Genomic DNA, 53,418 nt, shown 5'->3' on the forward strand with positions numbered 1-53,418 from the left:
TACAGATTCTCGGGAATGCAGGTTAAATAGGACAAATTTGTGAATAAACACGACAGGTTTGACGATAATCTAAGACCGCGACTTCATTCTTCTCAGGCAATCAAAAATTTTGCGGGTTAGAGGAAAAATCTAAAAAGCAAAAGGCACGATGAGCAGTTAAAACCGCTGATCGTGCCTTTTTTTGAGCAAAACTTCCGATTGTCCTCTAAAAGAACCGTCTATTTGTCCCACAATTTTTCAAAAAGATTCATTTCTTTCTGTTCTGGCTGCCTCTCTACATTATTCGCTAACTCTCTTACTTCTCTTTCCTGATCCTTTGCGCTATTTCATCAATCGATTGATTAGTTTTATCAACTCCTGCTCCATCTTAACCAATTCGGATTTTGTGTTTCTTGGCTTATTTTTCAAATTTCAGTGTTGCCTATCTATTGCTCCCAATGAATCGGAAGGCATTTTTTAAGAGCTGCTTCAACTATCGAATCATATCTTTTTAGGCATCAACCACTTTATTCAAAACTTCATTTCTTGCCATCCGGCCCTCCAATGGCTCACGGTTATAAGAGAAGATATGCGAAAAGTATGCCCAGTACACAAAGCAACATCGCATATGGAAGATTACTTAAAGTAATTCGGAATGGGCTTTGCTGTGTATTGCGTGATGTCAACTGCACCACTAAATTGAACGTTCCAACTGCTACTGTTGAAATTGCCCCTGCAATTATAACAAGTGCCAAGCTTGTCGGATTTACCGTTTCTTCCAATGCTAAGACTAAACTACTGAAGATTCCTATTGTTGCAACTGGATGAACGCCCAAAACACTTAATACGATAAATATAATCTGAATAAACAAAAAAATTAACAATGGGTAGTCGGTAGCTTCCAAAACAGCATCTTGAATGTAATTAGTAACTGAAGAACCGCTAATACCATTCGAAAAATAAGATAATGAAATAAACAACAAAATAAAATTTTGCATATTATTTGTTTCCTTTTTCCAAGATACCCATCCACTAATTAAAAAACTCCTTTTCCTTCCTATTATGCTAGCCCAACTTAAAGAAAAAAAGGGAATAAGGAGCGTAACGGTAAAGATAAAATTTAGATTTAACAGTCTACCAATTAAGATTATTAAAGCTAAAAATAATGTTATTGCTACAAATAATTCAATTATTTTTCCTTTCAATTGTTTTTTATGTACTACCCTTTCGAGGGGAAACTCAAAAGAATATTTTCGATAACGAATGTTTCCCCAAAGAGTATCAATCAAAAAAGCAATCAAGGTTATAAGAAGCAGATAAATTAGAACAGAATCATATGATACATTTGTAATAAGCAATGACATGGCGAGCAGCATCTCTAAGGGGCTCCATAGAAGAGCTAGCGTATAGGCTCTTATTGTTACATTTCTAATAAAGGAATCTCTTACATCTTTATCTACAAACCTTAATTTATTCTTCAACACTTCTTGTGAAATTGTTAATGCAGATAAATTAAGGAAGGCTGACAGAACAATTGTTAAAATAGCGCTCCGTACATAAAGTCCGCCCATATGGTTGGAATGAAGATTTAATAGGTTTTTTAGAGTCCTATCATATCTCCCGATGTGGACTACGCTACTCATCAAAGGAAGAATTGATAACAAAGATAAAATCGGTAAATTTGATGTAACGAATGCAGGGGTTTCTATTAATGATTGGCCAGATTCCATGTACCCTATCGTACCTATAACGATAAATGAAGAAGCGAGGATTTTAAACGTTCTGGTTGCTTCAGGTAAGGAAACCAATAACATTAACAATGTAAGCATACCAATAAAATAATTCCAAGCCTCACAATGAATGAATACATTTATCCCATAAAGAAGAAAAACAAATGAATGAAATATATATATATGGTTAAACAACAATTCCTTTTCCATTTTGTCCTTCACATCGATATACCATTTCCTCTTAATTTTGAGATATTATCCTTCCTATAGTAGCTGGGAAAACCCCATTGCTAATAGCAATTATTATGGAAATATGACATCTATCTGATTATCGATATGCATTGCTCCTTTAACACTTTATTTAGGTTCTCTTTCTTAATACTCCAAAAACAGATAACAGCCATTCAAATTGATAAAAGAATCCCCTGCCACGATTTCTTCTTTTCCAAACAACAGGGATTTCATGTATAACCTGCATTCCTAAAATTTGTAACGAGAATTTGTAGTGAAAGCCTTTATATACAATGTTTATAACGTTTTTTCTTCATAATAAATCGTTATATATAACTGATTTTGTAACGTGGCAACGTCCTTTGTTTTCAAGGGTTTTGAAGACCCTCTTATACAATTCGGGAATCTAGGGTATAAAGAAAGAGTTATTATTTTTTTCAATTACTACATATGATGAAGAAATTCTTCGTCATTATATACATCATTCTTCATCATTAGATGGACAGCAGCTGTTTTAAATGCCTTTGGCAGCGCAAGTATAGAAGGATCATTACCAACGAATTTTTTCTTTGCATCCTCTAAAGCTTCCTCAAAAGTTGCTCTCGTCTTTAGACCCATTCCTCTTGCAAAGCCTGGCATTTCTGCTCCAACAACATAAATTGCGGCTGCATGTTTTTCGGCTATATGTCCACTAGAAATCATTGAAAATCCATGGAAGGGATGATATGAATATGCATAACGGTATTTTCGAATATATTCTTGGTTCGTTGCGAAATACTCTCCGAAATGATTTAGATCCTTTAGAGTATTCATACCATCTTTTTGGAAAAGTTCATACATCTCTTTTGTATATGGCCAGTTTTCTTCATGGAAATCGCCATTGCAGGTAGTTGAACAGATGATTACACATTTGTCACTCATTATCCTGCGATGTCGGACCACTTGGGCGGATATTGCTTGCATGAGCATGATGGGATTCGTTCCCATACCATCACCATAATGGAAGGATTGCGGCATGCCAAATACCAGGACATCATATTTTTTCTCTGCAAAAGGAACGAAAGTCCTTTTATTGGCTGTCGCCCAGGATTTGGGCTGCATTTCTTTGGCGTATCCACTATTAATCTCAATTTGCCTTGACTTCGTATCAAGGACAGCATCACAGCAGAAAAACTTCTTTCCCATCCGTTTCTCCATATGTTCGCCGATTTCATCAAATTTTGTCCGCATTAATGATTTAGTGCTGACAGGTACAAAGTCCTTCCTATGCATAACTTTGGGTACGTGATGAGATGCTATCGATTTCCAATGGGTAATTCCTGTTGAACAGTGTTTATATCCGCCTGAATAGCCTCCATACGGATTCCCTTGTGTATGTCCAATCAAAATGGCAATATCGCTATCGTACACATATTTATTCATGATGACGGGATCCCCGCTCTCAGTAGTGCCCAAATCTATTAAGTTTTCATAGTCTTCACTATCATGATTGATTATTTGGTTTGAATACCAGAAATTGTTGAATATTTCCTCACCCAAAATGTTGAGGATTTCTTTTTCTGTGTTTTTTCTGTGAAGGCCATTCGAACAGATAAACTTAATATCTTCCTGCTTAACGCCCACACTATATAGCTCTTTCAAAATCAATTTTATGGAAACCTTTCTGTGGGCAGTTGGCTGTTCTCCCCCCTTTACCCTGTCAGGGAAGATAATCGCCACCTTCGCCCCTTCTTTTCCGACTTTTGTCAAAGGCTCCATTCCAATTGGGTTCCGAATTGATTCAAGGGTTGCTTTTTCAATTTCATCCTCTGGAATACATGGAGGATCCGGTACGGTTTCACCGGGCACAAACACGTCGGTATTGTCAGGCAATTCTGCTTCCATGAGCCCATGTCCGTATTCAAATGATAGTTTCACTTATATGCACCTGCTTTCCCTTGAATGATTTTTGCCCAAAAAGGTCTGGACAATGTCCAGGTATTCTTCAGGATAGAAGCCTATTTCTCCTTCAAATCTGGTTAAGGCAACTAGTCCGCCATCTATTTCCGGTATTGAAGCAAGCATGCCGGCATTTTCTGCCTTTAACCCTCCACCATATATGACAGGTAAGCCGTTTGTCTCTTGCTTTACAAATCTGGCAACTTCCTGGATGTAATCCTTGCCAGGTGGAGTTTTTTTTGGTCCAATTGCCCATATTGGCTCATATGCAATTGTGACACTACTCGTTTCTACTCCTTCGAGTCCTATTTTTAGTTGTTCACGCAATATCTCCTGCCAGCGTTCCTGTTCTCCTTCTTTTTCTCCAATACAGTATAAAACAGACATTCCGGCTGCGATTGCAGCCTTGATTTCTTTATTTAACAAGCGGTTTATCACATCTAACGAAGTCCCAGATGCTTCCCTGATTAAGTCTTCCTTATCATTTCTTTCTTCACTATGGCCAATAATTGTGTCCAAGCACCCAATCGCCTTCATTGAATTAGCTGTACGATTGCTTGTGAATGCACCAAAGTTTCCTCCCTTGGCTGTATCTTCCCTGAAAACACTTTGACAGCCAATAGCTATATTCGTCTCCCCATTAACAGAGTTTAAAGCGTTAATTAAATGGGTTTCTGGCAAAAAAAAGACAAACTCTACTTCGTCGTTTGCATATTGCTTTAAACCTCCCATAGTGCTTCGAACAATGAAATTACCCCATTCGGGTGCTCTGGTAAAACGATTTATGCCGCCATATTCTGCCGGGATATCAAACCGTTTTAAATTCGCATAAATCCGTTTCATGATTATCACCTTTTAATCCCTTTAATTTGAGGAAAACTACTTTCTTATCTCTTTATCTTTGAAACTGAGGAATTCAGGCAGTTCTTCACCAATTAAGGGTTTACACCACTGAATGAATTTTTCAGTCACATTATTCCCACGCTCATTAATAAAATGATCAGGAAGTTTTTTTTCGTGAAGCATAACTTCTTGAATTGGCACCAAGAATGTCTCGATTGAATACTTTTCTTCCGGCAAACGTCTTATACCCACCATTACACCTGTTCTGCCAGAAACAGCAGCTTGAACTGCCGTTCTCCCAACCAAAACGGCTTCTTCCTGATCAATTTTGGACTGAAGTGCTATAGAAGTTCTTCCTGCAAGACCAGGCTTCTCACCTCTGGCTTTAATTCCAAGTCTTTTAATAACGAGATTCGCTAAATATTCACTTACATCTCCGTAATAAACAGATCTGCCCCGCTGGAAAATAGGCGGTACGATTGGTTCTTGTTCAGCGTTTTTTAATCCTTCACTTACAACCACAACAACTCCGCCCAAACGATCGTATAATTCCTTGACATCTTCCATGAATTCCTCTTCTACGAAGGGCCTTTCCGGCAAATAAATCAAATGCGGGGCATCCTCTTTTCTTTTTCTTGCTAACGCAGAAGCCGCTGTAATCCATCCCGCGTTTCGTCCCATTGCTTCTATGATGGTGACATGGATCGGCAGCGATTTCACATCTGCCCCGATTTCCGCTGTTGTATGGGCTAAAAATTTTGCAGCGCTCCCGTATCCAGGTGCATGATCAATTATTGCAATATCATTATCGATTGTTTTTGGAATCCCAATCACATATATTTCTTCATTCTTACATACCTCATGGACTCTCCCGCATGCTTCCATTGTTCCGTTTCCACCATTGAATAGTACATATTTAATATCATGCTTTTTAAAGATATCTGGCATTTTCTCATAATGTTCCTGTTTCAAAGGAAATCTGGATGAGCCTATTGCTGTTCCCGGTGTTTGCAGTAATAGGTCCAAATCAGCATCCTTAGTTGTGCCCAAATCTAAAAAGTTTTCTTTGAGGATTGCTTCAGAACCGCCAATAGCTCCGTAAATCTTATCTATACAAATATTATTTTGGGCCTCTTTAATGACTCCATATAGGGAGGAATTAAGGACAGCCGTTGGTCCACCACCATGAACGATGAGTATATTATTCTTCATTGTTTTTATCGCCTCAATCTAATTCCATATGAACCGTCACCGGATACGGCTTAGAATAAAGAATCAACATTATATATAGGATTTGGATTAAAATCCCCTTCCCAATTTTTCGAACATCAGTTTTTTATAATCTTCTACTCCTGGCTGGTCGAATGGATTCACTCCAAGTATTCTGCCTGAAAGATAAACAGTGAATTCAAACAGATAAAACAATTGCCCTAAATAATATTCATTCATTTCCGGCACAGAAAATTTAACGCATGGTATACCTCCATTAAAGTGGGCTCCTATGGTGGCACCTAATGCAATTTTATTAATCTCCCAAAGATTTTCACCATTAACATAATCAAAGTTGTCTTCAACATGGTCTTTTTCGATCACTAAACTACTGTTAGGGTTTTCAATATCAAGAAATGTTTCAAAAATGATTGGCTGTCCTTGCTGAACGTATTGACCAATTGAATGCAAGTCTTCAGAATAGTTTACAGCCACAGGGAAAAGGCCCTTTCCCTCTTTCCCTTCACTTTCTGCGAATAATTGAATCCACCATTTTGAAAAATAGTGGAACTGAGGTTCAAAAAAAGCGAGCATTTCAATTTTATAGCCTTTATCCAAGAGAATGTTCCTGAAAGTGGAATACTTTAATGCCAGATTATCAATATCTGTTTGGTTGTGCATCAGATCCTGCATTTTTTTGGCACCTTCAATCAGGCTAGAAATATCAATACCTGCAACAGCCATAGGAAGTAATCCAACATCAGTCAAAGCAGAAAATCTGCCGCCAATATTTTCAGGAAAAATAAAAAAATCAAAATTATGTTCCTTGGCAACCTGATGTAAAGAACTATTAATTGTACCGGTAACGGATATTCGTTTATTAGTTTCATTGCCATATTTACTGTACAAGAAGTTCCGCAGAATACGGAAACTTAATCCAGGCTCTAAAGTTTCAAAATTTTTGGCAATGACATTAATATAAACGGATTTACCCTCCAGCTGTTTTAGCAAGTTATTCATGTAATGTGGAGAAAGATTGTTGCCAGCATAGAGAATTTCAGGTTTACTTTCTTTTTGCAGAGCTTTAATTACTGCTCTTGCTGCCTGATTGGAACCTCCAACCCCGACAATCACAAAAACATCAGCTTCTTTTCTTATTGTTTCGGCTTTTTCTTTCACAAATTGTACAGCTTCATCACTGGCCCACTCTTCTACATCCATCCAGCCCCAGACATCATCCTGGTGGGAGGTCCTTTCCGAATAGACTTTTCCAAGCGCCTCATCCAGCCATTTTTTATTTTTACTTAACCGTTCGTTTAATTCCTGATCAGAAACAAATTGTTTATTTTGCAAAAATTCCAGTCTAATATCATTCATGCCAAACACCTTCTTTTTGAGAATTTCACTTTTCCATTGAAACCCGTGACATTCGCTTAGCAGATTCATATATACCGAGTACTACTTCCAATGTCTTGATTGCATCATCCGGACTGACAGGCACTGGTTTATCATTTAACAGGCATTGATAATAGTGTTTTAGCTGGCTAGTATGATAGTTACTCCAATATGTCTCCCCTTCGCCTTTTATCTCCGCAGTTGGATGGATGATAAGCTCTTTTCCATTCAATCTAATTGTTACCTTTTCTCCTTCAAGCAAAATAGACCCATTTTCAGCACTCAATTCAATCCTGATCGGACTGTTGCTAGTAAAGTAATTGCAGGCGAAGAATGAATAAATGACCCCATTCTCGAATGTAATTGCAGCACTTGCAACATCCTCGACTTCGATTTGAGTAAGAACTCTTGTGTCTATTTGCGCTTTTATCGATTTCACTTCACTCCCGACCAAGTAACGGACCAAATCGATAGAATGGATTGCCTGGTCAATAACGACCCCACCGCCTTCTTTTTCCCAGCTACCCTTCCATTCAATTTGATAGTATGAGGGAGGCCGATGCCAATTTAGCGAGGACCATGCACCAGTTATCTTTCCAAATGCCCCCTGGTCAATCAGCTTTTTCGCTTCAATAATTCCATCTATATATCTATTCTGGAATATTACTCCTAACTTTTTTCCAGTATTCTTAGCTGTTTCTGCCATGGCTCTACCATCTTCTAACGTTGTTGCGATTGGCTTTTCAGTCAAAACATTAAAGCCTGCTTCAAGACACTGAATAACATGCTCCCTGTGCAAATAGTGCGGACTCAGAACATGAACGACGTCCAGGTTTTTCTGCAATAGATCCTCAATAGAGTCGGAATATTCACAGCCACTAAAGTTCATAGCAAATTTTTCTGCACGCCTCAAATCGATATCCAAGGCGTATTTTACTTCTATGTTGCTTAACCTTTTAAATGCTTCTGCATATACAACAGAGATTCTTCCACAACCAATGACTCCAACCTTTAATTTATTCATTGATTTTCCTCCTTTTTTCGGTTTGAGTGGTTGTGACATAGCTTTTTTACTTGAGTGAAAGAATTCGTTTATATAAACTGTTTTAAATATTTTTGCCCTCTTATCAATCCAGCCTTAACTTTTTCCTGAGTCCCATCCCAAACGGGGTCTTCATGCTCGATACTTATGGTCCCATCGAATCCAACCTGGTTTAAATGATCAATGAATTTATTCCAATCAAGCTCCCCTAAGCCAGGTACTCTATATCTCCACCATCCGGAAGAATCAATTTCTCCATTTTTCGGGTTGAACAAAATTCCAGTTCTTCGCAAGGTGGTATAATTTATTTCCGTATCTTTTGCGTGAACATGGCCAATTTTATGGCCGAACTCAAGAATAGGAATATAAGGATCGATGAATTGCCATATCAAATGGGAAGGGTCATAGGCAAGCTTCAGTTTGTCGCTGTCAATTCGCGAAAAGATTTCATCCCACATATATGGAGAAATGCCTATATTCCCCATTAGAGGGCAGTTTTCTATACAAAGGGTTACGTTATTTTCCTCTGCCTTTTCAACCATTACTTTTAAAAATTCTACTGATGCTTCTATACTTTTCATGGGATTAAAACGGACTCCATCATATGCATCTTTAGAAACTCCTGTTGAGCAAAGCACTTTTTCTATATTAAATTCCCCTGCCAACTCTATCCTTTTAATAATGTTACTTTTGTAATATTCTGCCATTTCGCTGTTAGGATCCAAAAAGTTCCTGCAATATGTTAGGGCAGAAATGTCTATTGTCCCGGAACTTTTGATTTTTTCAACTTCATCTTCTTTTAAGTCGACCGACGGCCCAACTTCCAAATCTGTAAATCCATTTTCATATCCCCAAGTAGCCAGGTCCTTCAGGTCACTAACTCCTGATTCGGCCAACACATTTGTCAAAAAACCTACGCGCATGATGTATACCTCCTTGATTTAATGATTTGCAAGCATGTCATCTATCATTTGCTGAATGAATTTTGCATGCCTAATCGTTCTTTCGTTTGTTGCTTTACCATAAACACAATCGGCAAAATTCTGGATGATACCATTATGTCCGCCTTTTCCTTCCAATTCCACCACTGTTTTATCTTCAGCTTGATATGCGCCTTCTTTATTTTTTAACCAAACGCTGATTTCATTAGGTCTGCTGAAATCACCGCATACCATGCCTCCTTCACCAACCACTTCAATGGTATGGTTGCATACGCCGACACGGCTGGCTGAAAAAGATAACAACGCACCACTTTCAGTCTTCGCGATAAACATGGCTGAATCATCATTAGTCACAGTTCTTTTTTCTTTTGTTGCTGGATCGTTTCTTTCATTAATATGAGTAGACGAAACCAGTTTGAAATCCTTCAATTTACCTTCCGATGCGGATAGTAAGTAATAAGCTAAATCCAGCATGTGGCAGCCAAAGTCACTTACCGCTCCTGGTCCTGACTGTTCCTTATCCATTCGCCATTCCCGTTCTACACTTTTATCCGCTATCCTGTTTCCTCCAAGCTGCTGCCTGCATGTATAAATTGCGCCTAGTTTTCCACTATCAATTAATTCTTTTATAAATTCATATATTGGGAATTCCCTATAGTTAAAGCTTACCATTGAAATTACGTCAGCATTCGATTCTGCCGCCTTTAACAACTCATCCACTGACTTAGCATTTACGGCAATTGGTTTTTCCACTAATATATGTTTATTGTGGTCCAAGGCTTTAATAGCAACCTCAATATGCTGGTCATTTGGAACGCAAATTGACACGGCATCCACCATCCCCAACAGTTCCTCATAACTGTCACAAATCTTTACATTTTCTAGATTGTTACGAGAGTAAAAGGATCTAGCCATCTCCTTATCAATATCGTATATGGCTGCCAGCACGGTATCATCGCAGTTATTTATACCCTCCAAATGATTGCTGGCAATACCTACTGTCTTTCCTGTCCCAACAATACCGAATCTTATTTTGTTCATCAGAATGAAACATCACCTTTCGATTGTTTATCTTTTTAGATGTCCTACTTTACCGCACCCGTAGTAAGTCCACCCATAATTCTTTTCCTCATGATCATGTACAAAATTAAAACAGGGAGCAATGCTAGAACGAATGCAGCAAACGCCATCGTGAAATCTACGGAATAAGTGCTTTGGAAGTTATAAACGAACATTGGAAGTGTCCACTTATCCGGGGCTGCGCTCAATACAATCAATGGCATCTGAAAATCATTCCATATCCATAAAGCATCTTTTATAATGATGGTGGCTAAAATAGGTTTCATTAAGGGATATGTAATTTTGGTAATGGTTTGAATTCGCGAACACCCATCTATTTCGGCTGCTTCTTCTATTTCAATAGGTAAAGTTTTTATGTACCCTACCAAAAGAAAGACATCCTGGGTAAGCGCTCCGGCTACGTATAGCAATATCAATCCCGTATGGTTCATTAAACCCAAATCAGACAAGAGCTTTACAATCGGTACCATCTTTACCTGAAAGGGGACAAATATCCCAAGCAAAATAAAGTAAAATAAAAATTTATAATACTTATTTTTATCCATATTCCTTGCGATAGAAAAAGAGATCAGCGGAGCAACGATCAGAATCAATATGACTCCAATAATGGTTATAAATAGTGAATTGGTGAGGTATTGAAAGTAATTCGATGTATTGATCACTTTAATAAAGTTTGTGAAATTCAAGTTTTCTGGTAACGCGAAGAAGCTTTTGGATAGCTCCTGTGTTGTTTTCATGGCATTTATTATGCTTAAATACAGCGGTCCAATTATTAAAATACTACCTATAAGCAAATATAAGTATTTCCCCATCTGTGTCAATCGGTAAATCATTCAGCTGACACCTCCTTTTTCTGGGTTAATTTAACCTGGATCAGTGAAATCGCTGCAATCAGCAAAAAAACTATTACTCCCACTGTTACCGAGTAGCCGAACCTTCGTTCTTCAAATGCGAGTTTATAAATCAAAGTCCCAATAGATTCAGTTGCACCAGCTGGACCACCACCCGTGATGGCCATTACATAGTCGAAGACTCCCAAACCGGCTTTAAGCTGTAAAATGAACACTATACTAATGGTAGGGATTAAATAAGCGAAGGTTACATGCTTGAATTTTTGGCTGTAGCTAGCCCCGTCCATTTCAGCTGCCTCATACAATTCGCCAGGCACGTTTTGAAGTGCAGCAGCGAACAATACCATAGGGATGGCCGTTGCAGTCCAGATATTTGCAAAGAGGATACCAAACCCCGCCATGTCAGGATTTGATAAAATATTTGTAGAAAGGGCCTCAATACCAAGATTTTGCCCAAGTGCCGGCAATGCCCTATAATACATTTCCTTAAAAATCATTCCAACAGTAACTAAGCTCATTACGGCAGGCACAAAGAAAACGGTAGTAAAAAAAGAAAAGCCTTTTAAATTTTTGGATTCTAAAATCAAAGCTATAGTTATAGCAAAAAATATGACTCCCACTATCAAAAAGAAAGAATACTTAAAAGTGAATCCTAAAGTTTCAATGAAACGTTCATCGTCAATCAATCTTTGATAGTTTTCAAATCCAATTACATTGAATTGCTGGCTGATTCCATTCCAGTCTGTGAAACTGTAGAAAAGCCCCATTAAAAGGGGGATAACAAAAAAAACAGAATAAATAATAAGTCCTGGCAACGTTATAAAAAAATCGGTTAAACGTTTCGAACCTTTCTCCCTGTTTTTGCCATTAAATGCCATTTCCACTTCCTCCTCCACTCCAACGATCTCCATATCCTGGACCTCACTTACAACGTTTAAGATAATGATTTTAGAATCACATCTTAAACGTTGTATAGCAATTGGCCCAAAGTCTGAAGATGTAGATATTCCTTTCCCTCTAAAATCTATTTGTTATAGATTTGCTTTACTGCTTTGTCCAGCTTTTTCATAGAAGCATCAACATCACCAGTTGCAATTAAATCTTGTAAAACTTTGTTAAACTCCGTCACCATCCCTGGGGCCCAATAGTTCCTTGGAATTTTAAAGTTTTTACCTTCTTTTATCGCGTTCGTCACTGCCTCAAGCTCAGGTACCGATGATTCTACGCCATTAACCAATGATGGAGATCCTTCGATATCATGGAATTTTTGTGCAGTTTCTTTCTTTGTCAACCATTCCAAAAAGATTTTCGCCTCTTTTTTATACTCTGAATCTTTGGAAATCGCTAACCCATAATCCATATTGGTTCCAACCTTAGTCTCTGCTTCTGTCTTGCCAGGTACCAAGAACATGGATATGTTCAGATCAGGATTTGCTTCCTTAATTAGAGGCAGGGCAAATGTTCCCTGATACATCATTGCGGCTTTACCATTCGCAAATTCATTTATTGCTTGTTCATAACCAACGCCAAGGCTGTCTTTTTGGCCGTATTTGTGCAATTTCAAAATAAACTCCGCTACTTCTTTCATACCTTGATGATCTGCTGCAGAAGCTTTCCCTTCTGCAATATCCTTGAACAGTTCACCCTTATCATCGAAAAACAGCCCAGTTAACCTATCACCTAATGCTCCAATAGTCCATAGTTCCTGGTCAGAAAAAGATAAGCCCATGATTCCTTTAGATTTGAAATAGTCCAAAACTTCAAATAGTTCATCTTGCGTTTTTGGTATTTCAATATCATGTTCATTAAAAAGATCCACATTGTAGTAAATTCCAGTACCATTGGCCAAATACGGAACAAAGTAATTTACTCCATCAATTTTATTATCATCCACCACATCCTGACTGAAATTAGATTTAAGGAATTCTTCTTTGGTTAAATCGATAAAATACCCTTCATAAACAAGCCCTAACTCCGCAGTATTATACGGGAATGTTGCTATGTCAGGCATATCATTGGCGACTGCTCTCGTTTGCAGGACAGTGGCTGTCTCAGGAGGATTGTTTACAGTAACTTTGATGTTTGGGTATTCCTTGTGAAACTGTTCAAGTATTTTTGGCCAAACTGAATTTAATTCGGGTTTGTGGGATACGACTTCTAACTCAACTGCACCCTTTCCTGAACTTTCTCCACTCGTTTCCTTACTACTGCTGCATGCAGCCAGAAGTGTACCTACAATCAACAGCACTATTAAAAATTGCAGTGTCTTTCTCATAATTCCCCTCCTAAATAATCATAATTTCTTCAATGATCGACTCAAATTATACTTTGAATTTATCCACTCTCACCTACCCTCTGTTAATGTACTTCATTGACATTCAGCATTGAGTTTCACACAACAAATGACACGGTTTACAATTTCATCCTATCATAGGTGATTAAAATGTAAACGCTTTTTTAGTTAAACGTTTTACATATAAATTCTTATTTTACGCTGAATTTATTAGCTTTTAAAAATAAAAAAGGATCCCGATTTATGGAATGGGACCCGAGTTGTTTATGGCTGGCTTTATCTATCTAATTTTATTTTGTTTTCGTTATATCCATACAGCTTTCACGCTCTATTATAGAATAAGGTAACTCGATCTTCATAGGGATTTTTTTTCCGTTATTTATTCGATCGATCAATAGTTTAGCGGTGACCTTCCCGAGTTCTTCCCGGGGAACATGAATGGTAGTGATCATCGGAGAAACATATTGGACAGTATCGATATCATCTATTCCCATGATGGAAATATCCTCTGGAACCTTCAAGTCACTTTCCTTAATGGCCTTGACAGCACCAATCGCAGATAAATCATTTCCGCAAAAAATTGCTGTGACCTCTCTTTTATCTTTTAAATATTCCTTGGTAGCCAAGTAACCGTATTCGGAAGAAAATTGGCATTCTATGATATTTTCATTTCTTACAGTCAAATTTAATTGCCTCATTGCATCACAATAACCCTGGTACCTAACTTCGTTTTTAGTTTCTCCTAAATACGCAATCTTTGTGTGCCCGAGTCTATTTAAATACTTTACAACAGAAATTGCTGCCTGGTAGCCATCAGTCAAGACCTGGTCATAGTCAGCATGTGCTACCTTATTCAACCCGGTATATACGATATATTTGTAATGCTTTTTTATGAAACTTAGTAAATGTTTATCAAACCTTCCCAGGATTGCGACACCATCAACATTATAAGAGGAAATGAGCTCGTATGTTTTGGGGTCATTAATGTCATATCCTGAAAAGGAATATTTTAATATGTATCCCAGTTTAAACGCTTCACGTTCCAGTGAACGGGCAATTTCTGAAAAAAATGGATTGCTGTCACCAACAGTTGAACGTGCATAGATACACCCAATCGTCTTTGATTGGGTCTTCTGCGGAAAGTGAGAATCCTTCATTTTCAATCTGCGCGCAGTGGCATTTGGTACGTAGTTTGTCTGCCTTACTATGTCCCAGATCTTGCTCTGCACATCTTTGCTCGCAACTTTGGTATTACTATGATTAATGACCCTTGATACAGTTGTTATAGAGACCCCTGCCATTTTCGCAATATCTTTTAACGTTACTGAACTTTGATCATTTTCCATATTACCCCTCCAAAAGGTCAATTGCTAATCCTTAAATCTTGTTCCTCTTAAGTATGCCTGTTAATCTAAGTCCAATCTAAATACGAACCATATCGTCCAATGAAAGAAGTTCAACCAAAGGGGCTTTGCCAGCAGAACCAAAGTTCACAATTAAGGACCCTGCAATTTCCTTTACTGCTAATTCAACGGAATTGATTATTGCTGCTACATCGTCATCAAGAATTTTACCAGAAGTAACCGTGTCCATAATGGGTTGGAAGAATACTCGTGGATCTACTTGTTTTCTGTTTTCTTCCAGGAGTTGATATATCGCTCCTACTGAATCGCTGTTTTTCATAGCGGGAGATTTCATAAATAATTCTCTCAAATTCCTTGTAGTCGCCAGTCGGATGTCTGTATCGACATTTATTTTGTTGATCCCAGCAGAAATTGCCTTCTTCAATTCACCAATTGAAATTCCTTGAGCGCCCTCAACAATTCCCCCATAACCATTTATTTCGTCCACAATATGTCCAGGTATGGTAGAAGAACCATGGGAAACAATGGCACAAAATATCCCTTCATGTCTAAGTATTTCTTTAATAGCAACGACTATTTCTCTTCTTAGCTTAACATCTTTCCCTTTATTTGGCCCATGCATTGTACCATAGGAAATTGCTAAGCTGTCAACTTCAGTCCTTTTTATGAAATCAAGCGCTTGCAGAGGATTGGTATAGGTTGATTGGTTTGAGAAAACATGATCCTCAACACCAGCCAACACGCCTAGTTCACCTTCAACTGTAACCCCTCTGGCATGTGCATACTTGACTACTTCCTGCGTCAGTTCTATATTTTCTTCATAAGGAAGAGAAGAACCATCAATCATTACAGACGTGTACCCGCCATCAATTGCTGCCTTAACAGATTCTAAATCTTTGCCGTGATCTAAGTGAAGTACTATGGGAATAGGCGAATTCTCTGCATATTTCTTTACAGCATCACCTAGTAGCTTCGCTCCCTTCCTTTTATCTTCAATGGTTGAACTGATGAAGTCAGTTCTCCCCCCCATAAAGCCATTCGCTAAATCTGCACCTTGAATTAATGCTGGAGATCTAAACATTTCATGAACTTCGATGATTGCTTTTACCTGCGCAATCGTATTGACGTTAAATGCAGGCTGCCCAAAGCGATATCTTTCTGTAGCGTGAAGCAAAGGCATTAATGGAATTAATGGCATTTTTTACTCCTTCTCTCTTCAAAATATGAAATATTTTGGAACACCATGTGTTTCAAGTCCTAAATAAATTAGTTTTCAGACATACCTTTTCTGAGTTTCTATCTAGTTATGAGATAAATGTCCAATGCATTATATATGTTAGCATTAAGGGGAGAAACTTCAAAATATTTTTTACTCAAACGTTTTATCTCTCTTAGCGCTACACACACTTTTTTTATAATGTTTAAACTAGAGCTCCGAAACCTTTTAGAACCTATTAATTATTTCATAGTATTGCTAATTAATGATAAATATAAATTAGTAGATCACATAATTTAAAAGGGTTTTTATTTCTAATGAGGATTATCATCCTTGTTAAACGTTTGCATAAAATTTGATTATCATTTAACTTTATACATGTTAGTATTTATCTAAAGTTAACTGAATAGGCTTCTCGCTTTTTGATTTATGCAAATAGCCACAGTTCTAAAAAATCATCGTTTTAGCAATTAAAGGCCCTTGCAGAAGGTACGAAAACTACTATACCCAAAGATTTTAATACTAAATTAGCAGGGAGGAATATAAATAGTAGGGACCGCTCTAAATTTCTTTATCTTACCCCTCTATGATTGTTCCCTTGTGAGAAGAAAGCTATATTTCCCTTTCAAGCACCATAAAGGTTGTTAACTTGGGAATCTCGAATTCTTGATTCATCTGAAAACCTACATCGGTATCTCAAAATATTATTTAATTTATCCCGAGAAAATATCTTAATCTAAATTATAATATAGTAATGAATGAAGAGGAAAAATCCAGAAAATTTTTTCTTGCTTTTTTATGAAAGTTAGTAAATGGGACAAGAGACACACATAAAGTAAAATTGGAAATTTAGACTTTGTGTTCCATGTTTGAGGTTAAAAGCGTGAATCTTACGCCAAAAATTTAAATATTACTATATTTCCAGAAGAATTTCTCTAATGAAATAAAGGAGGGACAAGGGCATGCTTCATGAAAAATATATAAAACTTAAATCAATACTTAGAGAAATGGAATCCGTGGCTGTTGCTTTTTCAGGCGGTGTAGACAGCACTTTTTTATTGAAAGTGGCAGTCGATGTGCTTGAACCAGAAAATGTGGTGGCGATAACGGCTAATTCAGAATCATTCCCCTCAGTTGAACTAGAAGAATCGAAAGCATTGGCCAGCCTTATTGGGGCAAAACATATTATAATAGAAACTTCAGAGTTGAACCTGCCCGGCTATGCCGAAAATACCAAAGATAGATGCTATTTCTGCAAAAAAGGACTGTTTAACGACGTATATCCGATTATGAATAAATATGGATTCAAAAATGTGGTGTATGGGTTGATTGCCGATGATATGGGCGATCATCGTCCTGGTTTAAGAGCAGCCAAAGAGCTTGATGTTCGAGGTCCGTTGCAGGAGGCAGGTTTATATAAGACTGAAATTCGTGAATTATCTAGGGAGATTAAGTTGCCGACATGGGACAAACCAGCCATGGCTTGTCTATCTTCGAGGATCGCTTATGGCGAAACGATTACACAAGAAAAACTAACAAAAGTAGAAAAATCAGAGTTCTTTATAAAGAAGCTTGGTATTAGGCAGGTTAGGGTAAGAACTCATGAAGAAATTGCCCGTATTGAAGTGGATCCCCCTGATCTCAAAGTGATCCTCGAAAACTACAAGGTGGTTTCCAATGCACTTGAATCATATGGCTACAAGTATGTAACACTAGACCTGGCAGGGTACAAAAGTGGCAACATGAATAAGATGATTGCACAAGGAGTTTCAAAGGTATAACTACTCACAAAACAATTAGGGGTTGATATGTAAATGGAACAAATTGAATATATCCTTCAGCAGGTTAAGGAAGGCTCCTTAAATGTAGACCACGCTAAAAAATTACTATTGCCATATGAGGATTTGGAAGGGTTTGCAAAGCTTGATCATTTTCGTCAAGGACGGACCGGTTTTCCAGAAGTAGTATTTGGTGAAGGAAAAACGGTCCACCAAATCATTAACATTATAAATAGCCTTATGAAAACAAACAGGCGTGTCCTTGCCACACGAATTGACGAATTAAAAGCACACCAAATTCAAGCAATACTACCCATGCTCACCTATCACCCTGTTGCCAAAGCATTGACCTGGGTACATTCCGAAGAGCCTGAAGTCCTGTATGATGGATACGTTGCAATTGTCTGTGCGGGAACATCCGACCTTCCTGTTGGGGAAGAGGCTGCTATTACAGCCGAAGCTTTTGGATGTAAAACTGAACGGATTTACGATGTCGGCGTTGCTGGGATACACCGCCTGTTCCACCAGCTTGAACGGATTGAGAATGCGTCGGCGACGGTTGTTATTGCTGGCATGGAAGGCGCATTAGCAAGTGTGGTAGGCGGATTGATTAGCAATCCTATCGTAGCTGTTCCCACAAGCATCGGATACGGAGCTAACTTTCAAGGACTATCAGCTCTGCTATCAATGCTGAACACCTGCTCCCCCGGGATCAGTGTCGTAAATATTGATAATGGATTTGGCGCTGGGTATTATGCCGCGCTAATCAACCAAAAAACTTCAAACAAGAAAGGAACGTACAGAAATGAGGACTCTATATTTTGACTGTTTCTCTGGAATCAGCGGTGATATGACAGTGGGTGCTTTAATCGATTTGGGTGTTGATCCCATTGTTATCGAAAAAGAGTTAAGAAAACTGAAGCTGGAAAGTGAATATTCTCTATCATGGGAAAAAGTCTTGAAAAACGGGATTTCCGCTGTCCAATTTCATGTTAATGTCGAGTACAACCCTAATCCCAAGGATGATCACCATTATAAGAAATCACACGGACACAGACATTTCAGCCATATAATGGAGATGATCAAAAATGCAAATTTTAACGAGAGGGTGACAGAGATTTCACTCGAAATCTTTGATAAAGTTGCCCTTTCCGAATCCAAAATACATAATATCCCTCTGGAAAAAGTTCATTTTCACGAAGTCGGAGCGATTGATTCCATAATTGACATAGTGGCGACTGCCATTTGCATTGATTTGCTGAATCCCGATGAAATCATCTCTTCCCCTGTTCCAGTTGGAAGCGGAACGATAAAAATTGACCATGGATATTATCCAGTACCTGCTCCAGCAACATTGGACCTATTGAAAGGGATTCCCCTTAAAGAAACAAATATAGAAGGCGAATTAACTACACCAACCGGCGCTGGCATCCTGGCTACATTAATAGACAAGTTTCAGACAATGCCTTCCATAAAAATTGAACAGATTGGATATGGAGCGGGAACAAAAACTTTCAAAAATCATCCAAATGTTTTACGTCTAGTGATAGGAGAGAGGGTTGAGCGCAATGAAACATGACTTAGCGCATCGGTTTGAGCATCTTGATGAAAATATGATGAAAGTTGAAGTAAATCTTGATGATATATCAAGTGAGTGGCTTGGATATGTAATGGACTTACTATTCGAAGTCGGTGTCAACGACGTTTTTTATATCCCTATCTACATGAAGAAGAATCGTCCTGGTGTAATGCTTCAGGTCCTGTGTGACACCAAGAATCTTGAATTGGTCAAAAGTATCATATTTGCAGAAACCACCACATTAGGAATAAGGTACTACCCAGCCTCCGTCCACAGGCTGGAAAGACGATTTATAAAGGTGGATACGCACTTGGGAAGAGTATCTGTAAAGCAGGGGTTTCATAAGGGGATGTTAGTACAACAAGCCCCTGAATATGAAGATTGCAGGAAATTAGCAGAAAAACACAAAATTCCTTTGCAGCTGGTTTTCCAAGAGGTATGGAAAGAACTTTGACATTTTTGCTCTTCTATTAGGATAATTCAGCAAACGCGATATCCAACTTCCTCAACTATAATCTGCTCCCAGTTTGATCCTAGTGAATGGCATGAAGATTGGTTAAGGGTGATTACAGCCATCCAAATGTACCATCTCTGCCATTGTTTTTACCAAAGAGTGACAAGAAATTTACCACTAAACGACAAGCTATTTACCAACCCAATGTAAAAGGCAAGCGAAGCGCTTCTTGATACTAAGTAGGCGGGAGAAGCTTACGGCTGGCAGCCTCTAGCGACCATCGAGAGTGCTCCAAGGGGATTGCCGGCAAGGGCTGCAACATTATACCCATCGGAGACTCAGTGTCAAGAATGCCTTTGGAGCGGTCGATAAAAGGGTTGGTAAATGAATGTACAATTCTGATAAATTCCTTCTAAAAGAGTGGTAAAAAGCAATGGCCGTAATCAAAGGCCTACTTGTAGACTTTATTCATGATCGCATAAATAGTACATGATTCCTATCACATCATGATGGATGGAGATAATTCAATGCGTGGACGTCGTGGATGTTTATGGGCTCTTTTCTTTGCGCCATGGGACGGTGATCTTTTTTCATTCTGCCTTTGGAAACCTACCGTTAATAATTGCGTACGCTAAGATTCCAACATGCAAGTGCCAATCGAGCACTACTTTGATTTGCTTCTTGTATGAGTTCTACTACGAGTGGGTGATCTGACGGAAGAATCATTCTTCCTCTTTGTCCCCCAGACCGCCAGGGTCTTTTTTCTTAATAATAGAATTGCTGTTGCTGCTGCTTCAGCTAATGCATTCTCTTTTTTAAATCCTTTTCAATTAATTTCCTGCGCTTTTTCTTTGCTGCAAAAGATGTCATTACCTACTGGCAAGTTTGTAGTGGACTTTCACCTCCAAGTTATCGCCCATGCAGGGCACACCAAAGTAAAATCGGGAGCTGTTTATATACGCTCCCGGTTACTTTCCGTTAAAATTCTGGATGAAGACAGAAATAAACAATCAATTTAAACCCCTATAAGTCCATAAAAACCGTTACCACGTCCAGTTATTTACTATCCTGCAGCAATCCCATTTCCCTTGACGACTCAAAATTAAAATTCCCTTTTGGGTTGGCTTTGGTTGGAAGCATTTCAACGAATGGGAACAATTCTTTTTTTGCTACTTCGTAAACCCTGCCTAGTTCTTTGACGGGATCAGGGTGTTCATCGACTCGCAAGTCGACCAATGGATATTCCTCGGTACTGACTACTTTCACCGCGGCGGATTGCCTTCCACGTTTGTCGCCGCCAGCATCCTGCCCGGCCTGAAGGGCGATGATCAGCCTGTCCGCAAGCGGCTTTCCTTTGCTGTTTTCAAATGCCCGGGCGGTTTCCAGAATTGTGTCTTTTCCGACAAGCATATTCCCTGCCACACCGTAGTTTTGACCAACAATCTGGCCATTCCATCCATCACATTTTTCACCAGTGAAGGCAACCGCCTTACCGGTATTGTCGACAATAACAAACTGCCTGATTGCCGGCTCTGGATCTTCCTTAAGGATTCGTTCCTTTACTTCCTCGGCCGATAATCCTTCCTTCAGATACTTCAGTCCGTTGATACCGATATATGGGTTTACAAAGGATTGGGTGGCAATCCCACCTACGCCAGCTTCCACAAATGGGCACAGAGTTCCAACAGCTGGTACCCTTGTTGTCACAGCGACACCGAAATTTCCGGTTTCCTCACATCTTGCTGTAATAGAAAAAGTCATTTCTAATTCCTCCCTTTCCTTTTAAAAGTCAGCCTTTCATAACATCTTCAATAAACGCTTTTAAAGTATGAACCCCGTATACACAGTCGTTCAAAGATGACCATTCAAGCGGATTGTGGCTGATGCCGTCCTTGCTCCTGACAAATAACATCGCGGCTGGATACTTTTCTCCTACAATCATTGCATCATGGCCTGCTCCGCTTGGAATGAAAACAGGCTTAATGCCAACTTTCCGGACTGCTTTAACCAGCTGTTCCTGAAGCTGTTGGGCAATCGGCATCGGTGTAATTTGGGTGTTGCAGCTAGTCCTGACCTCAATACTCCTCTCAGTAGCTACTGCTTCTGCCTTTTTCCTGACCATCTCTACCAGCCGGTCCCGGGTTTCTTCATGAATATCACGGATATCAGTAAACATGTATACTTCTTGAGGGATTACATTCACACCATTTGGAGAAACATTTATCCTCCCCACTGTCGCTACAGCTGTTTCAGAAACTTTCCCCGGCAGCCTCTCGACTTCCTGAAGAAACATGCCCGCAGCCACCAGCGGATCTTTGCGGCCAACCATTGGCGTATTGCCCGCATGGCCGGCTTCCCCCATAAAAATAACTTCCAGCCAGGCTGGCCCTGCAATGCCGCTGACAATCCCGACAGGTTCATCCTCTCTTTCAAGAATTTTTCCCTGTTCAATATGGACTTCGACAAACAATTCTATTTCCCTGCCATGGTTCCTCGCATCAATATACTTGTCAAAACTGCTTCCGTATTCATTGATTACTTCATCAAACGTCAGAGCGTTTTCGTCAACGAGTCCCTTCAATAAATCAGGGCTTGTCTGGCCCGTGAAAGCACGACTTCCTGTCAGTCCGCTTTTGAAGCGAGATCCTTCCTCATCCGAAAAAATCACGACCTCATACGGTTTTTCAGGTGCATAACCTTGCTCCTTCCATGACTCAACTACCTCTAATGCTGAAAGAACACCTAGTGGCCCGTCAAAATGCCCTCCGTTGGGTACACTGTCAAGATGCGAGCCGGAAATAATCGAAGGTCCATCACTTTTGCCTCGCAGCTTTCCGAACACATTTCCTGCTCCATCAACCGTGACAAAAAGACCCGCATCTTCCATCCAGCTTATGACCAGTTCCTTCGCCTGCTTTTCGAGTAATGAATAACCAGACCGAGTCACACCGCCACTTTCTTGCAAACCAATATTTGATAGTTCACTAAGTCTTCTCGCAATCCGTTCTCCACTTACTCCCGAATGGCTAAGCTCAGGCTTATACCCTTCCAATAACCTTCCATAAAAAGTTGCTTGTTCTGTTTTCTGCATACTTTCACCCCGTTGCATTTAAAAATTTTTACCAAATCTTCTTTCTCTTCAGCTCATAAAGGAAGTAGCCAAAGATATAAAACATCAGCGAACCTGAACCGACAATACTGACCCAGATCAAAATATTGAATGCTTCGGCAGAAATGATCATTTGCGTGTCACCTCCTGTACAGCTCCGACCCGATATAGTTTTTCCCAGTCATAATTTGCAGGCTTCACTAAGCTGCCAATCCAGCAGACGAGGAATGAAATCCATCCACTGACAACGACACCCTGCAGTGACCCGATTGTATAATAGGCAATATATCCGCCGATTACAGCAAGGATTGCTGCCCAGAAGCTGACATCTGCATTCAGCTTTTTCCAGAACAGGCCATAAATGATCGGGAATACGAATGCTGCGTTGATAACGCCCAGGAAAATGAGCATCTGCAGCATAGTCAGGAATTTCGGTAAACTGATGAGAAGCGCTAGAACCCCAATGACAACTGTCAGCACCTTTGCCATCTTTAGCAGCTTTTTATTATCCGCATTTGGATTAATGGATTTATAAACATCATTTAAAATCAGCGAAACCAATGAATTAAGAATGGCCGCGATGGTAGAAGCTAGGGCAGACCATACTCCGACAAGAAAGACCCAGCTAACGAATTCACCACCATAGATTTCAGCAATATATGGCGCAACCTGGTTTACCTGCTCTGGAGCCTGATCAGTGCCGATTGCAACGAAAGCAAGGGTTGCTGTGGCAAGAGGGACAAAGAACCAGCCAATCCCGGCAAGCGAGAAGATGCTCATCAGTTTCTCTTTTCGAACCGCATATGCCCTTTGCCAGAAGGTGTTATCCATGAAAACTTCCCCAATGCCCATCATCGCTCCGGCGAACATGAATAAGATTCCAGACGGAAGCAGCAAATCAAGTTTTTCTGGTGCCAGCTTTTGGATTCCTTCATATATTGGTGCTACGCCAGTATTAAAGTACACAATCGGCGGAACGACAATAACCACAACGAATATCAGCATTACCTGGAAGAACGCGATTCCTGTGACAGACGAGAAACCTCCCATCGAAGCATAGATAATGACTATCAGGAAAGTCAGCACAACAGCCAGTTCATAAGGAATATGGAAGGTCTGCTCGAGCAGGAGTCCTCCCCCGATTCCCTGGGTCATCAGCAATCCGAAAATATAGATGAATACCATGAATAAAAAGAAATAATAGTTCTTTTTATCAAATCTGTTCTTGTAAAAGTCTCCAATTGTCTTTCCATTTGGAATGATGGCGTGAATCCTTTTTCCTAGCGGGGAGAAGGCAACCACAGCCACACCGCCCAAAAAAGAATAGGCAATTGCTCCGATAACCCCCATACCGTATGCCGCTTCAGGGGCTGCCATGATTGTGTTTCCAGTAATCCAGAAGGCAAGGAGAGAAGTAGTTCCAAAGGCGACGCCGAGCTTACCGTTCCCTGAAATATAATCATCAGCAGTGGAAACCTTTTTTGAAATGTACCAGCTTGATGCGATAAAAATTGCGCCCAACGCCAAGATAACTAGTATATTAACCGAAAAAGCGCTCATCTTGCCCTACCCCCTCCTTCTTGCTAGTGTATTCCATTTCCCCATAAAGACCGACCATTGGACCAAAAGTTGAAGCGATTACAATTAAAAACAATAAAATGCTTGCCGTAATCCAGAATGCCATCATCATTTCCCCTTTCAGTAATTTACTGATAATTATATAAAATTTTGAATTTTAATAATATGTCTAAAAAAGACAAAGAAACCAAACCAAATTTGTCTCATAATGATAAACCAGGCTTGTTAAGGTACTTATTAATTTTCAATGCTAGATAAAGTTCCAAACCCAATTCTCCAACCAAATCTTTGATTCCGAGAATGGTTTTGATTCTATTAATTCGGTATTTAACTGTATTTTCATGAAGAAACATTTTTTCGGCTGTTTTCCTAGTGCTTTGGCTATTGGCAAGGTAACACTCCAATGTTGTCGCAAGTTCAGTATTATGTTGGTTGTCATACTTAAGTATCTTTTCGAGGTCCATTTTCAAGAAGCTCTCAAGTTCTTTTTGATCCATACTGAGAAATAACCTGTACACTCCCAGCTCCTTATAGGTCAAAAATTTGACTCCTGGATGATCGACCTGTTTTATGTACTCCACGCACACGAATGAGTCCTGTAAAGAATAGTGAATTTCTGAAAAATCGATAAAACTCCTGCCTACTCCAGCTCGGAGTTGGAATCGTTCTTCTAAGCTCGATAAGAACTCACAAAGTATTTTATGGAAGTCTGCTTCAACAGTTTTCTCCCTGCAGGCAAATAAAATGGAATAACGATAGCCATCTTCGTAAACCAGCGTCAAATTCGGAAAAAGGTTCAGGTTCCGTTGAAGTTGTCGGGAAAAGTTTTGTTTCATCCCAAGGCCACCATCGTAGTCGAAACTGTCGGAAAGTAATTCCACTGTGATAAAAACATAAACATCGTTTTCCCGATATAAATTCATTTTTTTTAGAATGGCTATGCCGTTATCGGGATTTTTTAAAATGTCATTCATGATGGAGCGCTGATAACTAAACTTATTCGAGATATTCTGATTCAACGACTGAATTTCAAGTGCAAAAACTGTCGTTGCCTGCTCAATAGCAAAGATATCCAGGGAATCCAGCACTTCATCCTTTTCAGCTACCACAAGCAACACCCCGGACAGTTCCTTCTCAGTCATGATTGGAAAGAAGTAAACCTGATACTCTTCACCATCGATATAGACATCTCTATTAAGTGGCCGGTCACCGTTCCACATACCTTCGTCTTTAATGGAATGACTGATATCCTCAATTTTCTGATCTGTACAAGCAAGCAAATCGAAATATTCATTGGAAACGCCCACTGGTTTGTTGATTAATTCCGACAGCGTCTTAGTAATTTCCGCTATATCCTGATTGGACATATACACTTTTGTTAATTCCCGGTGAATATGGTTCGAGCGCTCATTTCGAGAAAGCAGTGTCGCATTTTCAATAGCTATTACAGCCTGGGTGGCGAATGTCTGAAGCAGCATAAGATTTTCCTGATTAAACCGGACATTTTCTGAAAAGCTATCAATCGTCAGCACGCCGGTGCACTTCCCCTCCGTAATCAAAGGGGCGCAAATCGTACTTGTCGGGATTCTGTGGTCTTTCCCAAGAGACTTTTGGTATAAATCCATGTTTCCAGGTGAGAGGTCGGACATCCCCTTATATGTATCAGTTCCAGAAGTAAACAACAACGGCTCCTTCAATACCAGCGTCTTACCGCTCATTCCTTCATTGGGCCTAAGCGCCACTTTTCCCATATATTCCATATTAAATCCAATAGCCGAAATCGCCTTAAGGAAATCTTTCTGGGGATCAAAAAGAAACAGTACACTTGCATCAGCCCAATCGAAAACACATAGAACCTCTTCAATAATCAGATGCAGTACCTCATTCAGGTCCCGGGTAGAAGTCAAAGCCTTCGTGGCATTAATCAAACTCATCAGTTGCTTCTCTGTATTCATTCAGATCCCGTCCCTTTTCGATGTTATTTAAAACCATCATATAAGGAAAACAAACTCCCGTCATCTGTGTTATACAGTTCTCACTCTTTTAAGTTCTAAAAAACCGCTGCTTAAAAAATATTATCCCTTACCACTAAACATAAATGTTTTTCTGGAATAATAATCACTGGTGTTAATTAAACAGGAGGACAAACTCATCTACTTCATTCAATATGTACAAAAAGGCTGGAAATCACGAAGACATGTTTACTATAATTTAGATAAATATGATCATAATATTGAGCGTTTATACCCGATTGGATCCTATTTGACCCAGAACTCCTGTGGACAGCTCAACGCATAACCCTTTCCTCCCCCTCCCTTACACTCGAGAAATTTCACATTTTATGTGAAGTATACTTCGTTCTCATTGTTCTCAAACAATTATGTAATTTTGGTAGAAGGGAATTTCCTCTTTGGATAACCACCAGCAAACTATTTTCATAGGAAAGACATTGCAAAGGCTGCGGAAAGAAGAGAAATTGAATCAGGAAGATTTAGCACACCCCAGCGGTTTAACAAGAGAATACATCTGAATGCTTGAACGGAATATATATAATCCAACTCTCTGGACGATACAACGTTTAGCAAAATCATTCGGCATGGAACTTCAAAGCAGCAAAAAAGATAGCCAGAACAAAGATTAATCAGACTTCAAGGAGGCAGCAAAATGAAGTACTTCATCCTATATATCTCCTACTCGCCCGACTTCACCCAGGAACTTTATATCAAAAGCAAGTCCATCGAGCATCTCCTTGAACGCATCGGCCGCTATACCCCCTGCTGCCTCGCCACAAGCCAAGACAACATCAACACAAACCAAACCCTATCCATCTACGCAAGAGAAATCATTCCCAGCCAACTTAGCATAAAGAAATCTCAATTCGCCACCATAAACGAAAACAAAAGCTACAGCACAAAGGATTTAGAGTAGAATGCCAATAAAAAATAACAAAAACCAGATCGGAACCTAATCCGATCTGGTTATAAACTTTAGATTTAAAATCCCCATGCCGCTACAAGCCCAGGACAAATAACCCCAGCAAAACTAAAACAACCCGCCCATGCAGCAAATATTTCGACCCCCGAATAGAACCTAGGAGCCGCCCCTTTATCCCATAGAAAAACCAATTCGCGACAATAAATGAAAATAAATCCTACAGCACAAAAGACTTAGAATAACCCGATCACAAAAAATCCACCAAGACACATTGTCCAGGCGGATTTTTGTTTATTCATTCTCACACAACCCAGCCACCTGACACCCACACCCCATGCCTTCATACCCCTTGAATATAACCACCATACCATACTAGTTGTAAAAAATGGTGGGACGAGGAACCTCGTCCCTATGTCCCTCGTGTTTGGCAAACGAGGGGATGGCCTTACTGTCCATAGCCAAATGTTTGCCGAAATCCGGTAATAGGTGCGTTATACCTTGGACAAGTCGCTCAAAGAGTTGATCCACCAACTCTTCATGGTCCATAAATGTTTTTAAAAAACGGGTGTATGCCGAGGACGTTGGAACTTGCCCTTCAAATCCACACATATCCCTTAACTGTCCATTACGCCCAAGTTCTCGACGTGATTTTTCAATAGTGTCGTGTTGGAACACAATTCCTGCCAATACCGAGTTCTACATGGCACAAACCGGATAGTCATCCCGACCCTGTCCACGTTTTTTTTCAAGTGTTGCCATCAGGTCTTCATCGGGCATATAGTCCAGTACCAGACCCAAACGCTCCAAATCCCCAAGTTCATCAAGTTCTTTCCAGAAAAACAGACTCATTTGTGATATAATAGCCACGCAGGAAACCTCCCAAGTCTTTAGATTGTTTTTGTCGTGATTAACTATCTATTCCACTTTGGTGCGGTTTTTCCTGCTTTTTAGTTGTTTGGGGTGGATTTTTTAACGATCCCGTATTTCTATGCTATTTCCTCTTGTTTTTACCCCTTTTGTGGGGGAAAGTTTTTTTATGCCCCTTCAGTAATCCTTATCTGATGCGGCTTTACGTACATCGAAAATAGCTCTACGGGACCCATGACCTTCATTATGTGTTTAATAACCTTTAATTTTTCAGCCTGTTCGGGTGTAATATATCCGTCAATGGCGAGCTCCAGTTCAGGTATTTTGGATAGACAACATTCAATGATTGCACAGCAATAAACGAGTGGTTGTTTATACAAAGATAAGCCTACATGTTCAAAGTCGCACTTATTTGTGCTTGGAAACGCAATCTGCACATATAAAAAGGCGGTTATTCCTCAACCGGAGCATCCCACTCCCCTCTATGACTATAGATTTGTCAAACTAACGCTCAAGCTAAACTTGTTTCATTGCGTTTTGTGCCTTGAGCGAAGCGAAAGGAATGGATATAAAAATGAAGCAAAAACAATTGAAAACCTTTTTGAAAGCGTTTATAATTATTAATATACAAAATATAGTATATTGTTCACGAGGTAGATGGTGATGTGGGAAAAATTATATTCTAAGAACGGATTAGCAGCCAAACATATTGCACAAGAATTAATCCAATTGGATATCGGGGTTAAGATTCCACGAGTATCGGATTACAGTGAAAAGTTGAATTTTGGCAGGGGAACCGTGCAGAGTGCCCTAAGTCTATTGGAGGAAATGAAGGCGATAAAGCTTGAAGCGAGGGGTCATTTAGGTACCTTCTTGATTAGAAAAGATAACGACCTCTTAAGTGAAATTGCGGGGATTTCTCCACTAGTAGGTTCTATGCCCTTGCCCTATTCAAGAAAATATGAAGGGTTAGCGACGGGAATTATTGAGGCATTTGAATCAAAAGGGAAAAAAATCTATTTAAGCTATATGCGTGGTGGCTTAAACCGGATCGAAACAGTTCGTACAAAGAGAAGTGATTTTGTAATTGTCTCTAAAATGACGGCAGAAAAGGTACTCTCTGATTACCCAAATCTTAAGATTATCAAAAGACTAGGAATGAATAGCTATGTTTCTGCCCATAAGATTTTCCTAGCCGACTCTAATGAAGAAGAAATTCGCGATGACATGAAGATTGGCGTTGATATGGACTCTTTGGACCAAAGGAATCTGACCTTTATGGAATTTGGTGGAAGAAATGTAGAATTTGTTAATGTCAATTACATGCAACTGTTTGAGATGCTTTTATCCAAGCAAATTGATGCTGCTGTCTGGAATCAAGATGATCGAAAAATGGATGGATCATTTAAAGCGATAGATTTTCAGTCACCACAAGCCAAGAAAATCTCGATGGATACTTCAGAGGCCGTCATTATTATTGATGGGGACAGAGAAAAAGAAATTTTGGAAAAATGGAATTCAGTGGAATTAGAAAAAATTCTAGAAATCCAAGCAAGTGTTGAAACGGGAGAGAGATTACCAAGCTATTAATTAATACAAGACCCCAAAAAAGAAAGGTCTGATCATCATGTTACAAAACGGGATCACGTATATGCATGAACATACAACAATTGATCTATCAGAATTGAAGTGTAATGAAGATTGTCAGTTAGATGTATTTTCAGAGACTGTTAGAGAGTATAAGAAGTTATACGAAAAAGGAGTTCGAAATATCGTCGATGTGACGAACTTCGGAATGGGGAGAAATATTCCCTTTGTACAAAAGGTAGCAGGGGAATCTGGAATCAATATTATTCATGCAACTGGTTTTTACCAAGAAAAATTTTATCCCATCCAGGTATTCCGCGAAACAAAGGAACAGCTGGCTGAGAGAATGGTAAAAGAAATTACCGTAGGCATTAAGGGTACAAATGTCAAAGCCGAGATCATCGGTGAAATCGGTACAAGTCACAATAAATGGACTGATGCAGAAAAGAAGGTGTTCGAAGCAGTCGTGATGGTCCATAAGGAAACGAACAAGCCGATTACAACACATACGAGTTTGGGGACTTTGGGACATGAACAGGTTGCGTTCTTTAAGGAAAACGGAGTTGATTTGAATCGAGTCATTATTGGTCATGTCGATTTAACTGGAGACTTCGATTATATTTTGAAGATCATAAAAGAAGGCGCTTACGTAGAATTTGACACGATTGGCAAAGAGAATTACATGCCAGACCAAGTTCGAGCTGATATTTTGAAAAAACTGCAAGACCTTGGGTTTATCGACCGCGTTCTTTTATCCATGGATATTACGCGCAAGTCACATCTAGAATACCTTGGTGGATTGGGCTATTCCTTCTTATTAGATAATTTTGTTCCACGTCTGCAACAGAGCGGAGTAACAGACGAATCCATCGAAAAAATGCTTGTGAAAAACCCAATGACTTTTATGAAAGGATAAGTGGAATATATGCAAACATATCCTTTAAATAGTATTTCCATTGAAGCAGCCCAGCAAAAACAATTTAGACTGGTGGACATCGTTACCAAACATTTTCGTGGAGAAGAACTGCTGCAGTTAGGTGATTTAGGTGTCGTGAAAGGAATTAATAAGCCTCGTACCACGAAAAAAGTAGAAGAAGTATTAGCCGAGTATTTTGGTGTAGAAAAGGCGATGTTAGTACGGGGAGCTGGCACAGGGGCATTACGTTTTGGATTTATGAGCTTCTTAAAGCATGGCGATAAGATTCTTGTACATGAGGCACCAATTTATCCGACAAGTAAGACGACATTAGAATATATGGGAGTTGTTACAATTCCGGTTGATTTCCATGATCAGAAAAAAGTGGTGGAAGTGATTAAAGAGAATCCAGAGCTTAAGGGAGCACTCGTTCAGCATACTCGACAAAAGATGGATGACCGTTATGACTTAGTAGAGATCATTGAAGTCATACGTTCTGCAAACCCTCAATTAACGATCGTCACAGATGATAATTATGCAGCGATGAAGGTTGAAAAAATAGGAACGGAAGCTGGAGCAGACTTAGCAACCTTTTCTTTATTTAAGTTGTTGGGTCCTGAAGGGATAGGACTCATATTAGGAAAAGCAGCCTTAATTAACAGCATAGAGAAATTGAATTATTCAGGTGGAAGTCAAGTACAGGGTTATGAAGCAATGGAGGCATTACGAGGGCTCATTTATGCGCCTGTGATGCTTGCAATTCAAGCAAAAGTCAATGACCAGCTCATACGTTTTTTGAATAATGGGAAAGTTGAAGGTGTGAAACAAGCTTTTCTTGCCAATGCTCAATCTAAAGTGTTGCTGGTAGAGCTTGATGAGCCGATTGCAGAGGAAGTATTACAGCATGCAAACGAATTAGGAGCAGCTCCAAATCCAGTAGGTGCCGAATCCAAATATGAATTTGCTCCTATGTTCTATCGAGTTTCAGGCACATTCCTGGCAGCGGACCCTTCCTTAGCGAAAAAAATGATCCGCATTAATCCATTTAGAAGTGGTGTTGATACGATTATCCGAATACTCGAAACGTCGATTCAACGGGCGATAGAAAATCGTTCATAGAATACTATTATTGGAGGCAATGAAATGGCAAGAAGAGTAATAGTCTTAATATTAGATAGCTTAGGTGTCGGCTATATGGAAGATGCAATGGATTATCATCCGCAAGATGTGGGAGCCAATACCTTTTCGCATATATTAACAGAAGTTCCCTCATTAAAGATACCTACATTCGAGCGTCTCGGTATTAATAAAATATTGAATCATCCAAACTTGGAGAATACAAATCCTATTGCGAGCTTCGGTGTTTGCAAGTTAATGCATCAAGGTGCAGATAGTTTTGAAGGGCATAATGAAATCATGGGCACGAAGCCAAGAAAGGCTTATTTGGCGCCATTTATAGAGAATATGGATGAAGTAAAAATGGCACTTGAAAGGGAAGGCTATAAGGTAACCATTCCAAAACCAGAAATCCCTTATTTGTTAGTGAATGATTTGGTGATTGTCGCTGATAACATTGAGACTGATTATGGACAAATATATAATGTCAGTGCTCCTCTAGACTTTATTTCATTTGAAGAGGTTTTAAAAATCGGTCAATGTGTGAGAGATCATGTAAAGGTGAACAGAGTAATTGCCCTAGGTGGAGAAAATGTGACTCCAGAGCATTTGCAGGATTCCGTGGAAAGACGGGAAGATGGACTTGTAGGCGTGAATTCTCCAAAATCAAATGTGTATAAACAAGGGTATCAGGTGCGTCATTTGGGATATGGAATTTCTCCTGAGCATCAGCTTCCTACTCTTGCGATCCATGCAGGATTCGAAGTTTCCCTTGTTGGAAAGATGCAGGACGTCATCCATTGTGATGGGGCACATAAATATCCAGGAGTGGACACTGATCAAGTCATGCGTGATATTTTAAACGAAATGGATCGTGTTGGGCATGGAGTGATCGCTGCGACAGTACAAGAAACAGACTTAGCAGGTCATGCGCAAAATCCAATCCGATATGCAGATCGAATCGAAGTCGTTGAAAGTTATTTGCCAGCACTTCTAGATAAGATGACAGAAGAAGACCTTCTAATCATGAGTGCGGATCATGGCAACGATCCAACGATTGGTCATAATCAGCATACGCGAGAAAAAACGTATTTATTGGCTTACCATAAACAGCTTAAGTCGGTTTGTGTAGGAGAAAGAGAGACGCTATCCGATATCGCTGCCACTGCGGCAGAGTATCTTGGAATATCGAATATAGAGAATGGAACTTCGTTTCTCTCATTAATGCAACAACAAGATAGGAGTGAGTGAGATGTTTTTAGAAGTAACCCAAAAGTACAATCCTAAATTAATACAATACGCAATGGAACTTCATCAAAATGGCTCAATCACACCAAACACATATGTTGTCGATCTGGACACGATAAGAAGAAATAGTGAACTTCTGTCTTTAGAAGCCAAAAAACAGAATATTGAACTATTCTTTATGACCAAACAGTTTGGGCGAAATCCGCTAGTTTCTAAAGCGATTGTCGAAGCTGGAATTGAAAAAGCGGTCGCAGTTGATCCGTGGGAGGCATTATCGTTAAGTAAACATGGCATTAAAATTGGACATGTTGGACATTTAGTTCAAATTCCGAAAAACATGATTCCTCAAATTTTGCAATTGAATCCAGAGTTTGTGACGGTCTTTAGTTATGAAAATGCCAAGAATCTTAGTAAAGCCTCTGTAAGATTGAATAAAAGGCAAAAGGTTTTTTTACGAATTGCTAACGATAAAGACTTTTTCTTTAATGGTCAAGAGGGTGGTTTCGGAATAGAACAATTGGAACAACAAATCGAAGAGCTGGAAAAATTAGCTGGAATTGAAATTGCCGGACTGACTAGCTTTCCTTGTGTATTGATCCAAGATGAGACAGCAAAGGTTACGCCGAATGTAAAATCGATGCATGAAGCAAAAGCATTGCTTGAAGAAAGAGGATATCGAAAGCTAGAAATAAATATGCCGAGCGCAACTTCAACGGAAACAATGAAACTTCTAAAAGATAATGGAGCCACGCAAGGCGAGCCCGGTCATGCTTTAACAGGAACAACACCAATTCATGCCGTAAAGGACTTAGCTGAGAAACCTGCGATGATCTATGTCACCGAAGTATCTCATTTTTATCAAAACAGGGCGTATGTATTTGGAGGAGGTTTTTATCCACGTTCACAAATGAAAGGTGCATTAGTGGGGACAAACAAGAATAATCTTAAACATGTACCAATTTTACAAAATGACCCATGCAATATTGATTACTATGGCACATTAGAAACAAACGACGTCAAGATTGGGGATTCAGTTATTTACGCTTTCCGGACGCAAGTTTTTGTCACGAATGCACAGGTAGCTGTCGTACAGAATTTATCTTCCAATCCGGAGCTTCTTGGAATTTATGATTCAAAAGGCAATGAGATAGGTTAACCCTATGAGTCATTTGAAAATTCAAAAGATTTCATTGAAAAACAAAAATGTAAACGCTATAATTACAATATACAATATACTGTATAAGACAAACTATCAGATTGCGAGTGAAGCTTTATGTCAGACTTAATCAACAAAGTGAAGCTTGCTGGAAGAGAATTAGGAAGATCTGTCGTTGATCTCAATCCCAACATTACTGAAGAGATGAAAGGCAAAAATATTAAGCCTTTATATTTCGGGATTAAAGATACAAATCAAATTCCAGCAGCCATGATTGAGAGACTTCGCTCAGATAAACGTTTTGTTTGGCTCACAGTAGATAAAGCTTCTAATCGAGGACGTGCGTTAGATACCGACCTAATAAATCCGGTAACCTATCGAGTCATGACAGGGTCATCGAGTGGAGGACCGATCAATATCATCAAGGGGATTACGGACTTTGCGATCGGAACAGACGGGGGAGGATCAGTTTTGGCACCAGCCATGAGTTGTCAGCTGCCCTCCATGATTGGTGCGGGTGTAGGAACTCTCGTGAAAAATAGTAAGAAGTCAACGGATGGCCAATTATTCACAGGAAGTGTCGGAGTGATTGGCAAAAGCATTCACATGATAAAAACAGTGATGGAATGCCTAATGGATGAACGTTTTTCAAACGACGCATTTAGAAAAATAAAAATTGTTATTCCAAAAAAGGGAACGGTCATCTGTCCAGATGGACGAGATATGCATGAAAAGGTGATGTACTATCTTTCGAAAATAGATGGATATACGATCGAAGAAGTTGACATGACGGGAATTGAAAATAGAAAAACGGGAATGGCTGTTATCGAAGAATCATTTGAGAAAGAGAACGTAGATCTAATCGTTACTTGTGAAGGACCGGTTGATGTGTATGGTTATGGTGAAACGATTCCACAATTCTTCGGCACACCAGGAATGGAGATTACTAAAAATCATGGGAAATTTCTAATCAGGTCAGCCAACATGTGCCAAACAACAGCCTTAACGATACCCGTAGAAACACTTGCCAGTGGGTTGGTAGTGATTGGTAAGAAAGGGATCGACTCTGCTATTCAAGCCATTAAGTTGGCAGAAAAGCTCGAAAAGGTGATTGAAATGCCAGAGGTTTGGAAGAACTATTTCATTCAAGAATCCCAATTTACAGGATTAGAGTTGAAGGAGATAAATGCATTTCATCATAAAACGAGGGAGGATGCTCTATGAAACTAGAAGAATATATCGAGAGATTGAGGATCCTATTAGAGCAAGAAGTGATTACAACTAAATCTTATGAAGTAGCACTTGAAGCCTACAATGAGCTGCTCAAAGTTTTAAATAAAACAGAGGTTACCCAAGCAGAGATGTTATTCACCCATTTGCCAATGGCGCTGACGCGGATTAACAATGAATACATAGTGGAGGGTCCAGTCAAAGAGATTGTTGATGAAATTATGAATTCTAAACACTTTGCTATTGCGAAATCTCAAGTAGATATCATCGAAGAGAATTGGGGAAATGTATTGCCACAAGGAGAGAAGGATTTCCTATATTTACACTATACAACGGTTCTAGATTTGAATCTTTAAGGGGGAAAATCAAATGAAAATTGTAGTTGGCGGACAGGTAGAGAAGAAGAAAATTCAAGATTTAATTAATGAAATCGACCCATCGATTGAAACAGTTGTGAAATCGGATTTAGATGCAGCAATGGTTATGAAGACTGGGCAAGCAGACTATTATTTTGGTGCTTGTCACACAGGAGGCGGTGGTGCATTGGCCATGGCAATCGCGCTTATCGGTAGAGATAAGTGTGAAACAGTATCCATGCCAGGGAAAAAGCCAAATGAAGAAAAAGTAATCGAAGCAGTCAAAGCAGGAAAGAAAGCATTTGGTTTTACAGGCGATCATGCCGAAACAGCAGTACCAATGATTGTAAAAGCAATTAAATCAAATTCTTAATGAGGTAGGGGGTCAAAAAGAATGGAAACATTATTCGTCATTTTGATTGGGATCGTAGCCGCTGTCTTGTCAAACAGAAATATTGCGGTATTTAACGATGGGTTACGCCCAATTGTATCTGAACACATCGAAGGAAGATTAAAACGTAGAGAATTAGGATTAACAGCGTTTGCGATGAGTTTTGGTCTCGTTATTGGATTCGGGATTCCTTTTACATTGTCAGCCAGCATTATTTTAATTCATAGTATTCTATTAGGAACCGATATCATTGGCTTAGCTACACCAAAGAATAAATGGGGAACCCCAGTAGCCGCAGTCATTGGTGGTTTGTATGGATGGGGATTGATTGCAGGATTAGAGGGCTTTGTTAAGTTATTCGAGCATTTACCACTCAATTTCTTAGATCCTCTTGGTCAAGTGGGAACTCCAGTAGTCGTTACATTTATGGCATTCCCAGCATTAGCAGTTGCGATGCAATTTAGTATTAAGAAAGGTATTTTAACCTTTGTTGTATCTGCTTTAGTGAGACAATTGGCTGTATGGGCAAACACAAGTGCGTTTATTAAAATCGGTGGAAACGCTGTTTCTCTGAACCAAGAAGGTATGGCTTTAATCGTTGGAATGATTTTCTTATTCACTTATGCTATTAAGGAAAAGCAAGAAGGTGCCTCTATTGATTTGGCATCCGTGTTTAGTGACAAGGTTCTCTCCATTAAGAAAAATGTAGTCTTCTTTATGGTGATTGGTGGCCTTATTGCAGGTGCAACAAATCTTTTATTAATGGCAGGTGACCCAATTTCACTAAACTTACTTGCTGAAGGTAAGCAAACCGACGCTGGTATTGCAGCAGGTGCAAGGGCAATTGGTTTTATCCCATTAGTCGCTAGCACTGCCATTGCAACAGGTGTATATAGTCCAGTTGGATTTACGCTCATCTTTGTTGTAGGTCTATTCTCACCAAACGTATGGTTAGCTGTCCTAACCGGAGCTGCTGTCATTTTCGGTGAAGTCATGTTGTTAAGCTATATTGCTAGATTCTTAGATAAATTCCCAGGTGTAAGAAACTCTGGAGAAAATATTCGTAATGCCATGACTAAATTGCTTGAAGTCGCACTATTAATCGGTGGGGCAAATGCTTCAAATACGATTGCTCCTGGTTTTGGGTTCTTCTTCATTGCAGGATTCTATCTGATAAATGAAGTAGCAGGACGCCCAATCGTTCGTATGGCTGTTGGCCCATTAGGTGCCATCGCTGTAGGCATTATTGCCAATATCTTAGTGGCATTAGGAATCATGGTCATTCCAGAATAAGAGTTATCTTTTAAAAGAGGGCTTTGCATTTGTGTAAAAACAAGTGTAGGACTCTCTTTTTCACAGTAAATTATTACTCTGCACCATTTACACAACTATCTCAAAAAAATCTTAGGGTTTGCACAACAACTCTTTGAGTTTACTATTCTATAAATCTCGACAAATTTCGGAAAGTGACAGGCACCCTTCTTTTAAGGAACCGTTCCTTTGTCCCAAGAAACCCTAGCGTATCAACAAACCAAACCAACTATCCCCGCGTCTTACCTGTGTCTCTCCCAAATCCACACTCCACAAAACCCAAGTAGCTTCGCATGTCTCCAAATTAAACAAACGTTTGATTAAATTGGCCCCTGGACTTAAGGGTGCGGGTTATCCAACCTCTATCATGCATTCGTCTCAGCCACTTCCAAAGTATTGTCTTATCACGCGCAAACATCAGGTTACCGCCAAAAATGCCCATTTAATTCCAATAAACTATTTCGACTCCCGATTGAGACGCCAGAACCGCCATTGTTTACCCATCTTCCCTCTAAAATTTCACTATTTATGTGAAGAATACTTCGGTCAAAACCAACTTCACCACCATCAACGAAAACAAAAAGATTTTGAGTAGAATGCCAATAAAAAATAATAAAAACCAGAACAGAATATTATTCCGATCTGGTTATAAACTTTAGATGTAAAATCCCATGCAGCAAATATTTCGACCCCCGAATGGAACCCAGGAACCTCCCCTTTATCCCATAAAAAAATCAATTCGCGACAATAAATAAAAATAAATCCTACAGCACAAAAGACTTAGAATAACCCGATCACAAAAAATCTGCCAAGACACATTGTCCAGGTGGATTTTTATTTATTCATTTTCACACTACCCCGACGCCCACACCCCATGCCCCTTGAATCTAACCACCATACCATACCAGTTGTAAAAAAATGGTGGGACAAGGAACCTGTCCCTATGTCCCAATGCGATCAATCACACTTTTCGAAATCCCTGTGATTCTGGAGATTTGCCTAATTGTCACCCCCTCCAGTTTCTTTATCTGAAGCAAAACCGCATCCCTGTTTTCTCGGTCCATTCGCTGTAACAGACTATTATTGGAGATGCCCATTTCATGAAGATAGATCCTGACTTGGTTGTCAGATAATCTGAATCTCACTTTATATTCTAAACATTGATCCTTATTAGACTCCTGCATATAATGAATGAACCATTTAAGTGCTGCTTTTCTGTCACTAGAAATTTGATTGAATGCCCGGTCGATATCAACAAGTTCCCCTTTTCGCATATATTCATTCATGCTTGTCCACATACTAGTAAATATATCTTTCGCTAATCCGGCTTTTAATGGGTTTTGATGAATATATCGTAAGGCGGTGAAAAAATAACGGTCGTCCTCGACATTTTCGCTTTTAAATCGTTCTTGAAATAAATGGCCTACCCGCTGGTATTTCATGTTATACCAATACACATAACTTGAACTAACTCGTTTGATAACATTGGCGATGGCTTCTTCTCCTTCTTTTATTAGCAAATGGACATGGTTATCCATCAAACAGTAGCCATAAAGCTCAAAACCAGTGATCTTCTTGTATTTTTTCAATGTTTCTAAAAACTTCAGCTTGTCTTCATCCTCTTCAAAAATCGTTTGCTGATTGATTCCTCGGAGCATAAGGTGGTAAACACCACTCCTGCTTATCTTCCTTGCTTCCCGCGGCAAAAGGTAAATCACCTCCAGAATTAGGTGGGACATAGGGACGTTTACTTTTTCAAATACTTACTTATAACTTTCCATAATAACTCGTTTTCAACTTCCCCTTCAAAGTAGGCATACAGTAGCTAGCAAATGGTATGCCCCCGCCTCCTTACCCCTTTTCCACCTCACTTTTTAAAAACTTTGGTTAGTGACTGTAGCTTACACCAACTGTAAAAAATTGGTGGAACGAGGGACCTGTCCCTTTGTCCCCGGGCTTCTCTTGTCAATGGAGGAAGGATTGAAGGAAATGTTTCCGCCAACATGCTTTTCCCACAGCCCGGTGGACCGCTCATCAGCACATTATGCCCGCCAGCAGCCGCTATTTCTAGAGCCTCTTTCGCATTTTCATGGCCGATAATATGGGGAAAATCGTGGCTAAAGCTAAAATCACACAGTTCTTCTTCAGTTTTTGCCACTACAGCCGAAAGTGGAAGAAGCAGCTGCCCTGATAAGTATTCCATCACTTCATGGATATTCGCTACTTTTATACACTCAAGGTCTTTGAGCATTTCAGTGGGAACACTCTCATCATTTGGCATCACTACCTTGTCAAAGCCCAGCAGCTTTGCGGCAATCAATGCCGGCAGCATACCGTCCGCCTTCCGGACAGAGCCATCGAGCGAAAGTGCGCCGATAAACGCAATCCGTTCCGGCAATGCCATCTTGATGAACCCCTCCTCTTTTAAAATTCCCACTGCCATCGCCAGATCAAACATCGCGCCATTCTTCCGTTGCTCCGGCGGTGATAAGTTGACGACAACCTTCCGATCTGTCAAATCACACTTCAGTAACCGCAGCACCGCCATAACCCGTTCCTTCGACTCCTTCACTGAAGCATCCGGCAACCCGACAATCACCATCGACTCCTTCCCTTTTGACACCTCGACCTCCACATCGACAGGATAACCCTCGAGACCCTGTAGTCCAATAGAAGAAACCTTAACAGCCAGGATAAACTCCCCCTTTATTAGCTAGTTTTTGATAAATGGAAACAATAGAATCGGGAACATGAAGTTCAATACCAGAAAAACATCGGAGACCAATAGAAGGAAAAAGAAGAAGGGATAGGAAGGATCAACATACATTATTCGACATCAGCTTTTTAACTCCTGCCTTATCCTATAAAATATTTCAGACGCTCCCTCACACAAAAAAAGAAGCAACAAAATCCTCCTTCTCGAAAGAAAAAAAGCATTCAGCGTTTAATCAAACGTTTGATTAATAAACTAGCCAAGCACCATTTGGACAGTTAATCCAGCAGTTTTAGGACAAATAGCTGGTAAATAGTACTTTTTTATATCCGGGAATCTTGCTGCTATTGAAAGTAATTTGAGATGCCAATGCAGCTAAGTACTTCTTTTCACAGATATTTACCGGAGAAGTGATGATGAAAATAGTAGATAGTTTACTAACTATTTGTGTATGGGACGAGGAAGATGATGTAGATTTCGATGAACTGGTCCGTTGGGCAATTGAGATTACCAGCTCCATCTGTCCGCAATACTCACTACACTACAGCAACTGTAAAATATGGTAGGACGAGAGGCAGGGGAATTTTAATTAAGTTTAAGTTGGTAAACAATTTGGCACTTGCCGGTAAATTCTCTGTCATTGAGTGGTAAAAAAGATGGCAGAGGTGGTAAGATCCTAAGGCCGCAATCATTAAAACAACCATGCCACTTCAAGCCCAGGACAAATAACCCCAGCAAAACTCAGAAAACCCGACCATGCAGCAAATATTTAGATTCCCGAATGGGACACTGAAACCGTCACTTTGGCCCACTAATTGTAAAAAAATGGTGGGACGAGGGACCTGTCCCTATGTCCCTTGGAGGAGTATTTATTGTTCTTTCTGTATTGTGGGGATGGGGTATTGAAAAAAGAACACCTGATTTATACGATTGGATAGGTGCTGGTATATGTTTAGTGGGTGTTTCAGTAATGTTATTTGCACCTCGCCAATAAAGTAAAAAGACAAGAATTGAAAAAAGCGAAAGGTACGTCCCCTCGCTTCTTAGAGCTGATATAACACAATATGGCACTGATCTACCTCATCCTTAAGTTTTTTTGATGCCATTGACAGGTTTATTACATCTATTTTCAAGAGTGTTTCTAACTCTTCTTCCAGGGTTTCTGTAAAAGTTAACCAATCCCGTGATGATAAATCTGGTGCTATTATAGCTAAATCAATATCTGAACGCGGGCTGTGGTCACCATGAGCTCTCGAGCCAAACAATACAACCTTTTTTATATCGGGAAACCTTGCTGCTATTGAAGTTATTTGAGATGTAATGGTAGATGCAAGCATTTTAATTGCCTGCTTTTTTAATTAAGATTTTTAATGTGGTTTTCATTTCTGGAAAATATTTTTTGATGTTCTGCAAAATTCTAAGAGCAGCTTCTTCGTCATATGTATGCGAAGTTTCGTTTCTATCCTTTAGCATTTGAAGCCAAGCGGTTTCATCGTTTAGCCAGCCAATTTGATACGCTTCTTTGAGCGTTTCTTTTGGAGTCATTGTTTCAATTCCCTCTGAAGCCAATATTCGTTTCAGTGTTTTCCAGTATAGTTCAATTGTAAATTCAAAACGTTGAATTGTACCATCAACCAATAAACTGTTCGATAGATCTTCCCCAAGTGCTTCCTCCAGTCTTGTAATAGCTTGTTCCAAATTATTTACGCTTTGCAACAATTTACGCTTACTCACTCAATCAACTCCTTTAACGCTTTTCTATATAATCATTATACATTCGCCACAATTATGCAACAATACTTAACATGCGGAGGGTCAAGGCAGCCTAAAGTTGCGGATTTTAAAGTTGCACATTCTCACACTACCCAGCCACCCGACACCCACACCCCATACCTCCATGCCTCTTGTATATAACCACCATACCATACCAGTTGTAAAAAAATGGTGAGACAAGGTACCTGTCCCTGTGTCCGCACAAAAGACTTAGAATAACCCGATCACAAAAAATCCGCCCAGACACATTGCCAGGCGGATTTTTATTTATTCATTTTCACCCTACCCCAACACCCAAACCCCATGCCCCATGAATCTAACCACCACACCATACTAGTTGTAAAAAAATGGTGGGACAAGGAACCTGTCCCTATGTCCCTTTTATATCAATGAAAGATCGGAAACCGTTCTATCATTGACTTCGTCACCCGTATTAACGGTTGATTTCGGTTCAAAAAAGATAACATGTGCTTCCTCTTCTGCAATGGGAAGATGCTCTACGCCTTTAGGAACAATCATGAATTCCCCCTCATTAAGGTGCACATCTCTATCCCTAAATTTAAGCAAAAGTTCTCCTTTTACAACAAGGAACATCTCATCCTCATGTTCATGCTTATGCCAGATGAACTCCCCCTTCAGCTTCGCGAATTTTACATGCAAATCGTTAATTTCTCCAGCGATTTTAGGACTCCAATAATCACTAAAAAGAGAGAACTTTTCGTTGATATTTACCTTATCCATTTGTAGGATCCCCCTATTGCAAGTTTTTTTTGAATCCTTTTTTTGGATTCGTTTATAATCTTTATTTTTTTCGCACTCACTTTAGTAGTTGAGACTCCCACCCCTAAAGGGAGTGCTATCGCACCGTAGTGGGCTTTCCCATTCGGAAAATCTGTAAAGATTCTTGCGCGAATCCAAGTATAAGACCTCGACTTTTCTCCCAATCTCGACCTTTGCATATGTTTTTTATCGATATAAAAATTCATACTATTGTATGTAAGGAAGCTATGTCTATTATTTCACCTTTTGACTTGTTTGTTAAGTCTCTACCATTATACTGCTTCAGGTAATAGATGTACGGAAAAGCAGTCAATCGTCCCCATGTCCCTTTACAGATTTTTTTTTAAGCCACGACAGCTGCGTGGTCAGTTTGCCGACTTCGGCGTATAGGTTTTGAATCTGGTCTTCATAGCTGGAGATGAGTTGATCCTGTTTTTTATTGTCTTATGTAAACAGCTGTGGCAGTTGTTCTAACGCAGACTTACGCCATTGCCGTAATTGATTCACATGGATTCCATGGTGGGAAGCAAGTTCGCTCAATGACTTTTCTTCCTTGAATATTTCCAGCACGATTTGAGATTTAAATTCTGGTGTATATCGGTTTCTTTTTGTCATAAAACTACTTTAACATCTCCTCATTTCGTGTCTAGTTTCATGGGTCCATTATACCATACCTCCATGCCCCTTCTATGTAACCACCACACAATACCAGTTGTAAAAAAATGGTGGGACAAGGAACCTGTCCCTGTGTCCCTGTCCCTGAATAATATGTTATTTTAAATTACATTTCTGAATTTATTTTATCATTTTTATCCTTTAATTGTGTTATGTTGTTATTTTTAGTATCATATAATTAAGAAAGGTCATACTATGTAAGAAAGGAGGCCTTCACATGAAAAAATTATCAACCGCTAAACTTGCTGAAACAGTAAAAGAAAAGCGAGAACAAAAAGAGTTAACTCAAGAAGAACTAAGCAACCTTACTGGCATCAACCGAGTCATGATTGGCCGCATAGAACGGGAAAATTTCATCCCATCAATTACTCAATTTGAAGCATTATCTAAGATTTTGGATTTCGAAATTACGGATATGTTTGTTGAAAAAAAGGAAACGAACTCATTTATTGCTTTGCGAAGTGAAGCGTTAAGTGAAGGAGAAAAAGAGGGTGTTGATCGGTTGTTCAAAATGATGCTCACTCTTAGACAGCAAATACTGTTAAGGAGAAAATTCGAAAATGAGTAATAGGATTGTACTTAACGAACTACAAATTGAAAATATTCGTAAACTAGCCAGGGATAAACGTCAAACCTTGGGCTTTGTAGGGGAAACTCCAATTGCTAATGATATTTTTACAATAATTGAAAACTTAGACATTAGACTGCTGGAGTACCCAATCAAATCAGAGGACGGGAATCCAGCTTTTTCGGCTGCACTCATGTATTCCGAAGAAGGTGGCGAAGAACTTGTTTTTATTGGTTTGAATACTGCCGATTATTTTGATAAACAGGTTTTTGCTCTTGCTCATGAGTTATATCATTTTTATACGAAAACTGGATCTCACTTGAGTCGGTTAGAAGATGAAGAACACAACTTAATTGAAGCACAGGCCAACCGATTTGCAGCGGAATTCTTGTTACCTGAAAGCATACTGGAAAGCATCGTTCTTATAGAATTCAAAACATCTTCGCTTCAAAAAGTGCAGACCAAGACCATACTTCGTTTCATTGCAAGGCTTCAATGTACATGGTGGCTACCCTATCGTTCATTGGTTAAGAGATTAAAGGAGATCAATGCAATTTCAGAGGAACAGTATACTGAACTTTATGCTGCTGACGAACGTAATCTTAATAGTGAATATGGTCGATTAGGCCAAGCCATTAACAAAGATATCTTTTCTAAGCTTAACACTACTACTTCAACAACCGGTATTTCTCCAAAAGACATCGAGGTCATTATTCGTAACTTTGAAGATAATATTATAGATGAAGATAAATTCACTGAGACATTAAACTTGTTTCATAAAAACCCTGATGACTTCGGATATGAGTTTACAATTTTGGATGAAGATATGGATGAATTTGAAGCCTTCTTTAAAGAGAGACAATGAAAGTTAACGTAACTTCCTCTAACCCTGGTTTAAAAAGTATCTTTAAGCATCCTGATCAAATTATAACAATGGATGCTAATTTTCTTATTTCTCCAGATAGAAGTAAACACGCAAAATATTGTTTTGGTTTCCCTAAATTTAAAGAAGTGTGGCTAGACCCAATCTTTGTGGCATTCCCTAACTTAGCGATACACGAGGCCGTCTATGATGAGTTGGTTATACCGTCCGTTCAGTCTTATATTGATAGTCAAATTAATAGTACTCCACGTCGCCTAGTTGTTCATCAAGATGAGGCTTTAACTCCTGAAGAAAAAGTGTTAAGAGATTCCATTGAAGAGAAAATCTTTCCATTAACCAAGTATGAGCCACTACTAGATAATAAAGAGGATTGTGGTGAAGTGAAGTCCCTAGCTTTCATTGCGGTAAAAGAATTACTGTACTTTGCTGCTAATGATTCGAATGCTATTCAATTGGTTGAAAAGGCTGAAGAGTGGACTACGGGACTAGATAATGTACAAGCTATCAAAATGTATGAACTTATTTATTATTTATACAAAATGGATTTCGGTGATAGACAATCTTTGAGAATACTTTACAAATATCAATATTATCTAACACCTTATGAAAAAAAGAATAATCCAGAATGGGGACAATTTGTTGAGGGAATGGATATCCTATATCCCTCTATTTTGAATGAAGATTAACGAACCCACCAAGAAACCACCCGAAACCTAGATGCTAACTCGGTGGGTTGCTAGTTTTCCGCTATTTTTTCTTCTTCCTTCTCGGCCGTTTCACCTTCAATTTGTACGAGAGTTTGTCTTCTAGATAACACTCCCATTCAATACCCGTGCTAAGTTTATAAACAATCCGACTATATCGCGGTAAATGGTTCCACCTTCTACAAGTCATTCAAAAATATCAGCTCTGAAGGCGATGAGGTGCTTCAGTGGATCAAACTCTGGCATGTCCTTTAATTCATTACTTAGCCACTCCAGTTCAGTAAGATACTTTGCAGCCTTTTCCTGTCGCTCCTCAAACGCATAAAGCTGATTTTTCAACTTCACAATCTCATTCGTTAAGTACGACCCGCTTTGTATCTTGTCCAGCTTGATTAAGCTCTTCATCTACCGCTTCATATAATTCTTGATTGAGTTGCTCCATCATTATTTCTATTTCTTCGATCTTGGTTTGTTCTCGCTTGGTTAAGTCTGTCCTTGCTGCTGAAGCTTCCACTTCAAATTGAAAACGATCATACTATACTATTTGTAAAAAAATGGTGGGACAAGGTACCTGTCCCTCCGTCCCTTCCTGTAATTCTTAGAGTGAATAATGTATAATAAGGCTAAATAAATGAAAGTAGGGGATGTTAATGGAGCCTATAAGAATTGAACATGATGACATAAAAAAAGCAATTGAATCTGGTCATTCTTACATCCAAGTTGGGAAAAGAAAATTTTTATTGATGGAAGTAGAGGCTATTGGTGACGATGTTTGTTATGAAGTTACTGATCCGGAAGAAGAAATGCAATTAAGAGCTGCTATAGATCAAGATAACCCAATTCTATCAGATGAAGAAATAAATAAAATGTTAAAGAGTTAAAACATGAAAATATTATGGAGAAAATCAGCAATTACTTCATTATTAGAATTAGATCGTTGGAGAGGTAGTATTGAATTGCCTCCAATTGCACCGTACTTAAAAGACACCATTCACCAGTATTTCGCAAACCAGGATTTCACAATACATATTCCTGGCCGGCACATTCTCATTCAAAAAATGCCGGTAGACCTACGAATGGTTCTAGTTTTTATTGGAAAATCAGATCCTTACAAAGTCTTTTACAGAATAACAACAAGTCAAATTGAAATATTTTTAATTCGCCACCCACATCAAAATTCAACTAGCATGATGATCCTCCCCATCTTCTTCTATTACTTTCAGTTCCCTCCTCATCAAACCTTACGTGAGCTTTCGTTGAGGTTATGAAGGCATATCTGCCGATTCCACTTTTCAAAGATCCTGTTATTACCACCAATTGGCAGCATATTTTTCCAACAATAACGGAAAACAATGGCACGATCTCCCACATCAAAGTCCAAGTGATGACTCTTAATTCTTGAAAAACTGTTCAATTTTCACTTGACGGTTACACTCCCTGTCTTCCTGCCTCATGTATGTAGTAACTACCGTACTTAAAATTGCTGTAAAAAAATGGTGGGACGAAACCTGTTCCTGTGTCCCTCACATTGGGCCGTAAACAGTAAAGAAGCGAAATCCTGTAGATGAATCTTGTACACCCCATACCAGTTGTAAAAAATGGTGGGACAAGGAAGCTGTCCCTGCGGACCTTCATATTATCAAGATTTTAAAGTCGAAATAAGTTAGGAATGAAACTAATGACGAAAACACGAATTATAAATGCTATTGGGCTGATATTTATAATTTTTCTGGGAATTGTTAAGATATTCTTTTCGGAACAATTTTCATTAATAACTACTGGTTTTGGCGGATGGTCTGTGTTATTCTTGGACTTGTTTTAGCATTTTATAAGCCAAGATTACAAAAATAGCCTACTTAATAAGTTTGACTCTAGCCCTTTGAGAAGTTCAAGGGTTTTTTTTATTAGAATTTGTTAAATCTAGCATTACAAGAAAACAAAAGCAGTTTGACACGAAATCAACTGCTTCTTCTATTATGTATCACACTCTCAAGACTTCACTCAGGAACTATATGTCAAAACTAAATCAATGGAGCATCTGCTCATGCAAATCGAGCGCTATGCAGACGGCAATCTTTCCACAAGCAAAGGCTCCATCCACACAATGAACGTCGCCTCCATCTTCGCTAGAGAAGTGGAACCCAGCCAAATCCCTTTAAAGAAAAATCAATTCGCAACAATAAATGAAAATAAATCCTACAGCACAAAAGACTTAGAATAACCCGATCACAAAAAATCCGCCAAGATACATTATCCAGGCGGATTTTTGTTTATTCATTCTCACACTCACACCACCCGACACCCACACCCCACGACTCCATGCCCCATGCATGTAACCACCATACCAGTTGTAAAAAAATGGTGGGACAAGGTACCTGTCCCTGTGTCCCTTTACACTTGAATATTTTTATTTTCCTAACTCCAGCAAATCCTCTAAAGGCTCATAACCTTTATCATTGAAAACGTACTTCTGCACTTCACCATTGATGGTGGCAGTGATCAGCCCCATCACCTGACCTGGATTCTTCTGAAAGGTCATGGGTAGCTCACCAAATAACTCGGACCCGAAGGATGATTCAATGAAGTCCAGTTTATTAAGATGAATTGTCCTGATGAAGTTCAAGATGTTAAACTTGATCTGTTCTTCGAGACTCAAGTCTACTGCTTTCAGCATTTTCTTTACTTCTATTTCTGAATACTTCAATTGGCCATCCTCTTTCATTTCACTTCCTATACTTATCCTCGATCACTTTGTAGTTCTCATGATTAATCTTGTCCCACTCGGTTTTCTTGTAATCAAGACCTTTGAGTCTGGCATTAATCCATTCAGGATTGTACTCTCTGAAATTCCAATCCTCAACCCAAGCCTTCATGTCACCATGCTCTGGATGCTTTGGATCCCTGTAGGCTTCTAGAAATTCATAAAACCCATGAATCCCGCCGACATCTTCTGGCGGTGCTGTCTCAGCTCCATCAAGTAGAGTTGGGTATCCGAAGTAATAATCATCAACGATTTCTTCAAGTTTAATGGTAAACCGCCAGTCATCCCCAAAGTCATAGTTGTATCGGATTTCTTTATACTTTTCCAGGTAATCATCAATCTTCAGTCCAGTAGGCTTTCTGACCTCAATCTTTAATCGCTCCTGGTGGTTCTGTTCAAACTGAAGCATATTGGCAGGCATTGATTTCAGCCGATCTTCATAATACTTTTTATTCTTTATGTAGTGCTGGTGTTCCATGTATGCTTCTTCATTATCTGTGACGATTCTATTCTCTTCCGGTAGATCAAACTCATACAGATGATAACCACCTCCAGGATAACCACTCTGAAAGTTGCTCACATTTTGGATAATATCATGAAGCCTTCTATATGTAGCCCCTGCTGGCATTATAACTCTTCTCCAAATCAATGGACTTGATTCTTCTAGTTCTATTTTGATTATATATGATTTCATTTACTGAGCACCTCCATTTAAGCTTTGAGAATGAGCACCACTCGCAGCGAGCATATGCTTTGACCTATTTTCCCACCCACTCTGAATAATTGTTTTCTCGTCTTTATTTAACAACTTCTTTTATTTCTCTACTAGCACTTGATATTCATTTACCATATTCTCTACCTATGAACTTCTTTTAGTCCTCTTTATATTAGAGTACAGTGAAGAATAAAAATCCAAACTCCCATCAGTTAAGTAAATTTCCCTAGTTAAATACTCTAGTAGTTCTTTCACATTAGATGAAATTTCTAATACATACATAAATTGCTACAAACTACGAAATAAAGTGTCAAAAAAGATTGTACGAGCATCTTTTTTATCTTCAGGTCTAAGTTCATCTGCTAATTGAGCAATTTTATCTCTTAGCTTATTTAATTTATCTAAACTCTTTTCTTTTGTTGGATCTGTTGCATGATATGTAGCAAAGATTAAACTTTCCAATAATTGAGCACTAATCGTTTTGTTTGTTAGAAATCCCTATTCTGGAAGGCACATACTAATCGAAACTATCCTGCGTCCTTTCCATTCTAACGTCGTGTATGGAGAACTTTCTTTCTCTTCCTGATATAACTTCATGAAGTTATTCTTTTGTAAGTAAACTCTATGACGGAGTATTTGTTTTTGTGCATTTAACATTCCGTCACCTAGACTGCGTAAAACTTCCACGTCATCACCTAATTGAAATTCATCTGGAAGTGACCGTTTTTTAATTTCCAAAAATACTTTTCCCTTTCCTGTTTCTAACACAACATCACATTGTCCTTTTTCTTCCGGATTAGTTATTGAATAGTGCCCAATTTTATATGGAATGTTCTTAGCATTTAAGCTATCTTTTACATGATCTTCAATGGAGTCTCCCAAGTTTCTATCCAGATTTGAAACTTTAGCGTCTTTAAGTATTTGATGTATAACTCTACAAAAAGAATAGCCGCAAAAATGAGATGATATCATAAAGTATGTGTCTTCCCTTATTTTTACTAAGGGTTTATCAAAGAGATTTGCAGGTGTCAAGATTTGGGCATATTCTTTATTGGGGACACAGGGACAGGTTCCTTGTCCCTGTGTCCCTCTGAATAACCCGATCACAAAAAATCCGCCAAGACACATTGCACAGTGATAATCATGGAAACATTTCTTGAATTCTTGCGTGAAGTTCTGAAGGAAGTAGTGCGTGAAATAAGCGCCTATTTCTTTCGGAAAAGCATTCTAGATCTAAAACACAAGAAAACCACCCCGCGCCGTCGCAAGCATAGGGGTGGTTCTCAACATAAATAAAACCGCTTCTTCGCTGTTTATATTCAGCTGCACCTTTTATTCTACCATATTCTTATACCCTACTACTCTACAATCTTCAACAAAATCCCGAAAATGACAGTGGATTGCGCCACCCTAGACACAAAAAATACTCTGCGCCAATTCCTCAGAGCTTTTCCAAAAAATCTCAGATTCGAAACATACTTTTCGAGTTTTCTATTCTACAAATCTCGACAAATTTCGGGAAGTGACAGGCACCCTTCTTTATGCCCCTTGAATGCGACCACCACAACATACCAATTGTAAAAAAATGGTGGGACAGGGAACCTGTCCCTGTGTCCCTCCCCCGCACAAAAAAGAACCCTGTATTTTAACGGGTTCGGTCTCAAAACACTAATTACACATATAAGTCTAATGCTATTGATAAAATAATTAAAAAAGAACCTGGAATGTTCCAAGCTCTGTTATCTAATGGTATCTATTAAAATCTTAGATAGGCTAATATTTTTTGGTTATTATTAATTTGAAGAATTTTAAATTCATTTTTCAAATAAAAATCATTTAAATATGGATTATCATCATATTCTACACACACTATTCGTAAACCTAATAAATCGTATATAAGTTCACAGTTCTCTAATGCAAAACCTAAGATAACATCCCCGCTAATTTCACCCTTATAACTATCGGATCTTCCTAGCTGGGCTATTAAAATCGAATTAAATACTTTAGCACTTTTATTTCCGGCTAATTTCCTTCTTGATTCATTTGAAACTTCGTCTGTAATTTCAAAAGGTTTTGCTAAAAGAGTAAAATAACCAATTATTTCATCATTATTTTCATCATCCACCACTAGACTAGTACGAGTTAAAGCTCTTTTTTCATTTGGAATTGCATTAAAGTGTAGAAATGTTTCCACATCTTTGTTCTTTATGCTTCGGAAAAATGATAAGTATAGATAAATATCAGCCTCTTCTTGAGTTGCCTCAATTAAGCTTGATAAACTAACTATTTGCATTTTCTAGAATTTAATATTCTTGCTGCATTAGCAATTCTTTCTGATTTATTAAGCTTTATATCATTAAATACATTTGCATGTCTAATTTTAGTGCGTGGAGACGATATAATTTTTTTAGATGCTTCTTCATCTAGAGTAAATCGTTGAAAAATTGTTTCCGTAGCCATTTCAACATCCTCCTTATCGCACATACTATCACCCCAATTTGAAAAGTAGTAGTTAGTATATGCATTCCTTGATAAAATTATACCACCTTATTATAAATAATTCCACAGTAGATGTGTCATGAAAACTTAGACAATTCGTCATATATTTAAAAAGGAAATTTTACTGTATTCGGTTCAAATAGTTACATTAACAAGGTATCCATTTAAAATGTAGTGTTGGTAATTTTATTGTTAACTTTCAGAGTGCCTCGTACTATATCCCCACCGGAATCACATCATCAATCGATAGATCCTCCATGGGTTTGGCCATTCCAGTAAATTGTTTGTAGCATTCCCATAAATCCATCAAATACCCAAGCGGCAAAAGCCATGCTTCCTCTTCCTGACGATGTAGATGAACCGTGCCATAATAAAGTAGTCGGATAAACAGCTCGTCATCGCTTACCCGACTTCCTCGTTTTTTGAGGGCTCACTCTCAATATGCCGTTTAGTTCCTTTCTTCATGCTGGCCATAATGGCGTTTTTGTACTCTGCCAATTCAAAAGGTGTGGTCAATAGTTCAATCTCTTCTTCTGACAGCAGCTCTTTCTTCGCATCCTTATTTCTCAGATTATGAATCAGAATCGATTGGTTAGACAACAGCGTAATCAACCATACGATCTCATCTAAAGCAAGTTCAAAATCCTTCGTGTTCATCAGTTTATTTCCAAGATTCTCAAGACCACCATAGCGCTTAGCAATTTCCTTCGTTGCCTTCGTAGTCAAAATTAACCTGTATTCCTCGCCACCTATTTCAATGACAGCACTTCTTTCATTCGCAGCAGTATCTATCTCCAAAGGTGTACCCTCTATTTTTTCATTTCCCACTTTTCATCCATCCTTCCTATTTTTACGATACATTTACCGTAGCCACAGTGGTTGTGACGTCAGTGGCACCAGTTGAGCTCAATACACAGTAATAATAGTAGGTTCCAGCAATAATGTCAGTCTGGATATCAAAGCTTGCAGACGATTCTCCATTGATAACTGTTCCTCCGCTTGCACTATCGATGGTGTTTTCATACCATTGGTAAGTTATTGGATTGCTCGTGTTGATACTTGCTACCACAGACAAGCTGCCGGAAATACTACCTGCCATTACATCTGTTAAAGGGCTGATTTTCAATGGTGATCACCGGTTCGACTGGTGTAAAATTAGGTTCATAAACTGTGCTGAACCAATCCGTAATGGTTAAAGTCGCAACGCCAGTATCTCCTTCAGTCACCTCTGCCTTCCATGGATGTTTACTTTCAGCATCTAGCTTGTTTCGTCTAAAGACGGTTCCTTCTATGGTTGGACTACTAAAGGTAATCGAGTCACCTTTGGTAGCTAGCCCAAGTTTCGCCAAAATTGCTTAGAAATCCCGCCGCGACGGGATTTCTAAGCAATCTTGGTCGCTACAACCTTTTTCCGACAATTCTGTGATCCCTTCTCAACGGATCTTTCACTCCTAGTTTTTTATAAACTTCATTATGGGTGGTTTCCGGATTCCCGGAAACTCTTATGTGATGAATTTGTTCCTCTTCATCGGTTAGTATTATGGTAGATCTTTGGTGAGTGGAGAGCTGTTCTTTGATGGTAGACCAGCCTCGATGATCCCCGGTTTCTCGTAGTTGGTGTTCAA

58 protein-coding genes and 2 pseudogenes are annotated in these 53,418 nt (G+C 39.1%); 22 read left to right on the top strand and 38 right to left on the bottom strand.

Going from position 1 to position 53,418, the window contains the following annotated elements; all coding sequences use genetic code 11:
- Positions 1-554: 554 nt before the first annotated feature.
- The 13 genes from UB32_RS04440 to UB32_RS04500 all read right to left on the bottom strand — a co-directional run bounded on the left by UB32_RS04440 (position 555) and on the right by UB32_RS04500 (position 16,094).
- Positions 555-1,919, bottom strand: coding sequence for a hypothetical protein (locus UB32_RS04440; RefSeq protein WP_044391547.1), 1,365 nt, complete (start codon positions 1,917-1,919; stop codon positions 555-557).
- Positions 1,920-2,384: 465 nt separating this feature from the next.
- Positions 2,385-3,857, bottom strand: a complete 1,473-nt coding sequence (locus UB32_RS04445) for a lactate racemase domain-containing protein (protein WP_044391549.1) — start codon at positions 3,855-3,857, stop codon at positions 2,385-2,387.
- A complete protein-coding gene (locus tag UB32_RS04450) occupies positions 3,858-4,721 on the bottom strand; it encodes a triose-phosphate isomerase family protein (RefSeq protein ID WP_044391550.1) in 864 nt (287 codons plus the stop codon).
- A gap of 36 nt (positions 4,722-4,757) precedes the next feature.
- Complete coding sequence (locus UB32_RS04455) at positions 4,758-5,933, bottom strand: diphosphate--fructose-6-phosphate 1-phosphotransferase (protein WP_044391552.1); 1,176 nt, start codon at positions 5,931-5,933, stop codon at positions 4,758-4,760.
- 87 nt (positions 5,934-6,020) lie between these two features.
- Entirely contained in the window at positions 6,021-7,376 is a 1,356-nt protein-coding gene (locus UB32_RS04460; RefSeq protein WP_347230904.1) for a glucose-6-phosphate isomerase, read from the bottom strand.
- Positions 7,333-8,349, bottom strand: a complete 1,017-nt coding sequence (locus UB32_RS04465; protein ID WP_044391555.1) for a Gfo/Idh/MocA family protein — start codon at positions 8,347-8,349, stop codon at positions 7,333-7,335. Before UB32_RS04465 ends, UB32_RS04460 begins: the two co-directional genes overlap by 44 nt.
- 68 nt (positions 8,350-8,417) lie before the next feature.
- Positions 8,418-9,290 (bottom strand): sugar phosphate isomerase/epimerase family protein, encoded by an 873-nt coding sequence (locus tag UB32_RS04470; RefSeq protein ID WP_044391556.1) that lies wholly within the window; start codon positions 9,288-9,290, stop codon positions 8,418-8,420.
- 18 nt (positions 9,291-9,308) lie between these two features.
- A complete protein-coding gene (locus tag UB32_RS04475) occupies positions 9,309-10,349 on the bottom strand; it encodes a Gfo/Idh/MocA family protein (protein ID WP_044391557.1) in 1,041 nt (346 codons plus the stop codon).
- 44 nt (positions 10,350-10,393) lie between these two features.
- Complete coding sequence (locus UB32_RS04480) at positions 10,394-11,221, bottom strand: carbohydrate ABC transporter permease (RefSeq protein ID WP_044391559.1); 828 nt, start codon at positions 11,219-11,221, stop codon at positions 10,394-10,396.
- A complete protein-coding gene (locus tag UB32_RS04485) occupies positions 11,218-12,150 on the bottom strand; it encodes a carbohydrate ABC transporter permease (RefSeq protein WP_052806949.1) in 933 nt (310 codons plus the stop codon). The genes UB32_RS04480 and UB32_RS04485 overlap by 4 nt, the downstream gene beginning before the upstream one ends.
- Before the next feature lie 113 nt (positions 12,151-12,263).
- Positions 12,264-13,514 carry an ABC transporter substrate-binding protein gene (locus UB32_RS04490; RefSeq protein ID WP_044391560.1) on the bottom strand — a complete coding sequence of 417 codons (1,251 nt, stop codon included), beginning with the start codon at positions 13,512-13,514 and terminating at the stop codon, positions 12,264-12,266.
- Positions 13,515-13,822: 308 nt separating this feature from the next.
- Positions 13,823-14,878 (bottom strand): LacI family DNA-binding transcriptional regulator, encoded by a 1,056-nt coding sequence (locus tag UB32_RS04495; RefSeq protein ID WP_044391564.1) that lies wholly within the window; start codon positions 14,876-14,878, stop codon positions 13,823-13,825.
- Positions 14,879-14,954: 76 nt separating this feature from the next.
- On the bottom strand, positions 14,955-16,094 hold the full coding sequence (locus UB32_RS04500; RefSeq protein ID WP_044391566.1) for a class II fructose-bisphosphate aldolase: 1,140 nt from the start codon (positions 16,092-16,094) through the stop codon (positions 14,955-14,957).
- A 980-nt stretch (positions 16,095-17,074) separates the two neighbouring features.
- On the opposite strand from UB32_RS04500, the gene larE reads away from it, so the two are divergent.
- The 5 genes from larE to UB32_RS04525 all read left to right on the top strand — a co-directional run bounded on the left by larE (position 17,075) and on the right by UB32_RS04525 (position 20,942).
- Entirely contained in the window at positions 17,075-17,893 is an 819-nt protein-coding gene (gene larE / locus UB32_RS04505; RefSeq protein WP_044391568.1) for an ATP-dependent sacrificial sulfur transferase LarE, read from the top strand.
- A gap of 33 nt (positions 17,894-17,926) precedes the next feature.
- Positions 17,927-18,715 (top strand): nickel pincer cofactor biosynthesis protein LarB, encoded by a 789-nt coding sequence (gene larB, locus UB32_RS04510; RefSeq protein ID WP_044391574.1) that lies wholly within the window; start codon positions 17,927-17,929, stop codon positions 18,713-18,715.
- A complete protein-coding gene (gene larC, locus UB32_RS20665; RefSeq protein ID WP_044391575.1) occupies positions 18,696-19,469 on the top strand; it encodes a nickel pincer cofactor biosynthesis protein LarC in 774 nt (257 codons plus the stop codon). The genes larB and larC (UB32_RS20665) overlap by 20 nt, the downstream gene beginning before the upstream one ends.
- Positions 19,459-19,923: a nickel insertion protein gene (larC, locus tag UB32_RS20670; RefSeq protein ID WP_044391576.1), complete on the top strand. Its 465-nt coding sequence runs from the start codon at positions 19,459-19,461 to the stop codon at positions 19,921-19,923. The genes larC (UB32_RS20665) and larC (UB32_RS20670) overlap by 11 nt, the downstream gene beginning before the upstream one ends.
- A 701-nt stretch (positions 19,924-20,624) precedes the next feature.
- On the top strand, positions 20,625-20,942 hold the full coding sequence (locus UB32_RS04525; protein ID WP_044391580.1) for a hypothetical protein: 318 nt from the start codon (positions 20,625-20,627) through the stop codon (positions 20,940-20,942).
- Positions 20,943-20,979: 37 nt separating this feature from the next.
- Here the strand turns inward: UB32_RS04525 and UB32_RS04530 are convergent, their stop codons facing one another.
- From UB32_RS04530 to UB32_RS04545, 6 genes are all read right to left on the bottom strand, one after another.
- The gene (locus UB32_RS04530) at positions 20,980-21,684 is read right to left on the bottom strand and encodes a DUF1028 domain-containing protein (RefSeq protein ID WP_044391584.1); all 705 of its coding nucleotides are present in this window, start codon (positions 21,682-21,684) and stop codon (positions 20,980-20,982) included.
- A gap of 28 nt (positions 21,685-21,712) precedes the next feature.
- Positions 21,713-23,014 carry a M20 family metallo-hydrolase gene (locus UB32_RS04535; RefSeq protein WP_044391585.1) on the bottom strand — a complete coding sequence of 434 codons (1,302 nt, stop codon included), beginning with the start codon at positions 23,012-23,014 and terminating at the stop codon, positions 21,713-21,715.
- Between the two features lie 28 nt (positions 23,015-23,042).
- Complete coding sequence (locus tag UB32_RS20675; protein ID WP_277813874.1) at positions 23,043-23,165, bottom strand: hypothetical protein; 123 nt, start codon at positions 23,163-23,165, stop codon at positions 23,043-23,045.
- Entirely contained in the window at positions 23,162-24,592 is a 1,431-nt protein-coding gene (locus UB32_RS04540; RefSeq protein WP_044391586.1) for a sodium:solute symporter family transporter, read from the bottom strand. The genes UB32_RS20675 and UB32_RS04540 overlap by 4 nt, the downstream gene beginning before the upstream one ends.
- The gene (locus tag UB32_RS19975) at positions 24,573-24,722 is read right to left on the bottom strand and encodes a hypothetical protein (RefSeq protein WP_157841610.1); all 150 of its coding nucleotides are present in this window, start codon (positions 24,720-24,722) and stop codon (positions 24,573-24,575) included. Before UB32_RS19975 ends, UB32_RS04540 begins: the two co-directional genes overlap by 20 nt.
- Before the next feature lie 91 nt (positions 24,723-24,813).
- Complete coding sequence (locus UB32_RS04545) at positions 24,814-26,565, bottom strand: helix-turn-helix domain-containing protein (RefSeq protein WP_044391587.1); 1,752 nt, start codon at positions 26,563-26,565, stop codon at positions 24,814-24,816.
- A gap of 709 nt (positions 26,566-27,274) precedes the next feature.
- Between UB32_RS04545 and UB32_RS19765 the strand changes: the two genes are divergently transcribed.
- On the top strand, positions 27,275-27,538 hold the full coding sequence (locus UB32_RS19765; protein WP_128721490.1) for a hypothetical protein: 264 nt from the start codon (positions 27,275-27,277) through the stop codon (positions 27,536-27,538).
- A gap of 378 nt (positions 27,539-27,916) precedes the next feature.
- Here UB32_RS19765 and UB32_RS20385 read toward each other — a convergent pair whose 3' ends face one another.
- Both UB32_RS20385 and UB32_RS20390 read right to left on the bottom strand, forming a co-directional pair.
- On the bottom strand, positions 27,917-28,231 hold the full coding sequence (locus UB32_RS20385) for a transposase (RefSeq protein ID WP_307192494.1): 315 nt from the start codon (positions 28,229-28,231) through the stop codon (positions 27,917-27,919).
- 9 nt (positions 28,232-28,240) lie between these two features.
- Positions 28,241-28,411 (bottom strand): hypothetical protein, encoded by a 171-nt coding sequence (locus UB32_RS20390; protein ID WP_241768417.1) that lies wholly within the window; start codon positions 28,409-28,411, stop codon positions 28,241-28,243.
- Positions 28,412-29,074: 663 nt separating this feature from the next.
- Between UB32_RS20390 and yhfZ the strand changes: the two genes are divergently transcribed.
- The 9 genes from yhfZ to UB32_RS04600 all read left to right on the top strand — a co-directional run bounded on the left by yhfZ (position 29,075) and on the right by UB32_RS04600 (position 37,704).
- Complete coding sequence (gene yhfZ, locus UB32_RS04560) at positions 29,075-30,001, top strand: GntR family transcriptional regulator YhfZ (RefSeq protein WP_044391590.1); 927 nt, start codon at positions 29,075-29,077, stop codon at positions 29,999-30,001.
- Between the two features lie 37 nt (positions 30,002-30,038).
- A complete protein-coding gene (locus tag UB32_RS04565) occupies positions 30,039-30,914 on the top strand; it encodes a phosphotriesterase family protein (protein ID WP_044391591.1) in 876 nt (291 codons plus the stop codon).
- Positions 30,915-30,923: 9 nt separating this feature from the next.
- Positions 30,924-32,033, top strand: a complete 1,110-nt coding sequence (locus tag UB32_RS04570) for an aminotransferase class V-fold PLP-dependent enzyme (RefSeq protein WP_044391593.1) — start codon at positions 30,924-30,926, stop codon at positions 32,031-32,033.
- Between the two features lie 24 nt (positions 32,034-32,057).
- Entirely contained in the window at positions 32,058-33,281 is a 1,224-nt protein-coding gene (locus tag UB32_RS04575) for a phosphopentomutase (protein WP_044391595.1), read from the top strand.
- Between the two features lies 1 nt (position 33,282).
- The gene (locus tag UB32_RS04580; protein ID WP_044391597.1) at positions 33,283-34,434 is read left to right on the top strand and encodes a YhfX family PLP-dependent enzyme; all 1,152 of its coding nucleotides are present in this window, start codon (positions 33,283-33,285) and stop codon (positions 34,432-34,434) included.
- Between the two features lie 117 nt (positions 34,435-34,551).
- Positions 34,552-35,658, top strand: coding sequence for an amidase family protein (locus UB32_RS04585; protein ID WP_052806950.1), 1,107 nt, complete (start codon positions 34,552-34,554; stop codon positions 35,656-35,658).
- Complete coding sequence (locus UB32_RS04590; RefSeq protein ID WP_044391599.1) at positions 35,655-36,020, top strand: PRD domain-containing protein; 366 nt, start codon at positions 35,655-35,657, stop codon at positions 36,018-36,020. Before UB32_RS04585 ends, UB32_RS04590 begins: the two co-directional genes overlap by 4 nt.
- A 13-nt stretch (positions 36,021-36,033) precedes the next feature.
- Complete coding sequence (locus UB32_RS04595) at positions 36,034-36,393, top strand: DUF2620 domain-containing protein (protein WP_044391601.1); 360 nt, start codon at positions 36,034-36,036, stop codon at positions 36,391-36,393.
- Between the two features lie 21 nt (positions 36,394-36,414).
- Positions 36,415-37,704 carry a YhfT family protein gene (locus UB32_RS04600; RefSeq protein WP_044391603.1) on the top strand — a complete coding sequence of 430 codons (1,290 nt, stop codon included), beginning with the start codon at positions 36,415-36,417 and terminating at the stop codon, positions 37,702-37,704.
- A gap of 959 nt (positions 37,705-38,663) precedes the next feature.
- On the opposite strand, the gene UB32_RS04605 is transcribed toward UB32_RS04600, so the two are convergent.
- Positions 38,664-39,380 (bottom strand): transposase, encoded by a 717-nt coding sequence (locus UB32_RS04605; protein ID WP_241768418.1) that lies wholly within the window; start codon positions 39,378-39,380, stop codon positions 38,664-38,666.
- A 209-nt stretch (positions 39,381-39,589) separates the two neighbouring features.
- Positions 39,590-40,357 (bottom strand): magnesium chelatase domain-containing protein, encoded by a 768-nt coding sequence (locus UB32_RS04610; RefSeq protein WP_277813875.1) that lies wholly within the window; start codon positions 40,355-40,357, stop codon positions 39,590-39,592.
- A gap of 928 nt (positions 40,358-41,285) precedes the next feature.
- On the opposite strand from UB32_RS04610, the gene UB32_RS19300 reads away from it, so the two are divergent.
- Positions 41,286-41,429, top strand: a complete 144-nt coding sequence (locus UB32_RS19300; protein ID WP_198528158.1) for a hypothetical protein — start codon at positions 41,286-41,288, stop codon at positions 41,427-41,429.
- Between the two features lie 49 nt (positions 41,430-41,478).
- On the opposite strand, the gene UB32_RS04615 is transcribed toward UB32_RS19300, so the two are convergent.
- The 4 genes and pseudogenes from UB32_RS04615 to UB32_RS20395 all read right to left on the bottom strand — a co-directional run.
- Positions 41,479-41,772 (bottom strand): nucleotidyltransferase domain-containing protein, encoded by a 294-nt coding sequence (locus tag UB32_RS04615; protein WP_044391608.1) that lies wholly within the window; start codon positions 41,770-41,772, stop codon positions 41,479-41,481.
- Between the two features lies 1 nt (position 41,773).
- The gene (locus UB32_RS04620) at positions 41,774-42,169 is read right to left on the bottom strand and encodes a nucleotidyltransferase substrate binding protein (RefSeq protein ID WP_044391610.1); all 396 of its coding nucleotides are present in this window, start codon (positions 42,167-42,169) and stop codon (positions 41,774-41,776) included.
- 420 nt (positions 42,170-42,589) lie between these two features.
- Positions 42,590-42,949, bottom strand: coding sequence for a cupin domain-containing protein (locus UB32_RS04625; protein WP_044391612.1), 360 nt, complete (start codon positions 42,947-42,949; stop codon positions 42,590-42,592).
- A 369-nt stretch (positions 42,950-43,318) separates the two neighbouring features.
- Positions 43,319-43,603: pseudogene (locus UB32_RS20395) on the bottom strand (transposase); the annotation flags it as partial.
- 277 nt (positions 43,604-43,880) lie between these two features.
- Between UB32_RS20395 and UB32_RS04640 the strand changes: the two are divergent.
- The 3 genes from UB32_RS04640 to UB32_RS04650 are packed head-to-tail and all read left to right on the top strand — an operon-like array spanning position 43,881 to position 45,800.
- Complete coding sequence (locus UB32_RS04640) at positions 43,881-44,231, top strand: helix-turn-helix transcriptional regulator (protein WP_044391616.1); 351 nt, start codon at positions 43,881-43,883, stop codon at positions 44,229-44,231.
- Entirely contained in the window at positions 44,224-45,096 is an 873-nt protein-coding gene (locus UB32_RS04645) for an ImmA/IrrE family metallo-endopeptidase (RefSeq protein ID WP_044391618.1), read from the top strand. The genes UB32_RS04640 and UB32_RS04645 overlap by 8 nt, the downstream gene beginning before the upstream one ends.
- Positions 45,093-45,800, top strand: coding sequence for a hypothetical protein (locus UB32_RS04650; RefSeq protein WP_044391620.1), 708 nt, complete (start codon positions 45,093-45,095; stop codon positions 45,798-45,800). The genes UB32_RS04645 and UB32_RS04650 overlap by 4 nt, the downstream gene beginning before the upstream one ends.
- 204 nt (positions 45,801-46,004) lie before the next feature.
- Here the strand turns inward: UB32_RS04650 and UB32_RS04655 are convergent, their stop codons facing one another.
- On the bottom strand, positions 46,005-46,223 hold the full coding sequence (locus UB32_RS04655; protein WP_044391622.1) for a hypothetical protein: 219 nt from the start codon (positions 46,221-46,223) through the stop codon (positions 46,005-46,007).
- Between the two features lie 245 nt (positions 46,224-46,468).
- On the opposite strand from UB32_RS04655, the gene UB32_RS04660 reads away from it, so the two are divergent.
- From UB32_RS04660 to UB32_RS19980, 3 genes are all read left to right on the top strand, one after another.
- Positions 46,469-46,699: a hypothetical protein gene (locus UB32_RS04660; RefSeq protein ID WP_044391623.1), complete on the top strand. Its 231-nt coding sequence runs from the start codon at positions 46,469-46,471 to the stop codon at positions 46,697-46,699.
- Between the two features lie 3 nt (positions 46,700-46,702).
- Positions 46,703-47,086: a hypothetical protein gene (locus UB32_RS04665; RefSeq protein WP_044391625.1), complete on the top strand. Its 384-nt coding sequence runs from the start codon at positions 46,703-46,705 to the stop codon at positions 47,084-47,086.
- 776 nt (positions 47,087-47,862) lie between these two features.
- Positions 47,863-48,039 carry a hypothetical protein gene (locus tag UB32_RS19980; protein ID WP_157841611.1) on the top strand — a complete coding sequence of 59 codons (177 nt, stop codon included), beginning with the start codon at positions 47,863-47,865 and terminating at the stop codon, positions 48,037-48,039.
- A gap of 186 nt (positions 48,040-48,225) precedes the next feature.
- On the opposite strand, the gene UB32_RS04670 is transcribed toward UB32_RS19980, so the two are convergent.
- The 10 genes and pseudogenes from UB32_RS04670 to UB32_RS20260 form a co-directional block, all read right to left on the bottom strand.
- Positions 48,226-48,540, bottom strand: a complete 315-nt coding sequence (locus UB32_RS04670) for a hypothetical protein (protein WP_044391626.1) — start codon at positions 48,538-48,540, stop codon at positions 48,226-48,228.
- 1 nt (position 48,541) lies between these two features.
- A complete protein-coding gene (locus tag UB32_RS04675; protein ID WP_044391628.1) occupies positions 48,542-49,273 on the bottom strand; it encodes a plasmid pRiA4b ORF-3 family protein in 732 nt (243 codons plus the stop codon).
- Positions 49,274-49,582: 309 nt separating this feature from the next.
- A complete protein-coding gene (locus tag UB32_RS19985; RefSeq protein WP_157841612.1) occupies positions 49,583-49,756 on the bottom strand; it encodes a hypothetical protein in 174 nt (57 codons plus the stop codon).
- A gap of 36 nt (positions 49,757-49,792) precedes the next feature.
- Positions 49,793-50,401: a hypothetical protein gene (locus tag UB32_RS04680; RefSeq protein ID WP_044391629.1), complete on the bottom strand. Its 609-nt coding sequence runs from the start codon at positions 50,399-50,401 to the stop codon at positions 49,793-49,795.
- Positions 50,402-51,050: 649 nt separating this feature from the next.
- Entirely contained in the window at positions 51,051-51,587 is a 537-nt protein-coding gene (locus UB32_RS04685; protein ID WP_052806952.1) for a hypothetical protein, read from the bottom strand.
- Positions 51,578-51,754 carry a hypothetical protein gene (locus UB32_RS19990; RefSeq protein WP_157841613.1) on the bottom strand — a complete coding sequence of 59 codons (177 nt, stop codon included), beginning with the start codon at positions 51,752-51,754 and terminating at the stop codon, positions 51,578-51,580. Before UB32_RS19990 ends, UB32_RS04685 begins: the two co-directional genes overlap by 10 nt.
- A gap of 441 nt (positions 51,755-52,195) precedes the next feature.
- A complete protein-coding gene (locus UB32_RS04690) occupies positions 52,196-52,621 on the bottom strand; it encodes a hypothetical protein (RefSeq protein ID WP_241768419.1) in 426 nt (141 codons plus the stop codon).
- Between the two features lie 22 nt (positions 52,622-52,643).
- Complete coding sequence (locus UB32_RS19770; RefSeq protein WP_044391630.1) at positions 52,644-52,919, bottom strand: hypothetical protein; 276 nt, start codon at positions 52,917-52,919, stop codon at positions 52,644-52,646.
- Entirely contained in the window at positions 52,882-53,142 is a 261-nt protein-coding gene (locus tag UB32_RS19310; RefSeq protein ID WP_241768420.1) for a hypothetical protein, read from the bottom strand. The genes UB32_RS19770 and UB32_RS19310 overlap by 38 nt, the downstream gene beginning before the upstream one ends.
- A gap of 49 nt (positions 53,143-53,191) precedes the next feature.
- Positions 53,192-53,418 (bottom strand): annotated as a pseudogene (locus UB32_RS20260) (IS1634 family transposase); the annotation flags it as partial.

The sequence above is a fragment of the Mesobacillus subterraneus genome (genome assembly GCF_000934845.1).
Lineage (GTDB): Bacteria > Bacillota > Bacilli > Bacillales > Cytobacillaceae > Mesobacillus > Mesobacillus stamsii.

Coding starts and splice junctions, on each gene's coding strand:
- UB32_RS04545 (WP_044391587.1), bottom strand. CDS start 26,565: ATGAATACAGAGAAGCAACTGATGAGTTTGATTAATGCCACGAAGGCT.
- UB32_RS04670 (WP_044391626.1), bottom strand. CDS start 48,540: ATGAAAGAGGATGGCCAATTGAAGTATTCAGAAATAGAAGTAAAGAAA.
- UB32_RS19300 (WP_198528158.1), top strand. CDS start 41,286: ATGTCCCTTGGAGGAGTATTTATTGTTCTTTCTGTATTGTGGGGATGG.
- UB32_RS04640 (WP_044391616.1), top strand. CDS start 43,881: ATGAAAAAATTATCAACCGCTAAACTTGCTGAAACAGTAAAAGAAAAG.
- UB32_RS04455 (WP_044391552.1), bottom strand. CDS start 5,933: ATGAAGAATAATATACTCATCGTTCATGGTGGTGGACCAACGGCTGTC.
- UB32_RS04495 (WP_044391564.1), bottom strand. CDS start 14,878: ATGGAAAATGATCAAAGTTCAGTAACGTTAAAAGATATTGCGAAAATG.
- UB32_RS04480 (WP_044391559.1), bottom strand. CDS start 11,221: ATGATTTACCGATTGACACAGATGGGGAAATACTTATATTTGCTTATA.
- UB32_RS19990 (WP_157841613.1), bottom strand. CDS start 51,754: ATGGCTACGGAAACAATTTTTCAACGATTTACTCTAGATGAAGAAGCA.
- UB32_RS04535 (WP_044391585.1), bottom strand. CDS start 23,014: ATGCAGAAAACAGAACAAGCAACTTTTTATGGAAGGTTATTGGAAGGG.
- UB32_RS04570 (WP_044391593.1), top strand. CDS start 30,924: ATGCAAACATATCCTTTAAATAGTATTTCCATTGAAGCAGCCCAGCAA.
- UB32_RS20675 (WP_277813874.1), bottom strand. CDS start 23,165: ATGATCATTTCTGCCGAAGCATTCAATATTTTGATCTGGGTCAGTATT.
- UB32_RS04500 (WP_044391566.1), bottom strand. CDS start 16,094: ATGCCATTAATTCCATTAATGCCTTTGCTTCACGCTACAGAAAGATAT.
- UB32_RS04540 (WP_044391586.1), bottom strand. CDS start 24,592: ATGAGCGCTTTTTCGGTTAATATACTAGTTATCTTGGCGTTGGGCGCA.
- UB32_RS04465 (WP_044391555.1), bottom strand. CDS start 8,349: ATGAATAAATTAAAGGTTGGAGTCATTGGTTGTGGAAGAATCTCTGTT.
- UB32_RS04595 (WP_044391601.1), top strand. CDS start 36,034: ATGAAAATTGTAGTTGGCGGACAGGTAGAGAAGAAGAAAATTCAAGAT.
- larE (WP_044391568.1), top strand. CDS start 17,075: ATGCTTCATGAAAAATATATAAAACTTAAATCAATACTTAGAGAAATG.
- UB32_RS04565 (WP_044391591.1), top strand. CDS start 30,039: ATGTTACAAAACGGGATCACGTATATGCATGAACATACAACAATTGAT.
- UB32_RS19765 (WP_128721490.1), top strand. CDS start 27,275: ATGAAGTACTTCATCCTATATATCTCCTACTCGCCCGACTTCACCCAG.
- UB32_RS04615 (WP_044391608.1), bottom strand. CDS start 41,772: ATGCTTGCATCTACCATTACATCTCAAATAACTTCAATAGCAGCAAGG.
- larC (WP_044391575.1), top strand. CDS start 18,696: ATGAGGACTCTATATTTTGACTGTTTCTCTGGAATCAGCGGTGATATG.
- UB32_RS04625 (WP_044391612.1), bottom strand. CDS start 42,949: ATGGATAAGGTAAATATCAACGAAAAGTTCTCTCTTTTTAGTGATTAT.
- UB32_RS04605 (WP_241768418.1), bottom strand. CDS start 39,380: ATGCTCCGAGGAATCAATCAGCAAACGATTTTTGAAGAGGATGAAGAC.
- UB32_RS04475 (WP_044391557.1), bottom strand. CDS start 10,349: ATGAACAAAATAAGATTCGGTATTGTTGGGACAGGAAAGACAGTAGGT.
- UB32_RS04650 (WP_044391620.1), top strand. CDS start 45,093: ATGAAAGTTAACGTAACTTCCTCTAACCCTGGTTTAAAAAGTATCTTT.
- UB32_RS04590 (WP_044391599.1), top strand. CDS start 35,655: ATGAAACTAGAAGAATATATCGAGAGATTGAGGATCCTATTAGAGCAA.
- UB32_RS04490 (WP_044391560.1), bottom strand. CDS start 13,514: ATGAGAAAGACACTGCAATTTTTAATAGTGCTGTTGATTGTAGGTACA.
- UB32_RS04450 (WP_044391550.1), bottom strand. CDS start 4,721: ATGAAACGGATTTATGCGAATTTAAAACGGTTTGATATCCCGGCAGAA.
- larC (WP_044391576.1), top strand. CDS start 19,459: ATGAAACATGACTTAGCGCATCGGTTTGAGCATCTTGATGAAAATATG.
- UB32_RS04575 (WP_044391595.1), top strand. CDS start 32,058: ATGGCAAGAAGAGTAATAGTCTTAATATTAGATAGCTTAGGTGTCGGC.
- larB (WP_044391574.1), top strand. CDS start 17,927: ATGGAACAAATTGAATATATCCTTCAGCAGGTTAAGGAAGGCTCCTTA.
- UB32_RS04655 (WP_044391622.1), bottom strand. CDS start 46,223: ATGAAGAGCTTAATCAAGCTGGACAAGATACAAAGCGGGTCGTACTTA.
- UB32_RS04580 (WP_044391597.1), top strand. CDS start 33,283: ATGTTTTTAGAAGTAACCCAAAAGTACAATCCTAAATTAATACAATAC.
- UB32_RS04685 (WP_052806952.1), bottom strand. CDS start 51,587: ATGCAAATAGTTAGTTTATCAAGCTTAATTGAGGCAACTCAAGAAGAG.
- UB32_RS04665 (WP_044391625.1), top strand. CDS start 46,703: ATGAAAATATTATGGAGAAAATCAGCAATTACTTCATTATTAGAATTA.
- UB32_RS04660 (WP_044391623.1), top strand. CDS start 46,469: ATGGAGCCTATAAGAATTGAACATGATGACATAAAAAAAGCAATTGAA.
- UB32_RS19980 (WP_157841611.1), top strand. CDS start 47,863: ATGCAAATCGAGCGCTATGCAGACGGCAATCTTTCCACAAGCAAAGGC.
- yhfZ (WP_044391590.1), top strand. CDS start 29,075: ATGTGGGAAAAATTATATTCTAAGAACGGATTAGCAGCCAAACATATT.
- UB32_RS04675 (WP_044391628.1), bottom strand. CDS start 49,273: ATGAAATCATATATAATCAAAATAGAACTAGAAGAATCAAGTCCATTG.
- UB32_RS04460 (WP_347230904.1), bottom strand. CDS start 7,376: ATGAATCTGCTAAGCGAATGTCACGGGTTTCAATGGAAAAGTGAAATT.
- UB32_RS19975 (WP_157841610.1), bottom strand. CDS start 24,722: ATGATGATGGCATTCTGGATTACGGCAAGCATTTTATTGTTTTTAATT.
- UB32_RS04470 (WP_044391556.1), bottom strand. CDS start 9,290: ATGCGCGTAGGTTTTTTGACAAATGTGTTGGCCGAATCAGGAGTTAGT.
- UB32_RS04440 (WP_044391547.1), bottom strand. CDS start 1,919: ATGGAAAAGGAATTGTTGTTTAACCATATATATATATTTCATTCATTT.
- UB32_RS04485 (WP_052806949.1), bottom strand. CDS start 12,150: ATGGAGATCGTTGGAGTGGAGGAGGAAGTGGAAATGGCATTTAATGGC.
- UB32_RS04645 (WP_044391618.1), top strand. CDS start 44,224: ATGAGTAATAGGATTGTACTTAACGAACTACAAATTGAAAATATTCGT.
- UB32_RS04585 (WP_052806950.1), top strand. CDS start 34,552: ATGTCAGACTTAATCAACAAAGTGAAGCTTGCTGGAAGAGAATTAGGA.
- UB32_RS04600 (WP_044391603.1), top strand. CDS start 36,415: ATGGAAACATTATTCGTCATTTTGATTGGGATCGTAGCCGCTGTCTTG.
- UB32_RS04530 (WP_044391584.1), bottom strand. CDS start 21,684: ATGACTTTTTCTATTACAGCAAGATGTGAGGAAACCGGAAATTTCGGT.